Here is a 56179-nt window from a genome sequence, read left to right as displayed (position 1 = left end):
AAAGTGACAGCGGTACCTTCCTCGCCGGAGCTCTCGATCTGCTGCTGGATGCAGTGTGCATGGTCGATGCCCAGGGCCACTTCGTCTTTGTAAGCGCCGCCTGCGAGCGTGTTTTCGGCTATACCCCGGCTGAGATGATCGGCCGGCGCATGCTCGACTTTGTCGCGCCCGAGGATATCGAGCGTACCCAGGCCACCGCCCGCGCAGTGATGGATGGGCAGGTGCAGCCGCATTTCGAGAATCGCTACGTACACAAGGCGGGTCACTTGGTGCATATCATGTGGTCGGCGCGTTGGTCCGAGGCCGACCAATTGCGTATCGGCGTGGCCCGCGACATCACCGCACGCAAGCAGGCGGAAGCCCTGCAGGCAGCGACTTACCGCATTTCCGAGGCGGCCCATACGGCGCAGGATTTGCTGGCGCTGTTCCGCCAGGTGCATCAGATCGTCGACCAGTTGCTGCCGGCCCGCGACTTCTGTGTGGCGCTCTACGACACCCAGAGTGGCAAGCTGGAATTCCCCTACCATGCGGACACCCAGGCCACACCGCCCACGGCCCTCTGCCAGGAGCTGGTGCGCACGGGGCAGCCGCTGCAAATGGCGGCAAATGACGGTCACCGCTGGCTGGGGGCGCCGCTGGTGTCGGAGGCCGGAGTGATCGGTGCGCTGGTGCTGCAGAGCCCAAGCAACGAGGCGCGTTATAGCGAGCTGTTGCAGTTCGTCTCGACCCAGGTCGCCACTGCCATCGAGCGCAAGCGCCTGTACGAGCGCCTGCAGCGCATGGCGCGTCACGACGAACTGACCGGCCTGCTCAACCGTGGCTTCCTGCACGACCGCATCGACAGCGCCCTGGCCCGTGCTCGTCGCAACGGCAGCCGGTTCAGCCTGGTGTTTCTCGACCTGGACAAGTTCAAGCAGGTCAACGATACCTGTGGCCATACCGTCGGCGATCGCCTGCTGCAGGAAGTCGCCCTGCGGCTGCAACAGTGCGTACGCGAAGCCGACTCGGTGGCCCGCATCGGCGGCGATGAATTTGTCCTGCTGCTGGAGAATATCGAGGCGCCGGAGAGCGTCGACAAGATCGCCGCCAAACTACGCAAGGAACTGGGCCGCCCACTGAACATCGACGGCCATCCCCTGCGCATCGTCCCCAGCATCGGTATCGCTCACTACCCCGAACACGGCGAGCAGATCGAAACCCTGCTCAAACACGCCGACACCGCCATGTACCGCGAAAAACGCGCAGGCCAGACGGTGCCGAGCAACCACTGATCCCGCCTCTTGCGTCCAGCATCAGAGGTCCTGCCTCCGCCGGCCGACATGGCGGCAAACAAAAAGACCAGCGCAATGGCTGGTCTCGATGATCAATCTATTTGGTGGGCCCACACGGACTCGAACCGTGGACCAAAGGATTATGAGTCCTCTGCTCTAACCAACTGAGCTATAGGCCCTCAGAAGGAGCGGCGGATTATACCGGCGCGTTTTCCGTGCTGCCAATCGGCAAGGGGCCAAGAAAGTTGCTGGCGAAGGATTCGGCGGGCAGGGGGCGACTGACCACGTAGCCCTGGATCTGCTCGCAGCCTTCGCTGGTGAGGAACAGCTCCTGAGCTTTGGTTTCTACGCCTTCGGCGATCACGGTCATTTGCAGGCTGCGGCCCAGGGCGAGGATGGCGCGGGTGATCGCGGCGTCATCGGGGTCGCCGGGTAAGCCGTGGACGAAGGACTTGTCGATTTTGAGGATGTCGAGCGGCAGGCGCTTGAGGTAGCTGAGTGAAGAGTAGCCGGTGCCGAAGTCGTCGATGGCCAGCTGCAGGCCGAGGGCTTTGAGTTCGTGCAGGATCGCCAGGGCTTCTTCGGCCTGATTCATGATGAAGCTCTCGGTGATCTCCAGCTGTAGCTTGTCGGCGGTCAGGCCGAAGTCTTCGAGCATGCCCGTGATGCGCTCGGTCAGCTGCGGCTGGCGCAGCTGGCAGCCGGCCAGGTTGACCGAGAGCGGGCCAAAGGGTGCGTGGCTGTCCTGCCATTGGCGCATCTGGCGGCAGGCCTCCTGCATCACCCAGTCGCCCAGTTGCAGAATCATCCCGTTGTCTTCGGCCAGGGGGATGAAGCGATCCGGTGGGACTTCGCCGAACACCGGATGGTGCCAGCGTAACAGGGCCTCGGCGCCAACCAGGTTGCCGCTGCGCAGGCACAGCTTGGGTTGGTAATACAGGCTCAGCTCGTCACGTTCGATGGCGCGGCGCAGCTCAAGCTCCAGGGTCATGCGCTCAGTGGCCTGGAAGGTCAGTTTGCGGGTATAGAACTCGCTACGGTTGCGGCCTTTGGCCTTGGAGCTGTACATGGCCGCGTCAGCATTCTTGATCAGGGTAGGCACGTCGTTGCCGTCTTGGGGGAACAGGCTGATGCCGATGCTGGCGCTAGTGAAGAATTCATGGCCATCGGCCTGGAAGGGCGCGCCGAAACAGGCCAGCAGCTTGGTGGCGACGCGCTCGGCATCACGCGGCTGGTGCAGGCCGGGAAGAAGGACGATGAATTCGTCGCCGCCCAGGCGGGCGACGGTGTCGATGTCGCGTAGTTGTTCGCGCAGGCGCAGGGCAATGGCCTTGAGCAGTTGGTCGCCAATCGGATGGCCGAGGCTGTCGTTGATGTGCTTGAAACGATCCAGATCGAGGAACAGCACGGCGCCACACTGGTGGTCGGCGCGGGCGTCCTTGAGCGCGTTGTCCAGGCGGTTTTCGAACAGCATGCGGTTGGGGAGGCCCGTCAGCGGGTCATGGTGGGCCTGGTAGTCGAGCCTGTCCTGAGCCTGCTTGAGTGAACTGATGTCAGCAAACACGCCGACGAAGTGGGTGATCTGGCCGCTCTGGTCACGTACGGCGCTGATGGTCAGCCACTCCGGATAGAGCTCGCCATTCTTGCGCCTGTTGCACACTTCTCCCTGCCAGTGGCCTTCGGCAGCCAGTTGGTGCCACATGGCCGCGTAGAAGGCGCTGTCGTGCTTGCCGGAGGCGAGCAGGCGCGGGGTCTGGCCCAGAGCTTCTGCTTCGGTAAAGCCGGTGATGTCGGTGAAGGCGCGGTTGACGGCGGTAATACGCTGTTCGAGGTCGGTGATCATGACCCCCTCGGCGGTGCTTTCGAATACGGTCGCGGCCTGGTGAAGGCGCTCCTGCATCTGTTCGCGCTCGGTAATGTCGCGAGCGATGGTCAGCATGCAGGGTTCGTCGTCGATGGTGATTGGCTGCGCTGCCAGTTCGCCCAGGCGGCGCTGGCCCCGGTTGTTGTAGATCCAGGCACGAAAATCCCGGGCCATGCCCTGACGGCTGACTTGTTCGATCATGCGCAGGCGGTCGTTGGGGTCTACCCAGATATCCAGTTCTGCGGTGGTGCGGCCAATCGCCTGCTGGTAGTCGTGGCCCGTAATGCGGCTGAATCCCTCGTTGGCCTCCAGCACCTGTCCATCGCTGAGGCGGGTGATCAGCATGCCGTCCGGCGAGGCATGGAAGGCCTTGGCGAATTTTTCCTCGGACACCTTGAGTTGCCGCTGGGTTTGCTTGAGCTGAGTGATGTCGCGTACGGCCACGACCAGTGCAGGCTGGCCATCCAGTGCGATGTGCTGTGCCGAGATCAGTGCGGTGAAGGGTTCGCCGTTGCGTCGGCGAAACGGCATTTCGATATTGTTCAATGCTTGCTCTTGCAGGCGGTCGAGCAGCAGTGGGCCGATGCCGGCATGGCCCCAGATATCGAGCTGTGTTGCCGTTTTGCCGACTGCTTCGGCGGCTGGGATGCCGAGTTGCTGCTCGAAGGTATGGTTGACGCTCAGCAGCACGCCGTCTGTTCGGCGGGCGATGACCAGGATGTCGGGGCAGTTGTGGAACACCGAGGCGAACTTCTCCTCGGACAGTCGCTGCGCCTGCTCAGCCTGTTTGGCGGCGCTGATGTCGATCATCAGGCCGCGTGCGACCAGGCGTCCGTCGCGCCGGAACAGGGTGACGATGTCGCGTATCCAGACCGTCTTGCCCTGGCTGTCGAGCATGCGGTATTCGATTTCATGGTCACGTACTTGCTCCTGCAGACGTCCGCAGCTGGCCAGCGCAGTGGGCAGGTCATCAGGGTGTATCGTGCGCTGCCAGAAACCAGGCTGGAGCCAGTCTGTCAGCGGGTAACCGAGCAGTTTCACGGCGTGCGGCGATACATAGGTGAACTGGAAGTTCTCAGGGTTGGCTTCCCAGGCAATGGCCGAGAGGCTCTCGATCAAGCCTCGATAATGCTGTTCGCTGGTGCGCAATAGCTCTTCCAGTGCCTGGCGCTCCTGCATTTCCTGGCGCAGGCGGCGGTTGATGCGCAGAACAATCGCCAGTACAGCCAGCACCAGCAGTAGTGCGGGGAGCCCATATAGCAGGGCTTGGCGCCAGACTTGGCGGCGATCGAGCACGCCGCCTATCCAGGGCTCCTGCAGTGCCTCGATTTCTTGCGTGCTGAGGTCGGCGAACAGCTTGTCGAGTATGCCGATCAGCACGGCCTGGCTCTTCGGCGCCGCCATGGCCAGCTGGTAGCGGTAGGGTGTTTCGCCGCTGATCTGCACACCCTCCAGCTTCAGCTGGCGCATGCTCCAGACGCTGGAGGCGAGGTCGCCGACCATGGCGTCGGTTTGGCCGGAAGCCAGCGCTTGTAGCGCGGCATTGACACTGGGCAGGGGCAGTAGGCTGAGGTCCGGGTGGCGGTTGCGCAGCAGTTCGTGGGGAGCATAATCCTTGACGACCGCAATCTTCAGGCCGTAAAGGTCCTGCATGCTGCTTGGCTGCGGACCGTCCCGGTGGGCCAGGATGACAATCGGGAAATCCAGGTAGGGGCGTGTGAAGATCAGGTCGCGTTGTCGTTCCGGGGTCGACATCACGCCTGGCAGCAGGTCCAACTTGCCGCTCCTGGCACTGGCGAGCACTTCGCTCCAGTTCTTGGGTTCAACAGGTGTCAGGCTGAGCTTGAGTCGCTCTTCGATCAGCTGGACATAGCCGGCGCTGAGGCCGCTGTAGCGACCGCTGGCGTCACGAAACTCGAAGGGTGGCCAGGATGCGTCTATGCCAAGGCGAATCGGGTGATTTTCGGCGAGCCAGGCTTCTTCCTCTGGGCTTAGCTCAAGCGCCGCCGCAGGCTGCATCCAGTACGCCAGACACGACAGAAGAATGGCCAGCAGACGCGACATGCGGTGATTCCGGTAACGCCATTGACTGCTTGCAGTGTAGCCCGCAGGAAAACAAAAAACCCCGACAATTTGTCGGGGTTTTCGTTATCACTCGTCGAGGAAGGAGCGTAAGTGCTCACTGCGCGTCGGATGGCGCAACTTGCGCAGTGCCTTGGCCTCGATCTGGCGAATGCGCTCACGGGTGACATCGAACTGTTTGCCGACTTCCTCAAGGGTGTGGTCGGTGTTCATGTCGATGCCGAAGCGCATGCGCAGGACCTTGGCCTCGCGAGCGGTGAGCCCGGCCAGGACCTCGCGGGTGGCTTCCTTGAGGCTTTCCACGGTGGCCACCTCGATCGGCGACTGCATGGTGGAGTCCTCGATGAAGTCGCCCAGGTGCGAGTCTTCGTCGTCGCCGATCGGCGTCTCCATAGAGATCGGCTCTTTGGCGATCTTCAGGACCTTGCGGATCTTGTCCTCGGGCATCTCCATGCGCTCGCCCAGTTCTTCAGGGGTAGGTTCGCGACCCATTTCCTGGAGCATCTGGCGAGAGATGCGGTTGAGCTTGTTGATGGTCTCGATCATGTGCACCGGAATACGGATGGTGCGCGCCTGGTCGGCGATCGAGCGGGTGATCGCCTGGCGGATCCACCAGGTGGCATAGGTCGAGAACTTGTAGCCGCGGCGGTATTCGAACTTGTCTACCGCCTTCATCAGGCCGATGTTGCCTTCCTGGATCAGGTCGAGGAACTGCAGGCCGCGGTTGGTGTACTTCTTGGCGATGGAGATCACCAGGCGCAGGTTGGCCTCGACCATTTCCTTCTTGGCGCGGCGGGCCTTCGCCTCACCGATGGACATGCGGCGGTTGATGTCCTTGATCTCGGCAATCACCAGGCCGGCGTCGGCCTCGATGGCGATCATCTTTTCCTGGCAGCGCTGGATATCGGCCTGCACATTGGCGATGGCCTCGGCGTATTTGGCCTTGCCCTTGGCCAGACCGGCGGCCCAGGTGGTATCCACTTCGTTGCCGGGGAACAGCTTGAGGAAGTCGGCGCGCGGCATGCGGGCATCACGCACGCACAGCTGCATGATGGCGCGTTCCTGGGCGCGAACCTGCTCCAGCGAGCCGCGTACACGGTCGACCAGGGCTTCGAACTGTTTGGGGATCAGTTTGATCGGCATGAACAGTTCGGCCAGGGTCAGTTGCTCCTGGGTCGCCTGTTTGCTGCCGCGGCCATGCTTTTTCAGGGCCTTGAGAGTCTTTTCCAGCTGCTCGGCTACGGCGCCGAAACGGCGAGCGGCTTCTTCCGGGTCCGGGCCGCCATCGCCTTCGTCATCGGAATCGCTATCGCCGTCTTCGTCCTCTTCCTCGTCGTCCTTTTCTTCGGCGGCAGCTTCCTTGAGCTCGGGCTCGACTTCCTCGGCCGGCAGGTTGCCGTCATCCGGGTCGATGTAGCCGTTGAAGATGTCGGACAGGCGGCCGCCTTCGCTGGTAACACGCTGGTATTCGGCCAGGATGCTGTCGACGGTTCCGGGGAAGTGGGCGATGGCGCCCATGACTTCGCGGATACCTTCCTCAATACGCTTGGCGATTTCGATCTCGCCTTCGCGGGTCAGCAGTTCCACGGTGCCCATTTCACGCATGTACATGCGCACTGGGTCGGTGGTGCGGCCGATATCGGTCTCTACTGCCGCCAGCGCAGCGGCAGCTTCTTCGGCTGCGGCTTCGTCGGTGTCAGCTTCGGCCAGCAACAGGGCATCCGCATCCGGAGCGCTCTCGAATACGTTGATCCCCATGTCGTTGATCATGCGGATGATGTCTTCCACCTGTTCCGGATCGGAAATATCCTCCGGCAGGTGGTCGTTGACCTCGGCGTAAGTCAGGTAACCCTGCTCACGACCACGGCTGATCAACTCTTTCAAACGAGATTGCTGTTGCGCTTTTCCGGACATAACACCCTATCCACTGAAGGTCTTGGCGGGCTAAAAATAAGCCGAGGATTATACCTGAATTTGGGGCTCAGGCGCCAGTTTGGCTCTTGTCGCCGGTCGAGAGGCTCTGGCTGAAGTGTTCTCTCAGTAGAGTCTTTTCTTCGTCGCTGAGTTCGCTGGGGCTTTTGTGCATGACGCTGCGCAGCAGTTGATCACGGCGCTTTTGCAGCTGATTAGTGGCAAGTGTAGTAATGGTGTCGAAGAACTGCTTTTCAAGATTGCTGCCTTCGATCAGCCACTCCTTTTCGGCCAGTGCGCGCAGTAGGCGCCCCTGATCGGTGCCGTGCCAGCGGGCGATGAGCTGCAGTGAGCGCAGCTTGGGGCTTTTCTGCAGGGTGCCGACCAGCGCTACCAGGAGCTGGGCGTAAGTGTCGCCTTCGTCGGCGAAATGGCTGACATCTTCAACGCTTTGTGCAAGCTCTGGATGGTGTAGCAGGGTTCGCAGGGCGGTCAGGGTCGGTGATTCGACATTGACCGGCTTGCGCGGCGGGGCGTTATCTCGCGAGCCTTTGCGCCAGTCGCCACCTTTTTTCCAGTCGCCATCCTTCTTCCAGGGTTTGCCTTCGCTTTTCTGCCAGGTTTTTTTCTGTTCGTAGGCTTCAGCGGGTGGCTCGATATGGTCGGCATAGTCGGCGATATCGCCATATTCCGGCTGGGCGTCGTAATAATGGCCGTAGTCGGCTGGCGGCTCATGGCTTTGGCCCGCAGTGGGCGCGGGTGGCGCGCTTTGCGCGACCTGCTGCAGCATCTCGCCGGACAGGCCGGTGATCTCCGACAGGCGTTGGCGCATGAGGGCTCGCAGGTGATTACCGGGGATCTTGTCGATCAGCGGTGCGGCCAGGGTCACCAGGTGTGCCTTGCCTTCCAGCGAGCGCGGGTCTGCTTCTTCCGAGAGCTGCTGGAAGAAGTAGTCGGCCAGTGGCTGGGCGTGCTGGTTGATGCGCGCGCGGAAGGCGTCGGTGCCTTCGCTGCGCACCAGGGTGTCCGGGTCTTCGCCTTCGGGCAGGAACAGGAAGCGCGCGCGGCGGCCGTCCTGCAGGTTGGGCAGGGTGGCTTCCAAGGCGCGCCAGGCGGCCTTGCGTCCGGCGCCGTCGCCATCGAAGCAGAATAGGACGCTGGGCACCAGGCGGAACAGGCGCTTGAGGTGTTCCTCGCTGGTCGCCGTGCCGAGGGTGGCCACCGCGTTGCGCAGGCCTTGCTGGGCCAGGGCGATGACGTCCATGTAGCCTTCGACCACCATGATCTCGTCGAGATCGCGGTTGCTTTTGCGTGCCTCGTAGAGGCCGTAGAGCTCCTGGCCTTTGTGGAAGACCGGGGTTTCCGGCGAGTTCAGGTACTTGGGTTTGTCGTCACCCAGTACCCGGCCGCCGAAGGCGATGACGCGGCCGCGGCTGTCGCGGATGGGGAACATCACGCGATCGCGGAAGCGGTCGTAGATGCGTCCGTTCTCGGCGTTCTCGATCAGCAGGCCGGCGTCGATCATGGCTTTCTGCTGCAGCTTGTCGCCGGCCATGTGCTTGTTCAGGTTGTCCCAGCCGGGTGGGGCGAAGCCCAGGCCGAAGTCGCGGGCGATTTCGCCGGAGAGGCCGCGGCCCTTGAGGTAGTCCACGGCCGACTTGCGCGTCGGGTGGCTCTTCAGGGCTTGGCGGTAATAGTCGGCGGCGGCGGTGAGCAGTGGGTAGAGTGGCGAGTCGACCGGCTGTCGCGGCGTTCGCCCGCGTCCACCTTCCTCGCGGGGGATATCCATGCCGGCGCGCTTGGCCAGTTCCTCGACGGCCTGGGGGAACTCCAGGCTGTCGTGATCCATGATGAAGCCGAGAGCATTGCCGCCGGCGCCACAGCCGAAGCAGTAGTAGAACTGCTTGTCCGGGCTGACGCTGAAGGAGGGGGTCTTCTCCTTATGGAAAGGGCAGCAGGCCGTGTAGTTCTTGCCGGCCTTCTTCAGTTGGATGCGCGAACTCACCACCTCGACTATGTCGGTGCGGTTGAGCAGGTCATCGATGAAGGACTGGGGAATCAGACCGGCCATGGTTCGTCAGTGTTGGAGAAGAAAGGCGGCAGCATAAACGAAAAAACTCCGGTCATCGCCGAATGGCGAAGCGGAGTCAGAAATGCAAAACCCGGCCGAAGCCGGGTAGTGCGGAAGCCTTTAGCGGCGCGACTGATAACTCAGTACAGACGCTCGCGGCGGCGCTGTTCGCGCTGCACTTTCTTGGCGTGACGCTTAACAGCGGCAGCTGCCTTGCGCTTGCGCTCGGTGGTGGGCTTCTCGTAGAACTCGCGGCTGCGCACTTCGGCCAGTACACCGGCCTTTTCGCAGGAGCGCTTGAAGCGACGCAGAGCTACGTCGAAGGGTTCGTTCTCTTTAACTTTGACGGCTGGCATCCAGGTCGTACCTTCACTGTTTTACCGAATGGACGACGCGATCCGGCAAGGGCACGGGAGTACGTCGGTTTTCAAGGGCTGCGGATATTAACGCCTCATGCTACGGAATGCAAAGCCTCTGATCGAAAAGCGCTGGCCCGGCCGCCGGACGGCGATTATTATCCGCGCCTTCGAATCGACCCCCTTCTATAGGCCACACGCCATGCTGGTGCTGGGACTGGAAACCTCCTGCGACGAAACTGGTGTCGCCCTTTACGACAGCGAGCGCGGCTTGCTGGCCGATGCGCTGTTCAGCCAGATCGAGCAGCATCGGGTGTTTGGCGGCGTAGTGCCCGAGTTGGCCTCGCGTGATCACGTCAAACGTATGCTGCCGCTGATTCGCGAAGTGCTGGCCGAAGCGGGTGTCGAGCGCGAGCAAATCGAAGCCATTGCCTATACCTCCGGTCCGGGACTGGTCGGCGCGCTGCTGGTCGGCGCCTCCTGCGCCCAGGCACTGGCCTTTGCCTGGGGCATCCCGGCGGTGGGTGTGCACCATATGGAAGGCCATCTGCTGGCGCCGATGCTGGAAGAGCAGCCGCCGGCCTTTCCGTTCGTCGCCTTGCTGGTCTCCGGCGGCCACACCCAGCTGGTGCGCGTCGATGGCATCGGCCAGTACCAGTTGCTCGGCGAGTCGCTGGACGATGCCGCTGGTGAGGCCTTCGACAAGACCGCCAAGCTGATGGGCCTGGACTACCCCGGCGGCCCGGAAATTGCGCGGCTGGCCGAGCAGGGCGTGGCTGGGCGCTTTGCCTTCCCGCGGCCGATGACCGATCGGCCGGGCCTGGATTTCAGCTTCAGCGGCCTCAAGACCTTCACCCTCAATACCTGGCAGCAGTGCCGCGATGCCGGTGATGCCAGCGAGCAGACCCGGGCCGATATCGCCCGCGCCTTCCAGGAAGCGGTGGTCGATACCCTGACGATCAAATGCAAGCGCGCGCTCAAGCAGACCGGCCTGAACAGCCTGGTGATCGCCGGTGGTGTCAGTGCCAACCAGGCTTTGCGCCGCTCGCTGGAGAGCATGCTGGAGGGCCTGAAAGGCAAGGTGTTCTATGCGCGTCCGCGCTTCTGCACCGATAACGGCGCGATGATCGCTTACGCGGGGACCCAACGGCTGTTGGCCGGCCAGCACGAGGGCCCGCAGATCAAGGTGCAGGCGCGCTGGCCCATGGAGCAACTGCCGGCCATATGAGCGGGGCTCAGGTGACGGATTAGAAATGCCGTTCGCGCCCGCCGAGCAGGTCGCGTAGATTGCCGCGATGGCGCCAGACGATCAGTCCGGTCAGCACACACATCGGTAATAGCGCGCCGGGTTGCTGCCAGGCCAGCAATGGCAGGGTCAGCGGCGTGGCGATCAGCGAAGCCAGTGAACTGGTGCGGGTAAGGAAGAACACTAAAGCCCAGGCGCCGAGGGCCAGCAGGGCTGCTGGTGGATAGAGCCCCAACAGCATGCCGGCTGCCGTCGCCACGCCCTTGCCGCCGCGAAAGCGAAAGTAGACTGGGTAGAGATGGCCGACGACGGCGGCCAGGCCGATCCAGGCCTGCTGCTGAATGCCGAGGCCGAGCAGATCGGCGACCAGCACCGGCAGCAGGCCCTTGCCCAGATCGCCAAGCAGGGTGAGGATGGCCAGCTTCTTGCCCGCGACGCGCAACATGTTGGTGGCGCCGGGGTTGCCCGAACCACTGGCGCGTGGGTCTGGCCCGCCCGCGAGGCGGCTGAGCAGGATGGCGAAGGACAGAGAGCCAAGCAGGTAGGCGAGTGGGACCAACAGCCAGAACATGGTGTCCATTCCGGGGCGAGGGAGTCCCGATTCTAGCGGCGTGACGAGTGGAGTGAACAGGTGGACAAGGTTTTCATCGAGGGGCTGGAGGTCGACACCCTGATCGGCGCCTACGACTGGGAGCGCGGTATTCGCCAGTGCTTGCGCCTGGATCTGACCTTCGCCTGGGACATCCGCCCGGCAGCGGCAGATGATGACCTGGCCAAGGCGCTCGATTACGCGGCAGTCAATCAGCACATCCAGGCCTTTGCCGCAGCGGCTCGCTTCGAGCTGGTGGAAACCTTCGCCGAGCGTCTTGCCGAGAGCCTGCTGGCCCAGTTTGGCGCGCCCTGGCTGCGCCTGCGGGTGACCAAGCCGGGCGCCAATCCTCTGGCCCTCAGTGTGGGTGTGGAAATCGAGCGCTCGCGATGACCAGGATATTTCTCGGGCTGGGCAGCAACACCGAGCGGGACGTGCGCCTGCGTGCCGGTCTCGATGCGCTTGCCAGCTTCCTGCAGGATCTGTGCTGCTCCCCGGTGTTCGAGAGTGCACCGGTGGGGATCAAGAGCTCCCACTTCTATAACCTGGTCATCAGTGCGCGCACCGACCTGCCGTTGGCTGAGCTAGATCGTCGGCTCAAGTGCATTGAGGCTGACAATGGCCGCTATGCGCCGGAGCGTAGTGGGTTGCCACTGGATATCGACGTGCTGTTGTATGGCCAGCAGGTTGGCCGCTTCGATGGCTTGGTGCTGCCACGCGCGGAAATTCTCAAAAACGCTTTTGTGCTCTGGCCGCTGGCGCTGCTCGCACCCACGGTGGCGCATCCCGAGGTGGGAAAGCCCTTTGCCGAGCTTTGGCGTGAGACGCACATCGATCAGCAGCTATGGCCTGTGGCTTTCCAGTGGCGTGGCGTCGAGCTGACCCCGTCCGAGCTGATCCAGGCCAACCCCGCCTCTCTGTAGCCGGATTGCATCCGGGCTACGTTTGCTTTGCGTTTTCCTTATAGGCCTTGAGGGCATTGAGGCGCTCGCGTTTGAGCGCTTCGCCCAGCTCGGCGCCTTTGAAACCCTGTTCCAGCAAGGGCTGTACGGCTACCGCGCGTGTCGCCTGCATGGCGCCGCGCAAGTAGGTGGCCTGTGGATAGTCGCGCTCCTCGAAACCCAGGCGACCGCGCGCGTCCATTTCGCAGGCAGAGATGAATTCCTCGAACCGCTGCGGGCGGCGGTACACGTCGAAGGCTTGCAGCAGGTCCAGCAGGGTATCGGCGCGCAGCTCCAGGGCCCGGTGGCCGTGGGTGTGGTACTCGCCGACCAGCAGGGCCAACTCGGCACAGTCCCGGGGAGCCTTGCAGCGCTGGTTGACCGCATCGATCAGCTTCAGCCCGCGTTTTTCGTGGGCGATATGCCGTGGCCATTCGCTTTCCGGAGTGCGGCCTTTGCCCAGGTCATGCAGCAGGCAGGCCCAGCGCACGGTCAGCGGCTGTTCATGCTGGGCGCACTGCTGCAGCACCATCAGGCAGTGCACGCCGGTATCGACTTCCGGGTGATGGCTGGCGGTTTGCGGTACGCCGAACAGTGCATCGAGCTCCGGCAGCAGTTCCGCCAGGGCGCCGCAATCGCGCAGTACCTGAATGAACACGTCCGGGCGCGGCTCCAGCAGGGCGCGGGAGATTTCCTTCCAGCTGCGCTCGGCGGTCAGGGCCTTGAGTTCGCCGGACTCGGCCAGTTGGCGCATCAGCGCCAGGGTTTCTTCGGCAACCCGGAAGCCCAGTGGTGCGTAGCGAGCAGCAAAGCGCGCCACGCGCAGCACGCGCAGCGGGTCTTCGGCGAAGGCGGGAGAAACATGGCGCAGCAGGCGTGCTTCGAGATCCTGCAGGCCGCCATAGGGGTCGATCACATTGCCGTGCTCGTCCTCGGCCATGGCGTTGACGGTCAGGTCGCGGCGGATCAGGTCTTCTTCCAGGGTGACGTCCGGACTGGCGTGGAAGGTGAAGCCGCCGTAGCCCTGGCCGGATTTGCGCTCGGTGCGCGCCAGGGCATATTCCTCGCCGCTCTGCGGATGGAGAAAGACCGGAAAGTCGCTACCGACCGGGCGAAAGCCCTGGGCCTGCATGGCTTCGGCGCTGGCGCCCACCACCACCCAGTCGATGTCTGCCACCGGGCGGCCGAGCAGGCGGTCGCGTACGGCGCCGCCAACCTTGTAGATCTGCATGTCGATTCCTCCGTTGCGGCGGAGGATAAGCGAAAAGCGCCGTCTGGCGCTCCTCGCCTCCGAACGTTCGCCCTAGATCGGTGGTATCACCAGGTCCAGGCGCGGATATTCGTTCTCGCTCTCCGCTTCACGCTTGGGCGGAACGTGCTGCATGCCGACCACCTGGTCGCCGCGCATGCTTTCCAGGTGAATGTCGAAGCCCCACAGGCGGTGCAGGTGCTTGAGCACCTCGCCGGTGGAGTCGCCCAGCGGTTTGCGCTCGTGCTGCTGGTGGCGCAGGGTCAGGGAGCGGTCGCCACGGCGGTCGACACTCCAGATCTGCACGTTGGGCTCGCGATTACCCAGGTTGTATTGGGCGGCCAGGGTTTCGCGGATCTGCCGGTAGCCGAACTCGTCGTGGATGGCGGGGATGACCAGGTCGTCCTGCAGGTCGTCGTCGAGCACGCTGAACAGCTTGAGGTCGCGGATCACCTTGGGTGAGAGGAACTGCAGGATGAAGCTCTCGTCCTTGAAGTTGGCCATGGCGAACTTGAGGGTGGACAGCCAGTCGCCGCCGGCGATGTCGGGGAACCAGCGCTTGTCCTCTTCGGTCGGGTGCTCGCACATGCGGCGAATGTCGCTGTAGATGGCGAAGCCCAGGGTGTAGGGGTTGATGCCGCTGTAGTAGGGGCTGTCGAAGCTCGGCTGGTAGATCACGCTGGTGTGCGACTGCAGGAATTCCAGCATGAAGCCGTCGGTGACCAGGCCTTCGTCGTACAGGTCGTTCATCAGGGTGTAGTGCCAGAAGGTGGCCCAGCCTTCGTTCATCACCTGGGTCTGGCGTTGCGGGTAGAAGTACTGGGCGATCTTGCGCACGATGCGCACGACCTCGCGCTGCCAGGGCTCCAGCAGCGGCGCGTGCTTCTCCAGGAAGTACAGAATGTTTTCCTGGGGTTCGGCGGGCCAGCGCTTGCTGTCGTGCTCGCGGTCCTTGCCGCTGCCTTTGGGAATGGTGCGCCAAAGGTCGTTGATCTGCCGCTGCAGGTGCTCCTCGCGATCCTTCTGCCGGCGCTGCTCCTCCTCGGCGGAGATCGGATAGGGCCGTTTGTAGCGGTCGACGCCGTAGTTCATCAGGGCGTGGCAGGAGTCGAGCAGATCCTCCACGGCGTCGATGCCGTGGCGTTCCTCGCACTGCATGATGTACTGCTTGGCGAACACCAGGTAATCGATGATCGAGCTGGCGTCGGTCCAGGTGCGGAACAGGTAGTTGCCCTTGAAGAAACTGTTGTGGCCGTAGCAGGCATGGGCGATCACCAGCGCCTGCATGCAGATGGTGTTTTCCTCCATCAGGTAGGCGATGCAGGGATCGGAGTTGATCACGATCTCGTAGGCCAGGCCCATCTGCCCGCGCGAGTAGCCCTTCTCGGTCGCCAGAAAATGCTTGCCGTAGGACCAGTGGTGATAGCCCAGCGGCATGCCCACCGAGGCGTAGGCATCCATCATCTGCTCGGCGGTGATCACCTCGATCTGGTTGGGGTAGGTGTCCAGCGCATAGCGCTCGGCGATGCGCGCGATCTCGCGGTCGTAGGTACGGATCAGCTCGAAGGTCCATTCCGAGCCGGTGGAGATGGGTTGGCGTTTCTTGGCGGGGGCATTCATGGGCTGACCCTCAGGTGACCATGCGGCGCTGGAACAGCTCGCGGAACACCGGGTAGATGTCCGCGGCGGAGACCAGCTGCTGCTGGGCGAAACTCTCGGCGAAGCTCTCGCTGACCTGTTCGTATTCGAACCACAGCGCCTGGTGCTCGCGCGGGGTGATCTCGACGTAGGTGAAGTACTGCACGAACGGCATGATCTGGTTGATCAGAATATCGCGGCACACCGGCGAATCATCGTTCCAGTTGTCGCCGTCCGAGGCCTGGGCGCCGTAGATGTTCCATTCGTTGGTCGGGTAGCGCTCGGCCATGATCTCCTGCATCAGCTTGAGAGCGCTGGAGACGATGGTGCCGCCGGTTTCGCGGGAGTAGAAGAACTCCTCTTCGTCCACTTCCTTGGCGCTGGTGTGGTGGCGGATGAACACCACTTCGATGCGCTCGTAGTTCCGCTTGAGGAACAGGTACAGGAGGATGAAGAAACGCTTGGCCACATCCTTGGTGGCCTGGGTCATGGAGCCGGACACGTCCATCAGGCAGAACATCACCGCCTTGGAGCTGGGGTTGGGGTGTTTGACCAGCAGGTTGTACTTGAGGTCGAAGGTGTCGAGGAACGGAACGCGGTGGATGCGAGCGCTGAGTCGCTCGATTTCCGCTTCGATTTCCTGAATATCGCCGAAGTTGTCCGGCTCTTCGCGCCTGAGTCGTTCGAGCTCGGCCTTGGCCTCGCGTAGCTTTCTCCGGCTTGTGCCGGACAGGGCGATGCGTCGGGCGTGGGCCGAGCGCAGGGTGCGGACGATATTGATGCGTGAGGGGTTGCCCTCGTTGCTGATGCCCGCGCGCACGGTCTTGAAGGTATCGGTGCCGGTCAGGTGGCGTTTGACCAGATTGGGCAGTTCCAGGTCCTCGAACATGAAATCGAGGAACTCTTCCTGGGTGATCTGGAACACGAACTCGTCCATGCCCTCGCCAGAGTTGCTCGCCTTGCCGGCGCCACGTCCGCCACCACCGCCCTGCGGGCGCTGCACATGGTCACCGGCGTTGAACTCCTTGTTACCCGGGTGCACGGTGGTCTGCCGACCGCCTCGGCCGTGGTGCAGCACTGGCTCATCGATGTCGCGGCCGGGAATGCTGATCTGCTCGCCGTGCTCCATGTCGGTAATGGAGCGGCGGCTGACGGCCTCCTCGACCGCCTTCTTGATGTGGTCACGGTAGCGCCGCAGAAAACGCTGGCGGTTCACCGTGCTCTTGTTCTTGCCGTTCAGGCGTCGGTCGATCACATGACTCATAACTGCCCTCCGTACGCTGCAGGCATCGGCCGCAAGCCAGGACCAAGCGCTTTGGCGGCGCTCAACCCGGGCCTGTGGCCGGTCGCGTCAGGCCACCTTATTGCGATTTGCGAACCCGCAGATACCACTCGGAGAGCAAGCGCACCTGTTTGTCGGTATAGCCGCGCTCGACCATGCGTTTGACGAAGTCGTTGTGCTTCTGTTGATCCTCCTTGCTGGCCTTGGCGTTGAAGCTGATGACCGGCAGCAGGTCCTCGGTGTTGGAGAACATCTTCTTCTCGATGACCACCCGCAGCTTCTCGTAGCTGAGCCAGGTGGGGTTCTTGCCGTTGTTGTTGGCGCGAGCGCGCAGCACGAAGTTGACGATCTCGTTGCGGAAGTCCTTCGGATTGCTGATGCCGGCCGGCTTCTCGATCTTTTCCAGCTCCTCGTTGAGTGCCACGCGATTGAGGATCTCGCCGGTCTCCGGGTCGCGGTATTCCTGATCCTGAATCCAGAAGTCGGCGTACAGCACGTAGCGGTCGAAGATGTTCTGCCCGTATTCGCTGTAGGACTCCAGGTAGGCAGTCTGGATTTCCTTGCCGATGAACTCGATGTAGCGCGGCGCCAGGTATTCCTTGATGAAGCGCAGATAGCGTTCGCGCACTTCGGCGGGGAACTGTTCCTGTTCGATCTGCTGTTCCAGCACGTAGAGCAGGTGCACCGGGTTGGCGGCGACCTCGTGGGGGTCGAAATTGAAGACCTTGGACAGGATCTTGAAGGCGAAACGGGTCGACAGGCCGTTCATGCCCTCGTCGACGCCGGCCGCGTCGCGGTATTCCTGGATCGACTTGGCCTTGGGGTCGGTATCCTTGAGGTTCTCGCCGTCGTAGACGCGCATCTTCGAATAAACGTTGGAGTTTTCCGGCTCCTTCAGGCGGCTCAGTACGGAGAACTGGGCGAGCATCTTCAGGGTGTCGGGGGCGCAATGGGCCTTGGCCAGCGAGCTGTTGACCAGCAACTTGTCGTAGATCTTGATCTCGTCCGACACGCGCAGGCAGTAGGGCACCTTGACGATGTAGATGCGGTCGATGAACGCCTCGTTGTTCTTGTTGTTGCGGAAGCTGTGCCATTCCGATTCGTTGGAGTGGGCCAACAGGATGCCGCTGTAGGGAATCGCGCCCAGGCCTTCGGTGCTGTTGTAGTTGCCTTCCTGGGTCGCGGTCAGCAGCGGGTGCAGCACCTTGATCGGTGCCTTGAACATTTCGACGAACTCCATCAGGCCCTGGTTGGCGCGGCACAGCGCGCCCGAGTAGCTGTAGGCGTCGGCGTCGTTCTGTGGGAATTCTTCCAGCTTGCGGATATCCACCTTGCCGACCAGGGCGGAGATGTCCTGGTTGTTCTCGTCGCCCGGCTCGGTCTTGGCCACGGCGATCTGGTTGAGGATCGACGGGTACAGCTTGACTACGCGGAACTGGCTGATGTCGCCGCCGAATTCCTGCAGGCGCTTGGTGGCCCAGGGCGACATGATGCTGTTCAGGTAGCGCCGCGGAATGCCGTAGTCCTCCTCGAGGATGGCGCCGTCCTCGGCGTCATTGAACAGCCCCAGCGGCGACTCGAACACCGGCGAGCCCTTGATGGCATAGAAGGGGACCTTTTCCATCAGGTGCTTGAGCTTCTCGGCCAGGGACGACTTGCCGCCACCCACCGGGCCGAGCAGGTAGAGGATCTGTTTCTTCTCCTCCAGGCCCTGCGCGGCGTGGCGGAAGTAGGACACGATCTGGTCGATGCACTCCTCCATGCCGTGGAAGTCGGCGAAGGCCGGGTAGCGACGAATCACCTTGTTGGAGAAGATCCGTGACAGCCGCGAGTCGGACGAGGTATCCACCAGTTCCGGCGAGCCGATGGCCAGCAACAGGCGCTCTGCCGCGGTGGCATAGGCGCTGGGGTCCGTCTTGCACAGCTCCAGGTACTCCTGCAGGGAGTACTCCTCCTGGCGAGTGGCTTCGAACCTTTGCTGGAAGTGGCTGAATATGCTCATGACTGCACCTCGCTGGCTTACGTGGAGTCGGCGCGGGGCATTCGGGCGGGTGCATGGGAAGGCGGCGTAAACGCCGTGGAACAACCCCCAGAACACCAAGAGACGCTACCGATGGCCCGGAACCGGTGGACCGGTTCTCCTTTTGGACGGCCTCGTCCTAAGCGTAGTTCGCTTTCGTCCGGCGCAAGGGCTGCAAACAGGTGACAGTATGTTGCCGCTGGTCGGTTATTTCTCTGCAGGCGGCATGCGGCGCGGCTTTGCACCGCGCAGAAATTTTTATTCGGCGTCGCTGGCGGCCACCTGGTCCGGGTACTGGCTACGCCACAGTTCGAAGCCTCCGTCCAGGCTATAGACCTCGGCGAAGCCCTGATGGGCCAGGTAGGCGGCCGCACTCTGGCTGGAGTTGCCGTGGTAGCAGGTGACGATCAGCGGCTGGTCGAAGTCGGCGGCGGCGATGAAGCCTGCCAGGCTGTGGTTGTCCAGGTGCGTGGAGCCGCTGATATGGCCATTGGCGAAGCTCTGTGGGTCGCGAATGTCGACGACCACGGCGCCCTGCTCGCGCAGCGCCTGAGCCTGCTCCGGGGGAATGCGTTTGAATTCGCTCATTTCAGGTCCTCGCAGCTGCAGCGGTACAGTTCGCCGCTATCGATATTCATCAGGCTCATGGCGCCGCCCCAGACACAGCCACTGTCGAGGGCGAACAGGCCGGGTTCTTCGCACTTGCCTTCCAGGGCCGCCCAGTGACCAAAGATGATCTTCTGGCCGCGGGTCTTGCGCTGCGGCCAGCTGAACCAGGGCGCGTAGCCAGCCGGGGCGGTGCCGACGCCTTCCTTGCTCTTCAGGTCCAGGGTGCCGTCTTCGCGACAAAAGCGCATGCGCGTGAAGTAGTTGGTGATCACCCGCAGGCGGGTAACGCCGTGCAGGTCGCCGTCCCAGCAGGCCGGTTCGTTGCCGTACATGCCGTCGAGGAACAGCGGCAGGCGCGCGTCGTCACGCAGTACTTCCTCGACTTCGGCGGCGCGCTTGAGGGCTTTCTTGACGGTCCATTGCGGGGCGATGCCGGCGTGCACCAGGGCGATGTCACGCTGTTCGTCGTAGTGCATCAGCTTCTGCTGGCGTAGCCAGTCGATCAGCTCGGCGCAGTCTGGCGCCTCGATGATTTCGCGCAGGGTGTCGTTTTTCTTCAGGCGCTCGATGTTGTGCGCGACGGCGATCAGGTGCAGGTCATGATTGCCCAGCACGCAGACCAGCGAATCGCGCATGGCGTAGAGGAAACGCAGGGTTTCCAGCGATGCCGGGCCGCGGTTGACCAGGTCGCCAACCAGCCACAGCTTGTCCCGGGCGGGGTCGAAGGTGACCCGTTCGAGCAGACATTGCAGAGGTTGCAGGCAGCCTTGCAGGTCACCGACGGCATAGGTGGCCATCAGTGCAGGGCTCCGGGCATGGCCAGGCGGAAGGGGGCGATGGGGGCGTCGAAGCGGGTGCCGTCGTCGGCGACCATCTGGTAACTGCCGTGCATGTTGCCCACCTTGGTCGCCATCACCGTGCCGCTGCTGTAGGTGTGGCTCTCGCCGGGCTCCAGGTGCGGCTGCTGACCGACCACGCCGGCGCCGCGCACTTCCTGCACGCGGCCGTCGCCGTCGGTGATGATCCAGTGGCGGCTCAGTAGTTTGGCGGCCACCGCGCCACTGTTGTGCAGGGTCACGGTGTAGGCGAAGGCGTAGCGGTTCTGCTCCGGCGTGGACTGCTCCGGCAGGTAGCGGGTCTCGACGCTGACGTCGATCTGATAGGGGGAGGCGGCCATCTGGGTGAACTCGATTGGCTGGATAGACAGTTTAGTCGGCTTGGCTGGCGGGCTGGCGCTCGGCCAGCTGATCGGCCAGGCGCACGAAGGCGGCCAGGTCCAGCTGCTCCGGGCGCAGACCGCCATCCACGCCGGCGGCCTCGATGGCTTCGGCTGGCAGCAGTTGCTTGAGCGTGTTGCGCAGCGTCTTGCGGCGCATGTTGAAGGCCTCGCGTACCACACGTTCGAGCAGGCGATGATCCTTGGCGGGATGCGGCAGCGTCTCGTGCGGCACCAGGCGGACGATGGCCGAGTCGACCTTGGGCGGCGGGTTGAAGGCGCCTGGGCCGACGTTGAACAGATGCTCCACCCGGCAGTGGTATTGCACCATGATCGACAGGCGGCCCCAGTCACCGCCGCCCGGCTCGGCAGCCAGGCGCTCGACCACTTCCTTCTGCAGCATGAAGTGCATGTCACGGATCAGCGGGGCGTTGTCCAGCAGGTGAAAGATCAGCGGGGTGGAGATGTTGTACGGCAGATTGCCGACGACGCGCAGGCTACGCGGCGCGGCATCCAGGCGGCTGAAGTCGAACTTCAGGGCATCACCCTGGTTGAGATTGAAGCGCGGATTGTCGCCGAACTTGGCCTGCAGGATAGGGATCAGGTCGAGGTCCAGCTCGATCACATCGAGCTGTGCACCGCTGTTCAGCAGGCCTTCGGTCAGGGCGCCCTGGCCCGGGCCGATTTCCAGCAGACGCTCGCCTTCTTTGGCATGGATGGCGCGCAGGATGCGATGGATCACGCCGGCATCGTGCAGGAAGTTCTGGCCAAAGCGCTTGCGCGCGCGGTGTTGGTAGTCACTCATGGGTACGGCTCCAAGCTTCAAGCCACAAGCTTAAAGCGCAATGCTAAAGTGCAGCAGTTTAACAGCATCGCCGCCGCCAGCCGTAGGCTGGGTAGAGACGCCTGGCGCCGAAACCCAGCGTCTTGTTCATGGGAAGACTGGGTTTCGCTGCGCTCTCCCCGGCCTACGCGCTGCGTGCAGTAGCCATCTGGTAGGCGGTTTCCAGTGCGACGCGCAGGCTGCCGGTATCGACCTTGCCGGTGCCGGCCAGGTCCAGTGCGGTGCCGTGATCGACCGAGGTGCGAATGATCGGCAGGCCCAGGGTGATGTTGACCGCCGCGCCGAACCCCTTGTACTTGAGCACCGGCAGGCCCTGGTCGTGGTACATGGCCAGCACGGCGTCGCAGTGTTCCAGGTGCTTGGGGGTGAACAGGGTGTCGGCCGGCAGCGGGCCGATCAGGTTCAGCCCCTCTGTACGCAATTGCGCCAGTGTCGGTTCGATCACCTCGATTTCCTCACGGCCCAAATGGCCGCCTTCACCCGCATGCGGGTTGAGGCCGCAGACCAGAATGCGCGGCTGGGCGATGCCGAACTTCTCCACCAGGTCCGCATGCAGGATACGGGTCACCCGCGTCAGGCGCTCGGCCGTGATGGCCGTGGCGACGTCCTTGAGCGGCAGGTGCGTAGTCACCAGTGCCACGCGCAGGCCGTGGGTGGCCAGCATCATGACCACTTGCTCGGTGGCGGTCAGCTCGGCGAGAAACTCGGTGTGGCCGGAGAAGGGGATGCCGGCCTCGTTGATCACGCCCTTGTGCACCGGGGCGGTGATCATCCCGGCGAAGGTGCCGTCGAGGCAGCCCTGGCCGGCACGGGTCAGGGTTTGCAACACGTAGGCCGCGTTGTCCTGGTTCAGTTGGCCGGGTTGCACCTCTGCTGTTAGCGGGGTATCCCAGACGTACAGGCTGCCGGCAGGAGCAGGCGTGTTAGGCCAGCTGCCTGGGCCGACACTCAATAGCGTGATGCCCAGCCCCAGTTGCTGACTGCGCTCGACCAGTAGCTGGCGGCTGGCGATGGCGACCAGCGCTGCCGGCTGGGCCTCCTGGGCTAGCAGCAGACACAGATCCGGGCCAATGCCGGCGGGCTCTCCAGGGGTCAGGGCGAACAGGCTCATGGGGCAGATTCTCTTGGTGCGGAACGCTCAGTTTACGGGCGAAAAAAAGCCCGGCGCCAGGCCGGGCTCTTCATGCGGCAGTGCTTACAGCTTGATCTCGACGTAGGCCTCGTCGCGGATCTGGCGCAGCCAGGCCTGCAGCTCTTCGTCGTATTTGCGGTTGCGCAGGGCGTTCATGGCCTGCTGCTTGCGGAACTGATCGCTGCTGTCGGTGGCGCGGCGGCCGAGGACTTCCAGCACGTGCCAGCCATAGGGGCTCTTGAACGGCTCGGACAGCTGGCCGCTGGGGGTTTTGGCCATCACGTCGCGGAACTCCGGCACCAGGCTGTTCGGGTCGATCCAGTTGAGGTCGCCGCCGTTGAGGGCCGAACCCGGGTCTTCGGAGAAACTCTTTGCCAGCTCGGCGAAATCTTCACCGGCCAGGATGCGCTGGTGAAGGCGTTCGACCAGGCGCTGGGTTTCTGCTTCGCTGCGGATGGCGTTGGGCTTGATCAGGATGTGGCGCACATGTACTTCGTCGCGCATCTGTGTATCGCCGCCGCGTTTTTCCTGCAGCTTGACGATCATGAAGCCGCCCGGGGTGCGCAGCGGTTCGGTGATCTCGCCAACGGACAGGCTGCGAATCAGCTCGGCGAAGGCCGGCGGCAGCTGGGCGCCTTTGCGCCAGCCGATATCGCCGCCTTCCAGGGCGTTCTCACTGCCGGAGTTGGCGATGGCCATCTGGGCGAAGTCGGCCCCGCCGCGCAGCTTGTCGTAGACCTCGGCAGTTTTCTGTGCGGCGGCACGGATCTGATCCGGCGAAGCGGCATCGGGCACCGGGATCAGGATGTTGGCCAGGCGGTATTCCTCCGCCAGCTGCATCTGGCCCAGGTCGGAGGCGAGGAAGTTGTTCACCTCTTGGTCGGTGACCTGAATGCGCTCGGCCACGCGGCGCTGGCGCACACGGCTGATCACCATTTCGCGGCGGATCTGCTCGCGAGCCTGCTCGTAGGACAGGCCGTCACGGGCTAGGGCCGCGCGGAACTGATCCAAGGTCAGGTTATTGCGCTGGGCAATACTGGCCATGGCCTGGTTGAGTTCTTCATCGGTGATGCGGATGCCCGAGCGATCACCGATCTGCAGCTGCAGGTTCTCGACGATCAGACGCTCCAGCACTTGCTGTTGCAGAACGTCCTGCGGCGGCAGCTGGCCACCGCGCTTGTTCAGGGTTTGTTCGACTTCGTTGAGGCGCTGATCCAGCTGGCTGTACATGATCACGTCGTTGTCGACGATGGCGACGACGCGATCCAGAGACTGTACTTGTGCCTGTGCGGCAGAGCCGAGGAAAACTGCGCCCAACAACAGCGGGCGCAGGCAATCAGAAAGCTTGTTCTTCACGTTCACGGTAACCTTGAATGCCTTGGTCGAGGAAAGTCTCGGTCGAGCCGCCCAGCACATTGCCGAGGCCCTTGAGGACGATCTGCAGGAAGATGCCGCGATCGCCTTCCTCGTTGGTATCGGGGTTGAGACTGGTCTCGTCGTAGTCGACCCAGTAACGGTTGATCAGGCGCAGTTTCCAGCAGCAGCTGTCGTACTCGAAACCACCGAAGGCTTCCAGGGTACGGTTCTGTGCATAGTCATGCTGCCAGCGGGCAATCACGCTCCATTGCGGCACGATCGGCCAGATCACCGAGAAATCGTGCTGCTGGATCTTGTAGTAGTCCTCGACGTAGTTCGGCTGGCCTTCGACGCCGAAGTCGCTGCCATATACCCAGCTACCGCTCGCCTGGTCGTAACGCATGGTGTCATTACGATAGCGATAGCCCAGGTTGACCACCTTGTTCGGTTCGTCTTCCGGCTGGTAGTGGAACATCATGCTGCCGGAACGGGTCTGGTGGCTGTCCGGATCCCAGTTGAAGTCCGAGCTCAGGCGCCAGTCGCGGTTGAAGCGGTAGAGGTATTCCAGGGCATAGGGCGAGACGTCGGATTGGTAGTCGTCGCGATCCTTCAGGGTGCCAGTGCGATCCGGCATGGTGACCTTGCGGTCGGCGAAGTACACGGCCTGGCCAATGCTGAAGCGCTGGCGCTCGAAGCCGTTGCTCTCGATCCAGCGGCTGGTTACGCCGATGGACAGTTTGTTCTCGTCGCCGAAGCGGTCGCGGCCGCTGAAGCGGTTGTCGCGCCACAGCGAGGAGTAATTGAAGCCTGGTTCGCTGGTGTCGAACACCGGGATGTCGTCCTGGTCTTCCTCCGGTACATAGAGGTAGAAGGCGCGCGGTTCCAGGGTCTGCCGGTAGTTGTTGCCGAACCAAGTGGTGTTGCGGTCGAAGTACAGGCCGCTGTCAACGCTGGCAATGGCCACGCCACGGTCCGGCGAGTCTTCGAAGTCGCTGCCGGCCTGGGCCTTGCCTATGGAGTCCAGGTCCAGATCGTACTGGGTATAGGCGTACTTCAGGCTGGGCTTGAGATAGCCCCAGGTGCGCTCGACCGGCAGGCTGATGCCCGGCTCGACATGAACGCGGTCGCCCGTGGCACGGTCAAGTCCGAAGACGTTGTTGTCATACCAGGGCTCGGGATTGCCATCCTCATCGACGAAGTTGCCGCTGCGCAGGTCGCGGTCGAAGCTGGCGTATTCGGTGCTGTAGAACATGTTCAGCCCGCCTGGCTGGAACGGCAACTGGCCATCCAGAGAGAGCTGCGGCAGGCGGTCATAGGGGGTGATGTCGATAACGCTGGTCGGTTCATAGGCGTGGGCATTCAGGCGTGCTGTGTAGCTGTCGCCACGCCAGGTCAGGGTGCCACGCTGGTTGAGGAAGTCCGGCGTCTCAAGTCTTTCCAGATCGCTGTCGAGATCCTGGAAGTAGTAGGGGTCGCTGATATCGGTGTAGTCCACCTCGGCCAGCAGGCGCTCGTCGAGACCGCCCTTGTGCTGCCAGTTGTACATCCAGCGCTGGTCTTCGTATTCGGACTGCAGCTCGCGGTCGTCGTTCTGGTCGTCCAGCCAGGCTGCGCCGACCTGGCCTTCGCTGCCTTTGGTCAGGTAGCGGAACTCGCCCTCTAGCAACATGCCGCGCTTGGCCATGTAGGTCGGGTAGAGGGTGGCATCGTAGTTCGGCGCCAGGTTGAAGTAGTAGGGCGTCGACAGGGTGAAGCCGTTGTCGCTCGACGAGCTCAGGCTGGGCGCGAGGAAACCGGACTGGCGACGGTCGTCGATCGGGAAGTAGATGTAGGGGGTGTAGAACACAGGAATGTCCTTCACCCGCAGGGTCACATTGGTCGCGGTGCCGAAGCCGGTGGCCGGGTCCAGCTTGACGTTGTTGCCCTTCAGGTGCCAGGCGTTGCTGCCCGGCTCGCAGCGGGTGTAGGTGCCGTCCTTGAGGCGGACGACGGCGCTTTCCTCGCGCTTGGCGTACAGCGCACTGCCGCGCACGTGGCCCTTGTGGATCACGTACTCGGCGTTCTCGACCTTGGCTTCGCCATTGTCCAGCTGGATCTCGGCGCGGTCGCCAACCACCAGCATGCCGTTGTCACGGATGCGGACATTGCCTTTCAGCTCACCGCGGTTTTCGGCCTGGTGCAGGGTGGCTTCATCGGCCTCGACCTGCATGCTGGCCTGGCGCAGCACTACATCACCGGCGAGGGTGGCGGCTTCCTTGTCCTGCTCATAGCGTGAGGCTTTGGCCGAAACGAACAGTGGCGCTTCGTCCATCGGTGTGTCGTCGCTCATGCCCGGTCGCAGCGGCTCGACGTAGGAGCCGGCGCAGTAAGGACCGACTTCGGCCAGCTGGGCCTCGGTGAGTTGTTCGCGCGGCACCCAGTCCAGATGGCTGAAGTCAGCACTGCGGCTCTGCAGACCACGGCCCTCGCTTTCGGTGACCAGGGTGGTGCGCTCAGCTTCGCCGGATACGGCGGCTGTGCCGGCCACGGCGCTGACCGCTGTGGCGGTGTGCTGTGGGCGTGGCAGTTGGCTGGTGGTGACAGCTTTCGGGGTACAGGCCCAACCGCCGGAAGCGGAGGCGGCACAGTCGAATTGCTCGGCAGCGACAGCGAAAGAGGTGGCAAGAGGTTGTAGCGCCAGCAGGCCACTGGTCATCAACAACGGGAATTTTTTACGGAATACGGGGAGTTTTACTGCCATCTTGTTAGTCCGGGCTTCCTGCGCGCCTCCGGCCCCGCAGGGACCGCACGCCTCTCGATGGGCTGAAAAAGATGCTGGATAATAAAGCATGACCCGCGCAACGGCTAGCGCCGTCGGAGACCCCTGTAATGCCTGATCAAGATGTGCGTCTTCAGCTCCTGCAGAGCTGGTTGGAAGAATCTTTACCTGTGTTGTTTCAGCGCGAGGGCTGGGGTGAGGTGCCCTCTGGCGGCCTGACACCGGCCAGCAGTGATGCCAGTTTCCGTCGTTATTTCCGCTGGCAGGCCGAAGGTCGCAGTCTGATTCTGATGGACGCGCCGCCGCCCCAGGAAGACTGCCGCCCCTTCGTCAAGGTCGCGGCGATGCTGGCCGAAGCTGGCGTGCATGTGCCGCGTATTCTGGCCCAGGACCTGGAGCGTGGCTTTTTGCTGCTGGACGATCTGGGCAACCAGACCTGGCTGGAAGTGCTCGATGCGGACAACGCCGACGAGTTGTTCGAGCAGGCTCTGCAGGCGCTGGTGAGGTTCCAGCAACTGCCCGTCGACAGTCAGCTACCGGCTTATGACGATGCGCTGCTGCGCCGCGAGCTGCAGCTGTTCCCCGATTGGTACTTGCAGCGCCATCTGGGCGTCGAACTGGATGTCGTGCAGCTGGCGCAGTGGCAGCAGGTCTGCGACCTGTTGGTGAGCAGCGCCCTGGCCCAGCCGCGGGTGTTCGTGCATCGCGACTACATGCCGCGCAACCTGATGCTCAGCCAGCCCAACCCCGGCATTCTCGATTTCCAGGATGCCGTGCAGGGCCCGCTCAGCTATGACGTCACCAGCCTGTTCAAGGATGCCTTTCTCAGCTGGCCGGAGGAGCGTGTGCAGGTTTGGCTGCAGCGTTACTGGCAGCTGGCCCGCGAGGCGGACATCGCCGTGCCGGAGGACTTCGCCGAGTTCCACCGCATGAGCGACCTGATGGGCGTGCAGCGTCACCTCAAGGTGATCGGCATCTTCGCGCGCATCTGCCATCGCGATGGCAAGCCCAAGTACCTGGGCGATGTGCCGCGCTTCTTCACTTATATAGAGGCCGTGCTGGCACGCCGGCCGGAGTTGGCTGTGCTGGGCGAGCTGCTGGCCAGCCTGCCGCAGCACGAGGCGCAACCGGCATGAAGGCGATGATCCTGGCGGCGGGCAAGGGCGAGCGTCTGCGTCCGCTGACGCTGCATACGCCGAAGCCGCTGGTGCGCGCCGCCGGCACGCCGCTGATCGAGTTTCATGTGCGCGCCCTGGCCGCGGCGGGGTTCACCGAGCTGGTGATCAACCACGCCTGGCTCGGCCAGCAGATCGAGGACTATCTGGGTGACGGCTCGCGCTTTGGCGTGAGCATCGTCTACTCGGCTGAGGGCGAGCCGCTGGAAACCGGCGGCGGCATATGCAAAGCGCTGCCCCTGTTGGGCGCCGCGCCATTTGTGGTGGTCAATGGCGATATCTGGTCCGACTACGACTTCGCTGCCCTGCGCCGCCCGCTGGCGGGCCTGGCGCACCTGGTGCTGGTAGACAATCCGGCCCACCACCAGGGCGGCGACTTCCGGCTGGAGGCCGGGCGGGTCAGTGATGCAGTCGGCGGTGCTGATGCACTGACCTATAGCGGCATCTCCGTGCTGCATCCGCACCTGTTCGCCGGCTGCCCGCCGGGCGCCTTCAAGCTGGCGCCGTTGCTGCGCGCGGCCATGGCCGATGACCAGGTCAGTGGCGAGCATTTCTCCGGTCGCTGGGTCGATGTCGGCACTCACGAGCGCCTGGCCGAGGTCGAGCGTTTACTGCAGGCAGAGGGCTGACATGCTCTGGCCGGCGACCCTGCTTGGCGCTGCGGCGGGGCTGGCCCTGGCCAGCATCCCCGGTGCACTGCTGGGCGGCTTGCTTGGCCAGATGCTCGACCGGCGCATGCGTTTGCGCTCATTGGAGCACCTGCGTCAGCTCCTGGGGCTGCAGCGGCCACAGATGGACGACGAGGATCTGCTGTTCATGCTGCTCGGGCGCCTGGCCAAGAGTGATGGGCGTGTGCTCGACAGTCATATCCAGATGGCCGCAGGCGAGATGCAGCGGCTGGGGCTGGATGAGCTGTCGCGTCGTCGTGCCATGCAGGCCTTCGCGCGCGGCAAGCAGGCAGACAAGGAGTTGCGCGGCCCCCTGCGTGCCTTGCAGGCGCGCCCGGAGCGTGCAGAGGTGGTATTGCGTACCTGCTGGCGCATGGCCTGGGCCGATGGCCGACTGAGTGAGGCGGAGCGCCTATTGATCGAGCAGTGGGCGCGCTGGCTTGGCTTTCCGCGTGCGGCCTTGCAGGCCATGGCCGAGGAATATCGGCCACAAGCGTCGGTGCCGGACACGCCTGGGGGGGATTACCAGGCGGCCTTGCGCCTATTGGGCGTGCGCGCCGACAGCGAGCCCAGGCTGATCAAACAGACCTACCGACGCCTGCTCAGTCGCCATCATCCGGACAAGCTGGCTGGCGCTGGCGCCAGTGCCGCGCAACTGCGTGCGGCGACCGACAAGACCCGTGAGTTGCACGCCGCCTACGAGCTGATCCGCCGAAGGCACGGTTTCCGCTGACGCCTATTGCTTCTCCAGCCAACCCCGGACACGGCGGAACAGCTGCTCCTGCTCGGCATCCTGATTACCCGGCAAGGCCTTGAGGGCAACCTGCGTGTAGCTGTCGTGAGCCAGCCGCTTGCTGGCCTGCAGGCGGCGCACGGCGGCGCTGCGATCGGCAGCCTGATCCTTGTAGAAGAAGTCGCCCGTAGCCAGCTTGAGGCCGGGAATCAGCTCTTCCAGCGCAGGAGACTGGCCGGCAGGCAGTTGCGCGGCGACCGTGACCAGTTGCTTGACCTGTGCAGGCTGGCGCTCCTTGAGATAGAGCGCCGCCCAGTAGGCGCCGTCACCGTGGCCGAGCAGCACGATGTTGCTCGCGTCCTGTTGCTCGGCGAAGGCGATGGCGGCGTCGATACGGGCGAAGACTCGCTGAGAGGGATCGACCGGCGCCGGGGCCGGGGCATCGGCCGTGGGCTCACTGGCGGGCGCCTCTGTTGCGGGCTCGGCGACGCTGTCGGCGGTATCGACCGTGACCGCTTCCGGCGTACGCGGCAGCACGGCCTCGGGCAGCGGCTCCTTGGGGCTGTCGGGCAGGTTCAGGCTCAGGCTGCTCCAGGCGACATCGGGCAGTTTGCTGCGCAGAGGATTGATCGCCTGCGGCCAGTCGGCGCTTTCATTGGCGCCGGGGACGAGGATCACCACCCCCTTGGCTTGTGGCGCATTGGCCGGTTTCCACAAGGCCAGAAAGCTGCCGCCCTCGGCCTGCAGCATCTGCTGTTCGCCCTTGGGCAGTTGCCGTTCCAGGGCTTGGGCATTGTCCTCGCTACGCTCTTCGAGCGGCTGGCGAGGTGCCTCCTCGGTATCTGGCGTTGCGGCGGCGGTGTCTGGACTGGCGGCGGGAGTTTCTTCCTCCGCCAGGGCGGGATGTGCAAGGCTCAGCAGCAGGGCGATGAGTGTCGAGAGGACTGGACGGCGCATCTCAGGGGCTCGGCGTGATAAGGGTTCTAGCAGCCTAAGCGCTGCGTGAAGGTTTGTCAGGTAAGGTAACAGGCCGGAGGTCGCTGTCGTGCGCATGATTCGAGTGTTCTGTGGGCTGCTGTTGCTGGGTGCGCTGAGCGTCCAGGCCGCGCCGCTACGCCTGGCGCCGGCCGAGCAGGCCTGGCTGGCCGAGCACCCGCGGCTGCGCGTGGGTGTGGTGCTGCAGGCGCCCTATGCCGAATATCGGCGCCGTCAGCAGCAGTTGAGCGGGCTGAGCATCGAACTCACCGAAAAACTGGCCAAACGTCTCGGCGTCGAACTGAGCTGGCGCAGCTTCGACAGCCTGGAGGCGCTGCAGGAAGCGCTGCGCGCCGGACGTATCGACTTGGCGCCAGGCCTTCAGCAAAGCCCCGCCGGTCTGCGCCTCTGGCAGTATTCCGACCCCTACATGCGCATTCCCCATCTGCTGGTCGGCGAGCCGGGGGGCGAGGTGGGGCTGGAGCTTGAGCAGCTCGGTGAACAGGATGTGATTGCCGTGCGCACCCCCAGTGCGGTGGCCGACTACCTGCGCAGCAACTACTTCAACCTGCAGTTGCAGGCCGAGCCGTCCGAACGCGAGGCCTTGCGTGCGGTGCTGGAGCAGAAGGCGCGCTTCGCCGCCATCGACCAGGCCCAGCTCAGTCGCCTGGCCCAGGAGAGTGAGTTCGCCAACCTGCGCGTGCTGGCCGATGTCGGCCTGCCGCTGCTGTTGCGCTTCGCTACCCGTCGCGACTGGCCGGAGCTGGCCAGCATCGTGCAGCAGGGTTTGCGCGAGATGCCGGCCGAGGAACTGGACAGCCTGCAACGCCGCTGGCTGACGGCGCGTACCCCCGGGCTCGGCGACTCGCCGCGCTTCTGGCGCAGTCTCAGTGTGCTGCTCGGCCTCATGCTGCTGGTCAGCCTGCTATTGCTCGCTGTGCTGCGTCGCCAGCGTGGCCAGCTGGAAAAGCGCCTGCTCGAAGCGCGGCAGATCCTCAATCAGCGCGAGGTGGCCGAGGAAGCGCTGCGTCTGGCCCAGTTCTCCCTCGACCACAGCACGGTGGGCATCCTCTGGGTCAGCTGGGACGGCCGGGTGCGCTATGCCAACCAGGCGGTGGCGGGCATGCTCGGTTACAGCGAGGCCGCCATGGTCGACCGGCCGCTGCAGGACTTCGAGCGCACGCTGGGCATGGACCGCTGGCTCAACCTGTGGCGGCGGGTGCGTCAGCAGGTGGATGGCGCCCTGAGTTTCGAGAGCCTCTGTCAGCGCGCCGATGGCAGTGACCTGCCCGTTGATGTGACGCTGGGTTTTCTGCGCTTTCGCGAGACCGAGTATCTGGTGGTTTACCTCAGCGATGCCACCGAGCGGCGCCGTGCCCGTGCGGCCCTGGAAGAAAGCGAGGCGCGACTGAAAGGCATCGCCGGTAATGTGCCGGGGCTGGTGTTCCGCCTCGAACGGCCCAGCCCGGAGGCACCCTCGGACTTCGCCTTTATCAGTGAGGGCAGCGAGCAGTTGGTGGGCTATCCGCCGGCCGCCATCATGGCCCATGACTTCGGTATCCGCAGCCTGGTCCACCCGGACGATCGTGCGGCCTACCACCGTACCCAGGATGCGGCCATCGCCGCGGCAGGCGACTGGCAGTGGCAGGGGCGCATTCTCACCCGTGATGGTCGGGTCCGCTGGGCGGATATCAAGGCCAGCGCCCGCCAGCTGGGCGATGGCCATGTGGTGTGGGATGGCGTGGTCTGGGACATCAGCGACAACAAGGCCATCGAGCTGGAGTTGGCCGAGTCGCGTGCCCAGTTGCGCGAGCTGTCGGCGCACCTGGAGAGCGTGCGTGAGGAAGAAAAAGCGCGTATCGCCCGTGAAGTGCACGACGAACTGGGCCAGGTGCTGACCGTGCTCAAGCTGGAAACCTCGATGTGCGAGCTGGCGTTTGCCGGGCTCGACCCGGGCCTGCAGGCACGCCTGGACAGCATGAAGAAACTGATCGCCAACCTGTTCCAGCTGGTGCGTGACGTAGCCACCGCATTGCGCCCACCAATCTTGGATGCGGGACTGGGCTCGGCCATCGAGTGGCAGGCGCGGCGCTTCGAGGCGCGCAGCGGCATCGCCTGCCTGGTGCAGGTGCCAGAGCAGTTGCCAAAACTGGCCGATGCCAAAGCCGTGGGCCTGTTCCGCGTTTTGCAGGAGGCGCTGACCAATGTGCTGCGCCATGCCCAGGCGCACACGGTCGAGATCGCCCTGAGCGTCGAGGGTGATGAGCTGTGCCTGCGGATCAGTGACGATGGTCGGGGTTTCGACACCCGCGCGCCGCGCGCACAATCCTTCGGCCTGGTCGGCATGCGCGAGCGCGTGCTGATGCTGGGCGGCAGCCTGAGCATCGACAGCCATCCGGGCGAGGGCACCACGCTGAGCGTGCGAGTGGCACTGAAAGAAGAGGTAGTCGCATGATTCGTGTACTGGTGGCCGAAGACCACACCATCGTCCGCGAGGGCATCAAGCAACTGATCGGCTTGGCCAAGGACCTGCAGGTGGCGGGCGAGGCCTGCAATGGCGAACAGCTGCTGGAAACCCTGCGCCACACGCCCTGCGAGGTGGTGCTGCTGGATATCTCCATGCCCGGTGTCAACGGACTGGAGGCGATTCCGCGGATTCGTGCCCTGGCCAACCCGCCGGCGGTGCTGGTGCTGTCCATGCACGACGAGGCGCAGATGGCGGCCCGTGCGCTGAAGATCGGCGCCGCCGGCTACGCCACCAAGGACAGCGACCCGGCGTTGTTGCTCACCGCCATTCGCAAGGTGGCCGGTGGCGGTCGTTATATCGATCCGGAGCTGGCCGACCGCATGGTTTTCGAGGTCGGCCTGACCGATTCAAGGCCGCCGCATGCGCTGCTGTCCGAGCGCGAGTTCTCGGTGTTCGAGCGCCTGGTGCGTGGCGAGGGCGTCAACGAGATCGCCCTGCACCTGTCGGTCAGCAGCAAGACCATCAGCACCCACAAGGCGCGCCTGATGCAGAAGCTCAACCTGCATTCGGTGGCGGACCTGGTGAAGTACGCCGTGGAGCACAAGCTGCTCTGAGTCCGCTCCCACAAAACCCGTGTGTAGGGCGATCCCTACAGGCTGTCGTCCTGTCGCCTTATAGCAATCTCTCCTTGCGCCCGATTTGCGCCGTCTGCAGGGCTTTCTAGTCTTACAGCACGGCAACGAGAACAAGGGTGCGGCAATGGCCGAGAATGCTTCCAGCGATGTGCTCGTCAGTTTCAAGGGCGTGCAGAAGAGCTACGACGGCGAAAGCCTGATCGTCAAAGACCTCAACCTGGACATCCGCAAGGGCGAGTTCCTCACCCTGCTCGGGCCGTCCGGTTCCGGCAAGACCACCAGCCTGATGATGCTGGCCGGTTTCGAGACGCCCACCGCCGGGGAGATCCTCCTCGCCGGGCGCTCGATCAACAACGTGCCGCCGCACAAGCGCGACATCGGCATGGTGTTCCAGAACTACGCCCTGTTCCCGCACATGACGGTGGCCGAGAACCTGGCCTTCCCGCTCAGCGTGCGTGGCATGAACAAAACCGACGTCACCGAGCGGGTCAAGCGCGCGCTGTCCATGGTGCAGCTCGACAGCTTCCGCAACCGCTACCCGGCGCAGCTTTCCGGCGGTCAGCAGCAGCGTGTGGCGCTGGCCCGTGCGCTGGTGTTCGAGCCGCAGCTGGTGCTGATGGACGAGCCGCTCGGTGCGCTGGACAAACAGCTGCGCGAACACATGCAGATGGAGATCAAGCACATCCACCAGCGCCTGGGCGTGACCGTGGTCTACGTGACCCACGACCAGGGCGAGGCGCTGACCATGTCCGACCGCGTGGCGGTGTTTCACCAGGGCGAGATCCAGCAGATCGCCCCGCCGCGTGACCTGTACGAGGCACCGAGCAACACCTTCGTCGCCCAGTTCATTGGCGAGAACAACCGCCTGGCCGGCGAGCTGGTGGCTCGTGACGGCGAGCGCTGCACCGTGCGCCTGGCGCGTGGCGAGCAGGTACAGGCGCTGGCTGTGAAGGTCGGCGCGCCGGGCGAGCCGGTAAGCCTGTCGATTCGCCCCGAGCGGGTGCGTATCAATGGCGCCAGCGAGAGCTGCGCCAACCGTTTCAGCGGCCGCGTGGCCGAGTTCATCTACCTGGGAGATCACGTGCGCGTGCGCATGGAGGTCTGTGGCAACCCCAGTTTCTTCGTCAAGCAGCCGATCGCCGAGCTCGACCCCGCCCTGAGCGTGGGCGATGTGGTGCCGCTCGGCTGGCATGTGGAGCACGTCAGGGCGCTCGACCCGCAACTTGCGGAATGACGCCAGGCATTACCAACCCTGCACTCTGGAGAACAACAATGAGCACAGCTGTTCGCAGTACCTTCCGCCTCGCCGCCTTGGCTCTGGGCCTGGCCGGCGCGACCCAGGCCATGGCCGCCGATCTGACGGTGATTTCCTTCGGTGGCGCCAACAAGACCGCCCAGGAAAAAGCCTTTTACCAGCCGTGGGAAGCAGCCGGCAAAGGCAAGATCATCGCTGGCGAGTACAACGGCGAGATGGCCAAGGTGAAAGCCATGGTCGACACCAACAGTGTGTCCTGGCACCTGGTCGAAGTGGAGTCGCCGGAGCTGGCCCGTGGTTGCGACGAAGGCCTGTTCGAGGAGCTCGATCCCGAGCAGTTCGGCAATGCCGATGACTTCATCGAAGGCGCGATCCAGCCCTGCGGCATCGGCTTCTTCGTCTGGTCCACCGTACTGGCCTACAACGCCGACAAGCTGGCCAGCGCCCCGACCGGCTGGGCCGATTTCTGGGATGTGCAGAAATTCCCGGGCAAGCGCGGCCTGCGCAAGGGCGCCAAGTACACCCTGGAATTCGCCCTGATGGCCGATGGCGTACCGGCCAAGGATGTCTACACCGTGCTGGCCACTAAGGAAGGCCAGGACCGTGCCTTCAAGAAGCTCGACGAGATCAAGCCGAGCATCCAGTGGTGGGAAGCCGGCGCGCAGCCGCCGCAGTTCCTCGCCTCGGGTGACGTGGTCATGAGCTCCGCCTACAACGGTCGCATCGCCGCCGTGCAGAAGGAAAGCAACCTGCAGGTGGTGTGGAACGGCGGGATCTACGACTTCGACTCCTGGGCCATCCCGCGTGGCGCCAAGGATGCCGACGCCGCCAAGGCTTTCGCCGCGTTCAGCGTGCAGCCCGAGCAGCAGAAGGTCTACTCCTCCAACATTGCCTACGGCCCGGCCAACAAGAAGGCGGTCGAGCTGCTCGACCCGGCGCTGCTCAAGGACATGCCGACCACCCCGGAAAACATCGCCGGCCAGGTGCCGATGAACGTGACCTTCTGGGCGGACTACGGCGAGCAGCTGGAGCAACGCTTCAACGCCTGGGCCGCGAAGTAAGTCTTCCGTGCAGTGCCCCCTTCGCCTGAAGGGGTTTGGTAGGAGGAACGTTCCCCCGTTCCTCTCGAACCCTCGCCCGCGGTTGGGCGAGGGTGCTTTATCCCGGTTTTCTGGAGCCTGCGATGGCCACTACCGCTACTCTCACTGACGCCTCCGGCCTGACCCTGAAGCAGAGGCTGGCGCGCGCCGAGCGCCTCAACCGGCTCAAGGCCCAGGGCCTGATCCTGCCGCTGCTGGTGTTCCTCTTCGCGGTGTTCCTGCTGCCGATTGGCATCCTGCTGTACAAGAGCGTGGAGAACCCCGAAGTAGTCGGCAGCCTGCCGCGTACTGTCGAGGCCATATCCGCCTGGGACGGCCGTGGTCTGCCCGACGAGCCGGTCTATCGCGCCCTGGCCGACGACCTGGCCGAAGCGCGCAAGCAACAGACCATTGGTGACCTATCCAAGCGCCTGAACATGGAACTGGCCGGCTACCGCAGTCTGATGGCCAAGACCGGCCGCGCGCTGCCATTCAAGCAGCCACCGGAGTCTTACAAGGATGCGTTGGAAAACCTCGACGAGCGCTGGGGCGACCCGGCCTACTGGCAGGTGATCCGTCGCAATAGCTCTGCCTTCACCCCCTATTACCTGCTGGCTGCCCTCGACCATCGCATCGACGACCTCGGTGAGCTGGCGGCTGCCACCCCGGACCAGGCCATCTACCTGGACATCTTCGCCCGCACGTTCTGCATGGGCGCAGTGATCACCGTCATTTGCCTGCTGCTGGCCTATCCGCTGGCCTACCTGCTGGCGACCCTGCCGACCCGCACCAGCAATCTGCTGATGATCCTGGTGCTGCTGCCGTTCTGGACCTCAATTCTGGTGCGCGTGGCGGCGTGGATCGTGCTGTTGCAGTCCGGCGGCCTGATCAACGGTGCACTGATGGCCATGGGCATCATCGATGAGCCGCTGCAGCTGGTGTTCAACCGTGTCGGGGTCTACATCTCCATGGTGCACATCATGCTGCCGTTCATGATCCTGCCGATCTACAGCGTGATGAAGGGCATCTCGCCCAGCTACATGCGCGCGGCGATTTCCCTCGGCTGTCATCCGTTCGCCAGTTTCTGGCGCGTGTACTTCCCGCAGACCCTGGCCGGTGTCGGCGCCGGTTGCCTGCTGGTGTTCATCCTGTCGATTGGTTACTACATCACCCCGGCGCTGCTAGGCAGTCCGAGCGACCAGATGATCAGCTACTTCGTCGCCTTCTATACCAACAGCACCATCAACTGGGGCATGGCCACGGCCCTCGGCGGCCTGCTGCTGCTGGCCACCATGCTGCTCTATGTGGTGTACAGCTGGCTGGTTGGCGCCAGCCGTCTGCGCCTGGGATAAAAATGCCTGCGTTGCAGGCCAACTGATGACCCTCGCCCCTGTGGGGAGAGGGTGCCCGCAGGGCGGGAGAGGGGCGAAGCCTATGCAGCCCTCTCCCCCAGCCCCTCTCCCACAAGCGGGAGAGGGGAGTTGATTGGAGAGTGCATATGCTGAGCCCCTACAAGTCCCCCATCGAGCGCGCCTGGTTCTGGACTCACCGCAGCCTGTGCGCGCTGGTGCTGCTGTTCCTGATCCTGCCGGTGCTGGTGATCATCCCGCTGTCGTTTAACTCCGGCAGCTTCTTGGTCTACCCGCTGCAGGGTTTCTCCCTGCGCTGGTACGAAACCTTCTTCAGCTCGGCCGAATGGATGCGCGCGCTGAAGAACAGCCTGATCGTCGCCCCGGCGGCGACCCTGCTGGCGATGGTGTTCGGCACCCTGGCGGCGATCGGCCTGACTCGCGGCGAGTTCCGCGGCAAGGCGCTGGTGATGAGCCTGCTGATCTCGCCGATGGTCGCCCCGGTGGTCATCGTCGGCGTGGCCAGCTACCTGTTCTTCGCCCCGCTGGGCCTGGGCAACAGCTACACCGGGTTGATTCTGGTGCACGCCGTGCTCGGCGTACCTTTCGTCATCATCACCGTGTCCGCGACCCTGCAGGGCTTCAACTACAACCTGGTGCGCGCCGCCGCCAGCCTGGGCGCCTCGCCGCTGCTGGCGTTTCGCAAGATCACCCTGCCGCTGATCGCCCCCGGGGTGATTTCCGGTGCGCTGTTCGCCTTCGCCACCTCGTTCGATGAGGTGGTGGTGACCCTGTTCCTCGCCGGCCCCGAACAGGCCACCCTGCCGCGGCAGATGTTCAGCGGCATCCGCGAGAACCTGTCGCCGACCATCGCCGCCGCCGCGACCTTGCTGATCGGTTTCTCCATCGTCCTGCTGCTGACCCTGGAGTGGCTGCGCGGGCGCAGCGAGAAGATGCGTACGTCGTTGCCGGAGTAGTAGATAGATGCGAAGAGCCTGCCCACGGGCTTCTGCGCTAGAGAAAAGCAAGGCGAAAGTGACTGAGGAAGCGCAGTTTACGAGAGGTAAATGAGCATTCCGAAGGTGCTTTCAACGCGGCTTTTCCGACGCGCAGGAGATCGTGGGTAGGCTCTCAGGCTACAATCGCGTCACCGTGATTAAGCCCTGAGGCCGCCATGCAATCCTTCGCCATCGCCCCGTCGATTCTCTCCGCCGATTTCGCCCGCCTGGGCGAGGAAGTCGACAATGTCCTCGCCGCCGGTGCCGACATCGTCCACTTCGACGTGATGGACAACCACTACGTGCCCAACCTGACCATCGGCCCGATGGTCTGCTCGGCACTGCGCAAGTACGGCATCACCGCGCCGATCGACGCGCACCTGATGGTCAAGCCGGTCGACCGCATCATCGGCGACTTCATCGAGGCGGGCGCCAGCTACATCACCTTCCACCCGGAAGCCAGCGAACACATCGACCGCTCCCTGCAGCTGATCAAGGCCGGCGGCGCCAAGGCCGGCCTGGTGTTCAACCCGGCCACCCCGCTGGACGTGCTCAAGTACGTGATGGACAAGGTCGACATGATCCTGCTGATGAGCGTCAACCCGGGCTTCGGCGGGCAGAAGTTCATCCCCGGCACCCTCGACAAGTTGCGCGAAGCGCGCGCGCTGATCGATGCCAGCGGCCGCGAAATCCGCCTGGAGATCGATGGCGGGGTCAACGTACAGAACATCCGCGAAATCGCCGAGGCCGGCGCCGACACCTTCGTCGCCGGCTCGGCGATCTTCAACCAGCCGGACTACAAGGCCGTGATCGACGCCATGCGTGCCGAGCTGGCCCAGGTGCGCACGTGATACTGGAGCTGTTTCGCGGCGATCTGCCGCGCCTGGTGATGTTCGACCTCGACGGCACGCTGGTTGACTCCGTACCGGATCTGGCTGCGGCGGTGGATAGCATGCTGGTGCAGCTGGGCCGCGAGCCGGCGGGTATCGAGCGCGTGCGTCACTGGGTCGGCAACGGCGCGCGGGTGCTGGTACGCCGCGCCCTGGCTGGCGATATCGAGCACTGTACCGTTGACGAAGCGGAAACCACCCAGGCGCTGGAGCTGTTCAACGAAGCCTATGCCGGAAGCCATGCACTGAGCCGGGTCTATCCGGGCGTGGTCAGTTCGCTCGACTGGCTGCGTGGCGCCGCCGTGGAGCTGGCGCTGATCACTAACAAGCCGGAGCGTTTCGTCGCGCCGCTGCTCGACGAGATGGGCCTGGGCGGCTACTTCCGCTGGATCATTGGTGGCGACACCCTGCCGCAACAGAAGCCCGACCCGGCTGCGTTGCTGCATGTGCTGCACCTGGCCGGTGTCGAACCGGATCAGGCCCTGTTCGTGGGTGACTCTCGCAATGACGTGCTGGCCGCGCATGCTGCTGGCGTGCCTTGCGTGGCGCTGTCCTACGGCTACAACCATGGCCGGCCGATTGCCGAAGAAAACCCGGCGCGGGTCATCGACGACCTGCGCCAACTGCTGCCTGGTTGCACGGGCGAGGGCGCTGGGGTAATGTCCCCGGACTCCTCTGATTACCCCTCGCACGAGACAGCATCGTGGTAGTTGCCCACAAACACTGGATGAAACTGGTCAAGGCCCTGGCCCGCTGGCGCTGGCGCGCCTGATTTCCTCCCGGCCGGTTGCCCCGGCGTGTTTGCTCAACTCCCGTTTACCCTCCCCACGAGGCTGTGTGCATGACCCGCGAAGAATTCCTGCGTTTGGCCGCCGAAGGCTACAACCGCATTCCGCTCGCCTTCGAGACCCTGGCCGACTTCGACACCCCGCTGTCGATCTACCTCAAGCTGGCCGATACCCCCAACTCCTACCTGCTGGAATCCGTGCAGGGCGGTGAGAAGTGGGGGCGCTACTCGATCATCGGCCTGCCGGCGCGCACCGTGCTGCGAGCCCATGGTCACCACGTCAGTGTCAGCGTCGACGGCGTCGAGACCGAGAGCCTCGACTGCGAAGACCCGCTGGCCTTCGTCGAACAGTTCAAGGCGCGCTACAACGTTCCGACCATTGCCGGCCTGCCGCGTTTCAATGGCGGCCTGGTGGGCTACTTCGGCTACGACAGCGTGCGCTACGTGGAGAAGAAACTGGCGCAGTGCCCGAATCCTGATCCGCTGGGCACGCCGGATATCCTGCTGATGGTCTCGGATGCGGTCGTCGTCTTCGACAACCTGGCCGGCAAGATGCACGCCATCGTTCTGGTTGACCCGGCGCAGGGCGATGCATTCGAGCAGGGCCAGGCACAACTGCGCGAGCTGCTGAACAGGCTGCGCCAGCCGATCACCCCGCGCCTGGGCGTGGATCTGAGCAAGGCCAGCGGCCCGGAGCCGGACTTCGTTTCCAGCTTCAAGCGCGATGACTATGAGGCGGCGGTCGGTGCGATCAAGGAATACATCCTCGCCGGCGACTGCATGCAGGTGGTGATCTCGCAGCGCATGTCGATCCCGTTCCAAGCCGCGCCGATCGATCTGTACCGCGCGCTGCGCTGCATCAACCCGACGCCCTACATGTACTTCTTCAACTTCGGCGACTTCCACGTGGTGGGTAGTTCGCCGGAAGTGCTGGTGCGGGTCGAGGACAACCTGGTCACCGTGCGCCCGATTGCCGGTACCCGCCCGCGCGGCGCCAACGAGGAAGCCGATATCGAGTTGGAGAAGGATCTGCTGTCCGACGCCAAGGAGATCGCCGAGCACCTGATGCTGATCGACCTCGGTCGCAACGACGTTGGTCGCGTCTCCAGCACCGGCACGGTGAAGGTCACCGAGCAGATGGTGATCGAGCGCTACTCCAACGTCATGCACATCGTCTCCAACGTCACCGGCCATCTGAAGGAAAACCTGTCGGCCATGGACGCCCTGCGCGCGATCCTGCCGGCCGGCACCTTGTCCGGTGCGCCCAAGGTACGCGCCATGGAGATCATCGACGAGCTGGAGCCGGTCAAGCGTGGCGTCTACGGTGGCGCCGTGGGCTACCTGGCGTGGAACGGCAATATGGACACCGCCATCGCCATCCGTACCGCGGTGATCAAGGACGGCGAGCTGCATGTGCAGGCCGGTGCTGGCATCGTTGCCGACTCGCAGCCGGCGCTGGAGTGGGAAGAAACCCTGAACAAGCGTCGCGCCATGTTCCGCGCGGTCAGCCTCGCCGAACAGTCCGTGCAGTAAGGGAGACGCCAACATGCTGCTGATGATCGACAACTACGACTCCTTTACCTACAACGTGGTGCAGTACCTGGGCGAACTGGGTGCCGACGTCCACGTGATCCGCAACGACGAGCTGAGCATCGCCGAGATCGAGGCGCTCAAGCCCGAGCGCATCGTGGTCTCCCCTGGCCCGTGCACACCGACCGAGGCGGGCGTGTCCATCGAGGCCATCCTGCATTTTGCCGGCAAGCTGCCGATCCTCGGCGTGTGCCTCGGCCACCAGAGCATCGGCCAGGCGTTTGGCGGCGATGTGGTGCGCGCGCGCCAGGTGATGCATGGCAAGACCAGCCCGGTATTCCACGAGGACAAGGGCGTGTTCGCCGGCCTCAACAAGCCGCTGACCGTGACCCGTTATCACTCGCTGGTGGTCAAGCGCGAGACCCTGCCGGAGTGCCTGGAAATGACCGCCTGGACTCAGCATGAAGACGGCAGCGTCGACGAGATCATGGGCCTGCGCCACAAGACCCTGAACATCGAGGGCGTGCAGTTCCACCCGGAATCCATCCTCACCGAACAGGGCCACGAACTGTTCGCCAACTTCCTCAAACAGCAAGGCGGGGTGCGCTGACATGGACATCAAGGAAGCCCTCAACCGGGTGGTCAACCAGCTGGACCTGACCACCGCCGAAATGCAGGACGTCATGCGCCTGATCATGACCGGGCAGTGCACCGACGCGCAGATCGGCGCCTTCCTCATGGGCATGCGCATGAAGAGCGAGACCATCGACGAAATCGTCGGCGCCGCTACCGTGATGCGCGAGTTGGCCTCGCCGGTGCAGATCAATGCCGAGCGCCTGGTGGATACCTGCGGCACCGGTGGCGATGGCATGAACGTGTTCAACGTCTCCACCGCTGCTGCCTTCGTGGTTGCCGCGGCCGGCGGCCGGGTGGCCAAGCATGGCAATCGTGCGGTGTCCGGCAAGAGCGGCAGTGCCGACCTGCTGGAGGCGGCCGGGGTTTATCTCAACCTCAAGCCGGAGCAGGTAGCGCGCTGTGTGGAGAGTGTCGGTGTGGGCTTCATGTTCGCCCCGGCCCATCACGGCGCCATGAAGCACGCCATCGGCCCGCGTCGTGAGCTGGGCCTGCGCACCGTATTCAACATGCTCGGCCCGATGACCAACCCGGCGGGGGTCAAGCATCAGGTGATCGGCGTGTTCAGCCAGGCGCTGTGCCGGCCGATGGCTGAAGTGCTGCAACGCCTCGGTAGCCAGCATGTGCTGGTGGTGCACGCCAGCGACGGTCTGGACGAGGTCAGCTTGGCCGCGCCGACCTATGTCGCCGAACTGAAGGACGGCGTGATCAGCGAATACCGCATTCAGCCCGAGGACTTCGGCATCAAGAGCCAGAGCCTGATCGGCCTGACCGTCGAGGATGCGGCCGGTTCGCTGGCGCTGATCCGCGACGCGCTGGGCAAGCGCAAGACCGAGAACGGTCAGAAGGCGGCCGACATGATCGTGCTCAATGCCGGCGCCGCGCTGTACGCCGCCGACCTGGCGACTAGTCTCAAGGAAGGCATGCAGCTGGCGCAGGACGCCCTGCACACCGGCCTGGCCTGGGAGAAGCTGGACGAGCTGGTTTCCTTTACCGCTGTATTTCGCGTGGAGAACGAAGGGTGAGTATCCCAACCGTGCTGGAGAAGATCATCGCCCGCAAGTTCGAGGAAGTGGCCGAGCGCAGTGCGCGGGTCAGCCTGGCCGAGCTTGAAGTGCAGGCACGTGCGGCCGATGCCCCGCGCGGTTTCGCCCGCGCCCTGCAGACCCGTGCTGCCAACAAGCAGGCGGCGGTGATCGCCGAGATCAAGAAGGCCTCGCCGAGCAAGGGCGTGTTGCGTGAGCACTTCGTGCCGGCCGAGATCGCCAAGAGCTACGAGGATGGCGGCGCTGCCTGCCTGTCGGTACTGACCGATATCGACTTCTTCCAGGGCGCCGACGAGTACCTGCAGCAGGCGCGTGCCGCTTGTGCGCTGCCGGTGATCCGCAAGGACTTTATGGTCGATCCCTATCAGATCGTCGAAGCCCGTGCCCTCGGCGCCGACTGCGTGCTGCTGATCGTTTCCGCACTGGACGATGCACGCATGGTCGAGCTGGCCGATGTGGCCAAGGAGCAGGGTCTGGACGTGCTGGTGGAAGTGCACGACGGCGACGAGCTGGAGCGTGCGCTCAAGCACCTGGATACCCCGCTGGTGGGCATCAACAACCGTAACCTGCATACCTTCGAGGTCAGCCTGGAAACCACCCTCGACCTGCTGCCGCGCATTCCGCGTGATCGCCTGGTGATCACCGAGAGCGGCATTCTCACCCGTGCTGACGTGGAGCTGATGGAGATCAGTGAGGTTTACGCCTTCCTGGTCGGCGAAGCCTTCATGCGTGCCGAGGATCCGGGGGCCGAGCTCAAGCGGCTGTTCTTCCAGAGCGCCAGTCGAGTGGTGCTGGGCGCTGATCCGGACTGATCTGGTCAGCTCTGCAGAAATAAAAACGCCGCTCAATCAGCGGCGTTTTTTATGGTGTGAGTGGCTCAGCGCGTGCCGTAGACCACCATGGTCTTGCCTTTGACATGCACCAGACCCTGTTCCTCGAGGGACTTGAGCACGCGACCGACCATTTCGCGGGAGCAGCCAACGATGCGGCCGATTTCCTGGCGGGTGATCTTGATCTGCATGCCGTCCGGGTGGGTCATGGCGTCCGGTTGCTTGCACAGGTCCAGCAGGGTACGGGCCACGCGGCCGGTCACGTCGAGGAAGGCCAGGTCACCTACCTTGCGTGTGGTGTTGCGCAGGCGGTCGGCCATCTGGCTGCCCAGGGCGTAGAGAATTTCCGGGTCCTGCTGGGTCAGTTCGCGGAACTTGGCATAGCTCAGTTCCGCCACTTCGCATTCGGTCTTGGCGCGAACCCAGGCGCTGCGCTCTTTCTCGGTGCCCTCGCGCTCGAACAGGCCCATTTCGCCGAAGAAATCCCCAGAGTTGAGGTAGGCGATGATCATCTCGCGGCCATCATCATCCTCGATCAGGATGGTGACGGAGCCTTTGATGATGAAGAACAGGGTTTCGCAGCGATCCCCTGCATAGATGATGGTGCTTTTCGCCGTATAACGGCGGCGGTGACAGTGCGCGAGCAGCTTGTCGAGATTCTTTATCTTTGGTGTAAGGGTAATAGCGACCATGCCCGAGTCCCGAAAAAGTGAGTAAGCCTCTGTCCAGCAGGCGTATTTCTTATTAGTTATCCGAACAAGTGTGCCAGTAAACCGCCGCCAGCTTAACAGACGTGGTGCAGTGGGTAACGCCAAAATGCGACGTGGCTAACACTAGGGGTGGCCCACTGCCCACGAAACGGCTGCTCGGGGCTGGTTTTGACGCTGTGCTAAGCTAGCGCGCATTTTTTCGGGTAGTGGAGTCTGGCGATGAAAGCGCGCATTCAGTGGGCCGGTGAGGCCATGTTCCTTGGCGAGTCCGGCAGCGGCCATGTCGTGGTCATGGACGGTCCGCCCGAGGCCGGTGGCCGCAATCTGGGCGTGCGGCCGATGGAAATGGTGTTGTTGGGCCTCGGCGGCTGCAGCAACTTCGACGTGGTCAGCATCCTCAAGAAGTCGCGCCAGCCGGTGGAAAGCTGCGAAGCCTTCCTCGAGGCCGAGCGTGCCGACGAGGATCCCAAAGTGTTCACCAAGATTCACCTGCACTTCGTGGTCAAGGGCCGCGGGCTGAAGGAGGCACAGGTCAAGCGTGCGGTGGAGCTGTCGGCAGAGAAGTACTGCTCGGCCTCGATCATGCTCGGCCGCGCCGGTGTGGAGATCACCCACGACTACGAAATCGTCGAACTTGGCTGAGTTCGGCTGATATGAAAAAGGCGCCCTTGGGCGCCTTTTTCTTTGCTTCAGATCCGGTAGGTGCTCTTGGTCATCACCTTGGACAGCAGGCTCATGCCGAATTTGACCGGGGCGGGGAAGCGCAGGCCGCCCGCCTCCAGGGCACTGGTGGAATGTTGCTGCTCGTCCTCGCGCATCTGTTCGAGGATGGCGCGGGTCTTGGCGTCATCCGCCGGAATTTGCTCCAGGTGCTCGTCGAGGTGTTTGACCACCTGATCCTCGGTAGCGGCGACGAAGCCCAGGCTGACCTTGTCGCTGATCAGTCCAGCCATGGCACCGACGCCGAAGGACAGGCCATAGAACAGCGGGTTGAGCACACTTGGGCTGCTGCCGAGCTCGCGAATGCGCTGTTCGCACCAGGCCAGATGGTCGATCTCCTCGTCGGCGGCATGCTCCATGGCTTGGCGTACCTGAGGCAGTCTGGCAGTCAGCGCCTGGCCCTGGTAAAGCGCCTGGGCGCAGACCTCGCCGGTGTGGTTGATACGCATCAGGCCGGCGACATGACGGGCCTCCTCGTCACTCAGTTGCCCCTCGTTCTGCACGATGGCTGGCGAGGGTCTGGCCGGTGCGCCGCTGAAGGGCAGCAGGGTGCGCATGGCGGCATCGGCCTGCATCAGCAGGCGGTCGACGGGGGAAAACTGGCGTTGGTCGCTCATGGGCTTCTCCATGCAGGGCATGCCGTGCAGTTTACCTGAAGGTTCGGCCAGAATTTTGACCGGCGACAACAGGTCGCTGTTCCTCTCGCGAATGTCCGTGTTTGCCAGCCCGCGGGCTGTTCATGGGCTTCCTGGCCATCCTTGGGTATTCTGCGAAGCCAGACAGGGTCAGCGACACAAGGAGCGCGTGTGAAGAACGATATCCACGATCTGGGGCTGGTGCTCGACTCGCGGGTCAAGCTGGTGGTGATCGAGTCCTGGGATGAGCCGCGGGTGCTGGAGACCCTGACCTCGCTGGCGATCAAGCGTGGCCTGGGTATTTATACCTGGGCGGTGACCGAAGGGCTGCAGCGTCTGGCCTTTGGCGGTGAGCCGAATGGTGAACTGGACAGCCGCGAGCCCGAGCAGGCGCTGCGCCTGATCAAGGCCGATCCGGTGCCTAACCTGTATGTCATGTGCGATCTGCACCCCTTCCTTGCCGATAATCCCAAGCTGGTGCGCCTGCTCAAGGAAATTGCTATGAGCGAAGCGGCGCACAGGCCGACCCTGGTGCTGGTGTCCCATGCCTTCAAGCTGCCGGCCGAGGTACAGCGCTATGCCGCGCGCTTCAGTCTGGCGCTGCCAACGGAAGAAGAGCTGCTGGCCATCGTCCGCGAGGAGGCCACGCGCTGGAGCGAGCGCAATCGCGGCGCGCGGGTGCGTACCGACAACCGTACGCTGCAGCAGGTGGTGAAGAACCTGCGTGGCGCCAGTCATGCCGAGGCCCGGGCGCTGGCACGCAATGTCATCTGCGATGACGGCGCCATTACCCAGGAAGACCTGCCGGAGCTGAACAAGGCCAAGTTCCAGTTGCTCGACCTGGGAGGAGTGCTCAGTTTCGAGTACGACACCGCGCGTTTCGCCGAGGTGGGCGGGCTGGCGAATCTCAAACGCTGGCTGGGCGAGCGCCAGGCGCTGTTTCTCAATGCCAAGGGGGCTGATGTCCCCCGTGGCATGCTGCTGGTCGGTGTGCAGGGCGGCGGCAAGAGCCTGGCCGCCAAGGCCGTGGCGGGGCTCTGGGGGTTGCCACTGCTGCGCCTGGATTTCGCCAGCCTGTACAACAAGTTCTTTGGCGAGACCGAGCGCAACCTGCGCGAGGCGCTCAAGCTCGCCGAGCAGATGGCGCCTTGCGTGTTGTGGATGGACGAGATCGAGAAGGGGCTGGCCACGGGCGACAACGACGACGGCGTCAGTCAGCGCGTGCTGGGGACCCTGCTGACCTGGATGGCCGAGCGCAAGGCACCGGTATTCATGGTCGCCACCGCCAACGCCATTCACCGCCTGCCGCCGGAGTTGGTGCGCAAGGGGCGCTTCGATGAACTGTTCTTCGTCGACCTGCCGGATGCGCAGGTGCGTGCGGACATCTTCGCCATCCACCTGCGCCGGCGCGAGCTGGAGCCTGAGGCTTTCGATCTGGCCGAACTGGCGGGTATCAGTGACGGTTTCTCCGGCGCGGAGATCGAGCAGGTGGTGGTCAGCGCACTCTACGCCGCGCAGGCGCGACAACAGACGGTCGATCAGGCCTTGCTGCTGAGCTGCATCCAGGGCACCGCGCCATTGTCGGTGGTGATGGCCGAGGATCTGGCCGCTCTGCGTGCCTGGGCAGCTGGGCGCACGGTCAGCGCTGGCTGATCAGGCGTGCTCGTCGCCCGCGCGGGGCAGCAGTGGGCGCACCATACGCATAGCAATGCGTCTGGCCAGGGCCCGCGGGGTCAGGCGCAGCAATTGCGGCAGCAGGCGCTGGCGCCATTCGGGAATGATGATGGCGCGGTTCTTCTCCAGTCCGCGTACGGCCTGCAGGGCAATCTGCTCCGGGCTGGCCAGCAGTTCGCGCCGTGCCAAACCCTCGCTGCGCAGGTGCGCACGACGGAAGAAGGCGGTGGCCACAGGGCCGGGGCAAAGCACCGAAACCTTTACCCCGTAAGGCGCCAGCTCACTGCGCAGCGCCTCTGAGAAATGCAGCACATAGGCCTTGCTGGCGAAGTAGTTGCTCATCAGCGGCCCCGCCTGGAAAGCGGCCAGGGACGCGACATTGAGAATCTGCCCGGCGCCGCGCCGCTGCATATGCCCGCCAATAGCGTGGCACAGGCGGCACAGTGCCAGGACATTCAGCTCGATCAGTTCCTGCTCACGGCTCCAATCCTGTTCGACGAACAGGCCGGCGCTGCCGATACCGGCATTGTTCACCAGCAGGTCGATCTGTCTTTCGCTGTCCTCCAGTTCCTGGAGCAGCCCACTGACCTGCAGGGGCTCGCTGAGGTCGCAGACACGGAACAGGGCCTCAACGCCGAAGCGCTGACTCAGTTCGCAGGCGATGCTTTCCAGGGCATCGCGCTGGCGGGCAACCAGCAGCAGGTTACGCCCGCGCCGGGCCAGCGCTTCGGCCAGGGCCAGACCGAGACCGCTAGAGGCGCCGGTGATCAGGGCGTAACCGCTCACCGGTTTACTCCTCGGCCTGCGGCATCTGGAACTGCTGAGCGTCCTGTGCGCGCTGCACGTATTCCTGGTAGGCCGGAATGGCCACGGCAGCGAGGATGCCCACGGTCGCGATGATCGACAGCAGCAGGCCGCCCCAGGCCATGGCGATCACACCGCGGCTGTTGGGCGGCGGCGGTGGGCCGTAGCGGTTGGCATCCGAAGTGCCGGGTACCACCAGCATCAGCAGGGAGAAGACGAAGCCTACCAGCGGCACCAGGTTAATCAGCCAGAGCCAGCCGGACCAGCCGATGTCGTGCAGGCGCTGCACGCCGATCATCACCGCTACCACGATCGAACCGAGCACCACGGGAATCATCAGCAGTCCGCCAACCATGGGCACAACGGCCATGATGCCGGCGGCAATGGCATAGGCGAGCATGAACAGCAGCATCATGCCCATCGACCAGCCCAGGTAGCGCAGTCGGCCGATCCGTCCACGTACGCTGAAGATGTTCAGCGGGCCGTGCTCCGGCAAGGCTTCGCCTACCTCTGCCTTGGGCGTGCTGTAAGGCGATGCCGGCGCGCTCGCGGGTGCCTGTGCTTCGGCTGTGGGGGCACTGGTGGCCAGCTGAGCCTGACGAGCCAGGTACTTCTCGATGACGATGCCGCAGGCCGAGCACTCGCTTGACTGTGGCTGGGTGTGGCCGCATTTGGGGCAGTTCATGCTGGTTGCGGCGGCGCTGTGCAGGGCCGTCTGGTCATGCTCGGCGGTAGCGCCCAGGCTGAGCTGTGGCCCCTCGCTCTCCTTGCGTACCCGGGCACCGGCTCGTTGCAGCGCCGCCAGGTACTTGTCGGCTTCGGCTTCGGCGAGGTCGCGTTTGAGCGCCACGGGGGAGCCGCTGAACAGCGCGTCGATACGGCTCTGCTCGCTCTTGAACAGGCGGGCGAGGTTTTCCTTGACCGTCTCCAGAGCCATGTCCGGCATGAGCTGGCCGTCGAAAATGATCTTGTAGCGGGCCTCTGTCATCTGTGCTTCCTTGTCGTTGTTGTTGGCATTCTTCGGGGGATGTGCGGCTCAGGATAATTGCACGGCTCGCTCGCGGGCGGCCCGGTATTCGGCATCCAGGCGGGCGATCAGCTCGGCCGTGCTGGGCAGGTCGTCGATGCCGCCGACGCCCTGGCCGGCAGACCAGACGGTTTTCCAGGCCTTGGCTTCGTCATTGATCGGCTTGAGCTTTTCGCCGTAGTTGATGTCACCCTTGTCCTGCAGGCGCTGCAGATCGTAGCCGGCGCGCTCCAGACTCTGGCGCATGAAGCTGGCCGGTACGCCGGAAACCGCCGGTGTATGCACGATATCGGCGGCGCGGGCGCCAAGGATCATCTGCTTGTAATCGCTGTCCGCGCTGCTTTCGCGGGTGGCGATGAAGCGCGTGCCCATGTAGGCGAGGTCGGCGCCCAGTAATTGGGCGGCCAGTACCTCATGGCCGTGGTTGAGGCAGCCGGATAGCAGCAGGGTCTTGTCGAAGAACTGGCGGATCTCGGCGACCAGGGCGAAAGGGCTCCAGGTGCCGGCATGCCCGCCGGCGCCGGCGGCCACGGCGATCAGGCCGTCCACGCCTGCTTCGGCAGCCTTTTCGGCGTGTCGGCGTGTGGTGACGTCGTGAAAGACCAGGCCGCCATAGCTGTGTACCGCGTCGACCACTTCCTTGACCGCGCCCAGGCTGGTAATCACCACGGGCACTTTGTGCTCCACACAGATGGCCAGGTCGGCCTGCAGCCGTGGGTTGCTGCCATGCACGATCAGGTTGACGGCATAGGGCGCGGCGTCCGCAGCCAGGCCGGTCTCGATCTCCTCCAGCCAGGCCTTGAAACCGCTGCTCTCGCGCTGGTTCAGGGCCGGGAAGCTGCCCATCACGCCGTTATTGCAGCAGGCCAGCACCAGTTGCGGGCCGGATACCAGAAACATCGGCGCCGCGACGATCGGCAGGCGCAGACGATTGTCGAGTAGGGCGGGCAGGGACATGGGATTTCCTCTCGTCGTCAGAAGGGTTTGACCACCACCAGGATCACGATGGCCAGCAGGAACAGCACCGGCACCTCGTTGAACCAGCGATAGAACACGTGGCTGCGCGCGTTCTCGCCGCGAGCGAAACGTTTCAGCTGGGCGCCGCAGACATGGTGATAGCCGACCAGCACGGCTACCAGGGTCAACTTGGCGTGCAGCCAGCCCATCTGCAGCCAGCCCGGATTGAGATAGAGCAGCCAGCCACCAAGCAGCAGAGTAGCGATCATCGAAGGGTTCATGATGCCGCGGTACAGCTTGCGTTCCATCACCGTGAAGCGCTCTTGGCTGGGCTGGTCCTCGGCCATCGCGTGATAGACGAACAGACGCGGCAGATAGAACAGGCCGGCGAACCAGCAGACGATGGCAATGATGTGCAGGGCCTTGACCCACAGATAGAGCATTAGGGCTTTCCTCTAACGATTCACTCGCGATAGTAGAGAAAGCCGTGCCCGTGCGTCACCTGCGCTGTTGGCTTATCATCGCGCCTTTCTCAACTGCGCAGCGAGGGGCGGGCAATGGTCAAGGTCGGAATCGTCGGTGGTACGGGCTACACCGGAGTGGAACTGCTACGCCTGCTGGCGCAGCATCCGCAAGCCGAGGTGACTGTTATCACCTCGCGCTCCGAAGCCGGGGTCAAGGTTGCCGACATGTACCCCAACCTGCGCGGGCACTACGACAACCTGGCTTTCAGCGTGCCCGATGTGGCGACTCTGGGCGCCTGTGACGTGGTGTTCTTCGCCACTCCGCACGGTGTGGCCCATGCCCTGGCCGGCGAACTGCTGGCGGCGGGCACCAAGGTCATCGACCTGTCCGCCGACTTCCGCCTGCAGGATGCCGAGGAGTGGGCCAAGTGGTATGGCCAGCCCCATGGCGCTCCCGAGCTGCTGCCCGAGGCCGTATATGGCTTGCCGGAGGTCAATCGTGACGCCATCAAGTCGGCACGCCTGATCGCCGTACCGGGTTGCTACCCGACAGCGACTCAGCTGGGCCTGATCCCGCTGCTGGAGGCCGGTCTGGCCGAACCGAGCCAACTGATTGCCAACTGCGCCTCCGGTGTCAGCGGTGCAGGTCGCGGCGCCAAGGTCGGCTCGCTGCTGTGCGAGGCCAGCGAGAGCATGATGGCCTACTCGGTCAAGGGGCATCGTCATTTGCCCGAAATCACCCAGGGGCTGCGTCGCGCGGCTGGCGGGCCGGTAGGCCTGACCTTTGTGCCGCACCTGGCACCGATGATCCGTGGTATCCATGCGACCCTGTACGCCACCGTCGCCGACCGCGGCGTGGACCTGCAGGCGCTGTTCGAGAAGCGCTACGCCAATGAGCCTTTTGTTGATGTGATGCCGGCTGGTAGCCATCCGGAAACCCGCAGCGTGCGAGGCGCCAACGTCTGCCGCATCGCTGTGCACCGGCCCCAGGGCGGCGAACTGGTGGTGGTGCTGTCGGCCATCGACAATCTGGTCAAGGGCGCGTCCGGCCAGGCGGTACAGAACATGAACATCCTCTTTGGCTTGGACGAGCGCCTGGGCCTGTCCCACGCTGCGCTGCTGCCTTGATCCTCCGTGCGTCCTAGCATTTGAATTCGCCGCGGACGCACCATCCAGCTAGCAGATTATGCGTATCTGCTGGTGCGCAATAATTGACCAGTTTACTCGGATAAGCGGATAATCCGCTTCCGCGTGGTACGTAACATGGCGCCTGGCGCCGGGAGAGCAGCAAGATGAGCGTCGAAACCTTCACTCCAACCCCCCTGATTTTCACCCAGGGTGCGGCGAACAAGGTGAAGAACCTGGTCGATGAAGAAGGCAACCCGCGCCTGAAGCTGCGGGTGTTCGTCACCGGTGGCGGCTGTTCCGGTTTCCAATACGGCTTCACTTTCGATGAAGACGTGGCTGACGACGACACCATCGTCGAGCGTGAGGGCGTCAGCCTGGTTGTCGACCCCATGAGCTTTCAGTACCTGGCCGGTGCAGAGGTCGATTATCAGGAAGGCCTGGAAGGTTCTCGCTTCGTGATCAACAACCCCAATGCCACCACGACCTGCGGCTGTGGTTCGTCGTTCTCGATCTAAGCGGATCGAATAAGAAAAAGCCGCGCATCTGCGCGGCTTTTTCGTTTCTGTGTTCAGGCCGGGTAGATGGCGCCGAGGATTCGCAGCCCCCTGGCGCCACTGACGCTGGGGCGGTTGGCTGGAATGCGCTCCAGGCAACAATGAGCCAGCCAGGCAAAGGCCATCGCTTCGACCCAGTCCGGCGGTACGCCGCGGCTTTCGGTGCTATCCACCCGGCAGCCGGGAAGTAGTTGCTGCAGGCGCAGCATCAGTGCCGAGTTGTGCGCACCGCCGCCACAGACCAGCAGTTCTTGGGTGTCGGGCTGCGCCTGTAGCAGGGACTCGGTGATGCTGCATGCCGTTAGCTCCAGCAGGGTGCGCTGAACATCGGCAGGTTGCAGGACGGGCAGGGCAGCCAGATGGCGCTCCAGCCACGGCAGATTGAACAATTCGCGGCCAGTGCTCTTCGGGCCTTTTCCAGCAAAGAACGGATCGCTCAACAGTCGGCTCAACAGCCCTTCGTGCAGTGTGCCGCTGGCGGCCCAGGCACCGTCGCGGTCGAAGCTCTGGCCCTGGTGCTGGGCAATCCAGGCATCCATCAGTGCATTGCCTGGCCCGCAATCGAAGCCTCGAACAGGCTGGCCGGGGTTGATCAGGCTCAGATTGCTGAAACCGCCGATATTGAGAACGGCACAAGGCTTTTGAGTGGCACCGAACAGCGACTCATGGAAAGCAGGTACCAGGGGCGCGCCTTGCCCGCCCGCGGCCATGTCCCGGCGGCGGAAGTCGGCAATTACGTCAATGCCGGTCAGTTCAGCCAACAGGGCTGGGTTGCCGATTTGCACGGTGAAAGCGCGTGCGGGCTCGTGGCGAATGGTCTGGCCGTGGCTGCCGATGGCACGGATATCGCTCGGTCCAAGGCCGTGACTGTGCAATAGCTCATTGATGCCTTGGGCCGCCAGCGTTGCCCAGCGCTGTTCGGCGATTGCGGCGCGGGCAATTTCGTCCTGACCGGGCGCACAGAGGCTCAGCAATTCGCTGCGCAGCTCTGCGGGCATGGGGAGGTAATGGTGGGCGAGCAGCGAGATGTTCTCGTCCTGCTCGATCAGAGCAATGTCCAGCCCATCGAGGCTGGTGCCGGACATCACTCCCATATAGCGCGGCATATCAGGGTTGCTTGTTGGCGGCCAGCAGGGTGGCCTTCTCTTGATCCATGCGCGCCATCAATGGCTTGCTCAGCTGCAGGAAGCGCTGCTTCTCGCTGCTTGGGATCGGGTCGGCCATCGGCAGTTTCTGGCTGAGCGGGTCGACATGGCGCCCGTTGACCTGGAACTCATAGTGCAGGTGCGGCCCGGTGGACAGGCCGGTAGTGCCGATGTAGCCAATGATCTGGCCTTGCTTGACGCTGACGCCTGTGCGGATGCCTTTGGCGAAGCCTTGCATGTGACCGTAAAGCGTCTTGTAGCTGCTGCCATGCTGGATGATGACGGCATTCCCGTAGCCACCGCGACGACCAGCCAGGATGACCTTGCCATCGCCCGCTGCCTTGATTGGAGTGCCGCGCGGCGCGGCGTAGTCCACGCCCTTGTGTGCGCGGATCTTGTTCAGGATCGGATGCTTGCGGCCCATGGAGAAGCGCGAACTGATACGCGCAAAATCCACAGGGGTGCGGATAAACGCCTTGCGCATGCTCATGCCGTCAGCGTTGTAGTAGCTGCTTACGCCCTGCTTATTGGTATAGCGCACGGCGGTATAGGTCTTGCCGCGGTTGGTGAAGCGGGCAGAAAGAATATTGCCGCTACCTACGCGCTTGCCATCGACGACCTTCTCTTCGTAGATCAGCTCGAATTCGTCGCCGCCTCGGATGTCTTGAGCGAAGTCGATGTCGTAGCCGAACACGTTGGCCAGATCCATCGTCAAGCTGTGCGAAAGGCCAGCACGTTTGGCAGAAAGGAACAGCGAGCTATCGATGACACCATGGGCGTAGGCAGTACGCACATCGGGCTTGACCAGCTCGCGCTTGAAGGCGAAACCGTTTTCTGAGCGGTTGAGGCTGATGCTCTCCAGATCATTGAGCTTACTGCTCAGCCTCTCCAGTCGGCCGTCGGTGGTCAGCTTGAAGTCCAGCACCTGGCCAGCGCGCAGGCGGCCAAAGCGTTTTGCATCTTTGCTGCTATTCAATGCCTCATGCAGGGCATTGGCATCCAGCCCCACCTGAGCAAAAACAGTCGACAACGTATCGCCGCTGGCGACGGTGACGCTTTTCTGCAACGGGTCGGTAGATTGATTCAGAGATGCTTCGTTTTTCTTATTGTCCGCGTCTGGTTCGGCGCTGTTCTTGTTGTCTGCAAGGCTGGTGTCGGCGAATGGCGATGCCTTTTGCGCCACCTCTGGCTGGCCAGGTCGGAGTTCATCCTTTTCCTGCAGGATCTGCTCGGCCCCGTTGTCCAGCTCCAGGCTCAGGTAGGTCTTCTTCGCTTCGACTTCGCGTGATGGGAACACCAGCAAGGCCAGGCTCAGCAGCGCCGCAATGCCGCTTGCCGCCAGTAAATGGCTCCGCGGATAGGACGTGGCTTTGGGTACAGAATGCGTCATGGCTCAGGGTGTTTCTTGGAAGAGTGCATTAACTGTCTAAAATATAATCAAATTTCTCTATAGGCAACCCTTGAGTCGGGTTAATGGCTGGGTGGTTGGGGCTGTGCTGGAGCTTGTAATTGGTCAGTGATCTTGTATGGTTGGCTCCCTTTTGTTTCGAGTGGCATGAGTCCTGTCATGAAGTCGGTTGAAGAGCAGCTGGCGCTGATCAAGCGTGGCGCCGAAGAAGTTCTGGTTGAGTCTGAGCTGGTTGAGAAGCTCAAGCGTGGCGAGCCGCTGCGCATCAAGGCGGGCTTCGATCCGACTGCGCCGGATCTGCACCTGGGGCACACCGTGCTTATTAATAAGTTGCGTCAGTTCCAGGAGCTCGGCCATCAGGTGATTTTCCTGATTGGTGACTTCACCGGCATGATTGGCGACCCCAGCGGTAAGAGCGCTACGCGCCCGCCGCTCACTCGTGAGCAGGTGCTCGACAACGCCGAAACCTACAAGACCCAGGTATTCAAGATTCTTGATCCGGCCAAGACCGAGGTCGCTTTCAACTCGACCTGGATGGACAAGCTGACGCCGGCCGACTTCATTCGCTTATCTTCGCAGTACACCGTGGCGCGCATGCTGGAGCGTGATGACTTCCAGAAGCGTTACGAGGGCAATCAGCCGATCGCCATCCATGAGTTCCTTTACCCGCTGGTGCAGGGCTATGACTCGGTAGCTCTACGAGCTGACGTCGAACTCGGTGGTACGGACCAGAAATTCAACCTGTTGATGGGGCGTGAGCTGCAGCGCTCGTACGGCCAGCCGTCCCAGTGCATCGTCACCATGCCCTTGCTTGAAGGGCTGGATGGCGTGAAGAAGATGTCCAAGTCTCTGGGCAACTATATAGGTATCCAGGAAGCTCCGGGCGTCATGTACAACAAGCTGGTCTCCATGCCGGACTCGTTGATGTGGCGTTACTTTGAATTGCTCAGCTTCCGTTCCATGGAAGAGATTGAGCAGTTCAAGGTAGATGTTGAAAAGGGCGCTAATCCGCGCGATATCAAGATCAAGCTGGCCGAGGAAATCGTGGCGCGTTTCCACGGTGAGGAGGCAGCAGCGACAGCGCACCGCTCTGCTGGTAATCGTTTGAAAGATGGCGAGCTGCCCGATGATCTGCCAGAGGTTGAATTGCTTGCCGCTGAGGATATGCCGGTTTCCGCGGTTCTTAATAAGGCTGGTTTGGTGAAGAATGCTGCGGCGGCTCGCGACCTGCTGAGTGCTGGTGGCGTCAAGGTCGATGGTGAATCGGTGGATCGCAGCTTCATGTTCAAGCTGGGCTCCAGTCATGTGTGCCAGGCTGGCAAGAAGGCTTTTGCTCGTATCTCGATCAAGGCGGAGTGAAAACTTTGCAAAAAGCCATTGACGGGTAAGTTCGAAGGCCTATAATGCGCGCCTCTTACGGCGCAGCCTGATCTGAAAACTCCTTGTTAATCAGTGAGTTAGGTGAGTG

At 63.5% G+C, this 56179-nt stretch carries 48 protein-coding genes, 1 tRNA gene and 1 pseudogene (1 of these 50 cut by a window edge); 24 read left to right on the top strand and 26 right to left on the bottom strand.

Annotation, left to right across the window (positions count from 1 at the left end):
• Positions 1–1271 carry the 3' portion of a GGDEF domain-containing protein gene (locus P7A97_RS08935; protein WP_277689588.1) on the top strand. It extends 4 nt beyond the left edge of the window, so 1271 of the gene's 1275 nt are visible here — the last part of the coding sequence; the start codon falls outside the window, past its left edge; it ends in the stop codon at positions 1269–1271.
• A 102-nt stretch (positions 1272–1373) separates the two neighbouring features.
• Here P7A97_RS08935 and P7A97_RS08930 read toward each other — a convergent pair.
• The 5 genes from P7A97_RS08930 to rpsU all read right to left on the bottom strand — a co-directional run bounded on the left by P7A97_RS08930 (position 1374) and on the right by rpsU (position 9555).
• Positions 1374–1450, bottom strand: a tRNA-Ile gene (locus tag P7A97_RS08930).
• Between the two features lie 17 nt (positions 1451–1467).
• Positions 1468–5199: an EAL domain-containing protein gene (locus P7A97_RS08925; RefSeq protein ID WP_277689587.1), complete on the bottom strand. Its 3732-nt coding sequence runs from the start codon at positions 5197–5199 to the stop codon at positions 1468–1470.
• A gap of 87 nt (positions 5200–5286) precedes the next feature.
• Positions 5287–7131, bottom strand: a complete 1845-nt coding sequence (gene rpoD, locus P7A97_RS08920; protein WP_277689586.1) for an RNA polymerase sigma factor RpoD — start codon at positions 7129–7131, stop codon at positions 5287–5289.
• 67 nt (positions 7132–7198) lie between these two features.
• Positions 7199–9199: a DNA primase gene (gene dnaG / locus P7A97_RS08915; RefSeq protein ID WP_277689585.1), complete on the bottom strand. Its 2001-nt coding sequence runs from the start codon at positions 9197–9199 to the stop codon at positions 7199–7201.
• A 140-nt stretch (positions 9200–9339) separates the two neighbouring features.
• Positions 9340–9555, bottom strand: a complete 216-nt coding sequence (gene rpsU, locus P7A97_RS08910; protein ID WP_021702507.1) for a 30S ribosomal protein S21 — start codon at positions 9553–9555, stop codon at positions 9340–9342.
• Positions 9556–9757: 202 nt separating this feature from the next.
• Here rpsU and tsaD point away from each other — a divergent pair, with 202 nt between their 5' ends.
• On the top strand, positions 9758–10783 hold the full coding sequence (gene tsaD, locus P7A97_RS08905) for a tRNA (adenosine(37)-N6)-threonylcarbamoyltransferase complex transferase subunit TsaD (protein WP_277689584.1): 1026 nt from the start codon (positions 9758–9760) through the stop codon (positions 10781–10783).
• A 19-nt stretch (positions 10784–10802) separates the two neighbouring features.
• On the opposite strand, the gene plsY is transcribed toward tsaD, so the two are convergent.
• The gene (plsY, locus tag P7A97_RS08900; protein WP_277689583.1) at positions 10803–11372 is read right to left on the bottom strand and encodes a glycerol-3-phosphate 1-O-acyltransferase PlsY; all 570 of its coding nucleotides are present in this window, start codon (positions 11370–11372) and stop codon (positions 10803–10805) included.
• A 60-nt stretch (positions 11373–11432) separates the two neighbouring features.
• Here plsY and folB point away from each other — a divergent pair, with 60 nt between their 5' ends.
• Both folB and folK read left to right on the top strand, forming a co-directional pair.
• The gene (gene folB, locus P7A97_RS08895; protein ID WP_277689582.1) at positions 11433–11783 is read left to right on the top strand and encodes a dihydroneopterin aldolase; all 351 of its coding nucleotides are present in this window, start codon (positions 11433–11435) and stop codon (positions 11781–11783) included.
• Positions 11780–12313: a 2-amino-4-hydroxy-6-hydroxymethyldihydropteridine diphosphokinase gene (folK, locus tag P7A97_RS08890; protein ID WP_277689581.1), complete on the top strand. Its 534-nt coding sequence runs from the start codon at positions 11780–11782 to the stop codon at positions 12311–12313. Before folB ends, folK begins: the two co-directional genes overlap by 4 nt.
• Before the next feature lie 16 nt (positions 12314–12329).
• Here the strand turns inward: folK and P7A97_RS08885 are convergent, their stop codons facing one another.
• From P7A97_RS08885 to P7A97_RS08835, 11 genes are all read right to left on the bottom strand, one after another.
• Entirely contained in the window at positions 12330–13562 is a 1233-nt protein-coding gene (locus tag P7A97_RS08885) for a multifunctional CCA addition/repair protein (RefSeq protein ID WP_277689580.1), read from the bottom strand.
• 72 nt (positions 13563–13634) lie between these two features.
• The gene (locus P7A97_RS08880; protein ID WP_277689579.1) at positions 13635–15200 is read right to left on the bottom strand and encodes a SpoVR family protein; all 1566 of its coding nucleotides are present in this window, start codon (positions 15198–15200) and stop codon (positions 13635–13637) included.
• Positions 15201–15210: 10 nt separating this feature from the next.
• Entirely contained in the window at positions 15211–16482 is a 1272-nt protein-coding gene (locus P7A97_RS08875; protein ID WP_277689578.1) for a YeaH/YhbH family protein, read from the bottom strand.
• Between the two features lie 97 nt (positions 16483–16579).
• Positions 16580–18502 (bottom strand): PrkA family serine protein kinase, encoded by a 1923-nt coding sequence (locus P7A97_RS08870; RefSeq protein ID WP_277689577.1) that lies wholly within the window; start codon positions 18500–18502, stop codon positions 16580–16582.
• A 276-nt stretch (positions 18503–18778) separates the two neighbouring features.
• Positions 18779–19108, bottom strand: a complete 330-nt coding sequence (gene glpE, locus P7A97_RS08865) for a thiosulfate sulfurtransferase GlpE (RefSeq protein WP_277689576.1) — start codon at positions 19106–19108, stop codon at positions 18779–18781.
• Entirely contained in the window at positions 19105–19926 is an 822-nt protein-coding gene (locus tag P7A97_RS08860; protein ID WP_277689575.1) for a symmetrical bis(5'-nucleosyl)-tetraphosphatase, read from the bottom strand. Before P7A97_RS08860 ends, glpE begins: the two co-directional genes overlap by 4 nt.
• A complete protein-coding gene (gene apaG, locus P7A97_RS08855; RefSeq protein ID WP_277689574.1) occupies positions 19926–20306 on the bottom strand; it encodes a Co2+/Mg2+ efflux protein ApaG in 381 nt (126 codons plus the stop codon). Before apaG ends, P7A97_RS08860 begins: the two co-directional genes overlap by 1 nt.
• Before the next feature lie 31 nt (positions 20307–20337).
• The gene (gene rsmA / locus P7A97_RS08850; RefSeq protein WP_277689573.1) at positions 20338–21150 is read right to left on the bottom strand and encodes a 16S rRNA (adenine(1518)-N(6)/adenine(1519)-N(6))-dimethyltransferase RsmA; all 813 of its coding nucleotides are present in this window, start codon (positions 21148–21150) and stop codon (positions 20338–20340) included.
• Positions 21151–21313: 163 nt separating this feature from the next.
• The gene (pdxA, locus tag P7A97_RS08845) at positions 21314–22300 is read right to left on the bottom strand and encodes a 4-hydroxythreonine-4-phosphate dehydrogenase PdxA (protein WP_277689572.1); all 987 of its coding nucleotides are present in this window, start codon (positions 22298–22300) and stop codon (positions 21314–21316) included.
• Positions 22301–22384: 84 nt separating this feature from the next.
• Positions 22385–23677, bottom strand: coding sequence for a peptidylprolyl isomerase (locus tag P7A97_RS08840; protein WP_277689571.1), 1293 nt, complete (start codon positions 23675–23677; stop codon positions 22385–22387).
• Positions 23658–26417 carry an LPS-assembly protein LptD gene (locus tag P7A97_RS08835; RefSeq protein WP_277689570.1) on the bottom strand — a complete coding sequence of 920 codons (2760 nt, stop codon included), beginning with the start codon at positions 26415–26417 and terminating at the stop codon, positions 23658–23660. Before P7A97_RS08835 ends, P7A97_RS08840 begins: the two co-directional genes overlap by 20 nt.
• Positions 26418–26545: 128 nt before the next feature.
• On the opposite strand from P7A97_RS08835, the gene P7A97_RS08830 reads away from it, so the two are divergent.
• From P7A97_RS08830 to djlA, 3 genes are read left to right on the top strand one after another with little or no spacing between them, the layout of a single operon-like run.
• Complete coding sequence (locus P7A97_RS08830; protein ID WP_277689569.1) at positions 26546–27571, top strand: phosphotransferase; 1026 nt, start codon at positions 26546–26548, stop codon at positions 27569–27571.
• On the top strand, positions 27568–28239 hold the full coding sequence (murU, locus tag P7A97_RS08825; RefSeq protein WP_277689568.1) for an N-acetylmuramate alpha-1-phosphate uridylyltransferase MurU: 672 nt from the start codon (positions 27568–27570) through the stop codon (positions 28237–28239). Before P7A97_RS08830 ends, murU begins: the two co-directional genes overlap by 4 nt.
• Before the next feature lies 1 nt (position 28240).
• Positions 28241–29011, top strand: coding sequence for a co-chaperone DjlA (djlA, locus tag P7A97_RS08820; protein ID WP_277689567.1), 771 nt, complete (start codon positions 28241–28243; stop codon positions 29009–29011).
• Positions 29012–29014: 3 nt separating this feature from the next.
• Here djlA and P7A97_RS08815 read toward each other — a convergent pair whose 3' ends face one another.
• Positions 29015–29968 carry an alpha/beta hydrolase family protein gene (locus P7A97_RS08815; RefSeq protein ID WP_277689566.1) on the bottom strand — a complete coding sequence of 318 codons (954 nt, stop codon included), beginning with the start codon at positions 29966–29968 and terminating at the stop codon, positions 29015–29017.
• Between the two features lie 94 nt (positions 29969–30062).
• Between P7A97_RS08815 and P7A97_RS08810 the strand changes: the two genes are divergently transcribed.
• The 12 genes and pseudogenes from P7A97_RS08810 (at position 30063) to trpC (ending at position 43467) form a co-directional block, all read left to right on the top strand.
• On the top strand, positions 30063–32441 hold the full coding sequence (locus tag P7A97_RS08810) for a transporter substrate-binding domain-containing protein (protein WP_277689754.1): 2379 nt from the start codon (positions 30063–30065) through the stop codon (positions 32439–32441).
• Complete coding sequence (locus tag P7A97_RS08805) at positions 32438–33067, top strand: response regulator transcription factor (RefSeq protein ID WP_277689565.1); 630 nt, start codon at positions 32438–32440, stop codon at positions 33065–33067. The genes P7A97_RS08810 and P7A97_RS08805 overlap by 4 nt, the downstream gene beginning before the upstream one ends.
• Before the next feature lie 145 nt (positions 33068–33212).
• A complete protein-coding gene (locus P7A97_RS08800) occupies positions 33213–34322 on the top strand; it encodes an ABC transporter ATP-binding protein (protein WP_277689564.1) in 1110 nt (369 codons plus the stop codon).
• Positions 34323–34360: 38 nt separating this feature from the next.
• Positions 34361–35404 (top strand): ABC transporter substrate-binding protein, encoded by a 1044-nt coding sequence (locus P7A97_RS08795; protein WP_277689563.1) that lies wholly within the window; start codon positions 34361–34363, stop codon positions 35402–35404.
• 122 nt (positions 35405–35526) lie between these two features.
• Positions 35527–36774 carry an ABC transporter permease gene (locus P7A97_RS08790; protein WP_277689562.1) on the top strand — a complete coding sequence of 416 codons (1248 nt, stop codon included), beginning with the start codon at positions 35527–35529 and terminating at the stop codon, positions 36772–36774.
• A 146-nt stretch (positions 36775–36920) separates the two neighbouring features.
• A complete protein-coding gene (locus P7A97_RS08785; RefSeq protein WP_277689561.1) occupies positions 36921–37748 on the top strand; it encodes an ABC transporter permease in 828 nt (275 codons plus the stop codon).
• A gap of 197 nt (positions 37749–37945) precedes the next feature.
• Entirely contained in the window at positions 37946–38620 is a 675-nt protein-coding gene (gene rpe, locus P7A97_RS08780; protein WP_277689560.1) for a ribulose-phosphate 3-epimerase, read from the top strand.
• 38 nt (positions 38621–38658) lie between these two features.
• Positions 38659–39431, top strand: a pseudogene (locus P7A97_RS08775) (phosphoglycolate phosphatase).
• Between the two features lie 69 nt (positions 39432–39500).
• Positions 39501–40979 carry an anthranilate synthase component I gene (trpE, locus tag P7A97_RS08770; protein ID WP_277689559.1) on the top strand — a complete coding sequence of 493 codons (1479 nt, stop codon included), beginning with the start codon at positions 39501–39503 and terminating at the stop codon, positions 40977–40979.
• A gap of 13 nt (positions 40980–40992) precedes the next feature.
• On the top strand, positions 40993–41586 hold the full coding sequence (locus tag P7A97_RS08765; protein WP_277689558.1) for an aminodeoxychorismate/anthranilate synthase component II: 594 nt from the start codon (positions 40993–40995) through the stop codon (positions 41584–41586).
• A gap of 1 nt (position 41587) precedes the next feature.
• Positions 41588–42634 carry an anthranilate phosphoribosyltransferase gene (gene trpD, locus P7A97_RS08760; protein ID WP_277689557.1) on the top strand — a complete coding sequence of 349 codons (1047 nt, stop codon included), beginning with the start codon at positions 41588–41590 and terminating at the stop codon, positions 42632–42634.
• Positions 42631–43467, top strand: a complete 837-nt coding sequence (trpC, locus tag P7A97_RS08755; protein ID WP_277689556.1) for an indole-3-glycerol phosphate synthase TrpC — start codon at positions 42631–42633, stop codon at positions 43465–43467. The genes trpD and trpC overlap by 4 nt, the downstream gene beginning before the upstream one ends.
• Before the next feature lie 65 nt (positions 43468–43532).
• On the opposite strand, the gene crp is transcribed toward trpC, so the two are convergent.
• Positions 43533–44177, bottom strand: coding sequence for a cAMP-activated global transcriptional regulator CRP (crp, locus tag P7A97_RS08750; RefSeq protein WP_277689555.1), 645 nt, complete (start codon positions 44175–44177; stop codon positions 43533–43535).
• A 237-nt stretch (positions 44178–44414) separates the two neighbouring features.
• On the opposite strand from crp, the gene P7A97_RS08745 reads away from it, so the two are divergent.
• On the top strand, positions 44415–44837 hold the full coding sequence (locus P7A97_RS08745) for an OsmC family protein (protein WP_277689554.1): 423 nt from the start codon (positions 44415–44417) through the stop codon (positions 44835–44837).
• Between the two features lie 47 nt (positions 44838–44884).
• Here P7A97_RS08745 and coq7 read toward each other — a convergent pair whose 3' ends face one another.
• Entirely contained in the window at positions 44885–45532 is a 648-nt protein-coding gene (gene coq7 / locus P7A97_RS08740) for a 2-polyprenyl-3-methyl-6-methoxy-1,4-benzoquinone monooxygenase (protein WP_277689553.1), read from the bottom strand.
• A gap of 189 nt (positions 45533–45721) precedes the next feature.
• On the opposite strand from coq7, the gene P7A97_RS08735 reads away from it, so the two are divergent.
• A complete protein-coding gene (locus P7A97_RS08735; RefSeq protein WP_277689552.1) occupies positions 45722–47203 on the top strand; it encodes an AAA family ATPase in 1482 nt (493 codons plus the stop codon).
• On the opposite strand, the gene P7A97_RS08730 is transcribed toward P7A97_RS08735, so the two are convergent.
• From P7A97_RS08730 to hemJ, 4 genes are read right to left on the bottom strand one after another with little or no spacing between them, the layout of a single operon-like run.
• Positions 47204–48010, bottom strand: a complete 807-nt coding sequence (locus P7A97_RS08730) for an SDR family oxidoreductase (RefSeq protein ID WP_277689551.1) — start codon at positions 48008–48010, stop codon at positions 47204–47206.
• 4 nt (positions 48011–48014) lie between these two features.
• The gene (locus P7A97_RS08725) at positions 48015–49016 is read right to left on the bottom strand and encodes a DUF805 domain-containing protein (RefSeq protein ID WP_277689550.1); all 1002 of its coding nucleotides are present in this window, start codon (positions 49014–49016) and stop codon (positions 48015–48017) included.
• A gap of 48 nt (positions 49017–49064) precedes the next feature.
• Complete coding sequence (locus P7A97_RS08720; RefSeq protein ID WP_277689549.1) at positions 49065–50012, bottom strand: nitronate monooxygenase family protein; 948 nt, start codon at positions 50010–50012, stop codon at positions 49065–49067.
• A 17-nt stretch (positions 50013–50029) separates the two neighbouring features.
• The gene (hemJ, locus tag P7A97_RS08715) at positions 50030–50455 is read right to left on the bottom strand and encodes a protoporphyrinogen oxidase HemJ (protein ID WP_277689548.1); all 426 of its coding nucleotides are present in this window, start codon (positions 50453–50455) and stop codon (positions 50030–50032) included.
• Between the two features lie 114 nt (positions 50456–50569).
• Here hemJ and argC point away from each other — a divergent pair, with 114 nt between their 5' ends.
• Positions 50570–51604 (top strand): N-acetyl-gamma-glutamyl-phosphate reductase, encoded by a 1035-nt coding sequence (gene argC, locus P7A97_RS08710; protein WP_277689547.1) that lies wholly within the window; start codon positions 50570–50572, stop codon positions 51602–51604.
• 164 nt (positions 51605–51768) lie between these two features.
• Positions 51769–52119 (top strand): iron-sulfur cluster insertion protein ErpA, encoded by a 351-nt coding sequence (gene erpA / locus P7A97_RS08705; RefSeq protein ID WP_277689546.1) that lies wholly within the window; start codon positions 51769–51771, stop codon positions 52117–52119.
• Positions 52120–52172: 53 nt separating this feature from the next.
• Here the strand turns inward: erpA and P7A97_RS08700 are convergent, their stop codons facing one another.
• Both P7A97_RS08700 and P7A97_RS08695 read right to left on the bottom strand, forming a co-directional pair.
• Positions 52173–53264, bottom strand: coding sequence for an anhydro-N-acetylmuramic acid kinase (locus P7A97_RS08700; protein WP_277689545.1), 1092 nt, complete (start codon positions 53262–53264; stop codon positions 52173–52175).
• A gap of 1 nt (position 53265) precedes the next feature.
• Entirely contained in the window at positions 53266–54693 is a 1428-nt protein-coding gene (locus P7A97_RS08695; RefSeq protein WP_277689544.1) for a peptidoglycan DD-metalloendopeptidase family protein, read from the bottom strand.
• 177 nt (positions 54694–54870) lie between these two features.
• Between P7A97_RS08695 and tyrS the strand changes: the two genes are divergently transcribed.
• On the top strand, positions 54871–56070 hold the full coding sequence (gene tyrS, locus P7A97_RS08690; RefSeq protein WP_277689543.1) for a tyrosine--tRNA ligase: 1200 nt from the start codon (positions 54871–54873) through the stop codon (positions 56068–56070).
• Positions 56071–56179: the final 109 nt, after the last annotated feature.

The organism is Pseudomonas sp. GOM6, from assembly GCF_029537485.1.
Taxonomy (GTDB): Bacteria; Pseudomonadota; Gammaproteobacteria; order Pseudomonadales; family Pseudomonadaceae; genus Aquipseudomonas.
This window is presented reverse-complemented; position numbering and strand designations above follow the sequence as displayed.

What these genes read in the sequence shown, in the direction of transcription:
- P7A97_RS08925 (WP_277689587.1), bottom strand. Translation starts at nt 5,199, where the DNA reads ATGTCGCGTCTGCTGGCCATTCTTCTGTCGTGTCTGGCGTACTGGATG.
- rpoD (WP_277689586.1), bottom strand. Translation starts at nt 7,131, where the DNA reads ATGTCCGGAAAAGCGCAACAGCAATCTCGTTTGAAAGAGTTGATCAGC.
- dnaG (WP_277689585.1), bottom strand. Translation starts at nt 9,199, where the DNA reads ATGGCCGGTCTGATTCCCCAGTCCTTCATCGATGACCTGCTCAACCGC.
- rpsU (WP_021702507.1), bottom strand. Translation starts at nt 9,555, where the DNA reads ATGCCAGCCGTCAAAGTTAAAGAGAACGAACCCTTCGACGTAGCTCTG.
- tsaD (WP_277689584.1), top strand. Translation starts at nt 9,758, where the DNA reads ATGCTGGTGCTGGGACTGGAAACCTCCTGCGACGAAACTGGTGTCGCC.
- plsY (WP_277689583.1), bottom strand. Translation starts at nt 11,372, where the DNA reads ATGTTCTGGCTGTTGGTCCCACTCGCCTACCTGCTTGGCTCTCTGTCC.
- folK (WP_277689581.1), top strand. Translation starts at nt 11,780, where the DNA reads ATGACCAGGATATTTCTCGGGCTGGGCAGCAACACCGAGCGGGACGTG.
- P7A97_RS08885 (WP_277689580.1), bottom strand. Translation starts at nt 13,562, where the DNA reads ATGCAGATCTACAAGGTTGGCGGCGCCGTACGCGACCGCCTGCTCGGC.
- P7A97_RS08880 (WP_277689579.1), bottom strand. Translation starts at nt 15,200, where the DNA reads ATGAATGCCCCCGCCAAGAAACGCCAACCCATCTCCACCGGCTCGGAA.
- P7A97_RS08875 (WP_277689578.1), bottom strand. Translation starts at nt 16,482, where the DNA reads ATGAGTCATGTGATCGACCGACGCCTGAACGGCAAGAACAAGAGCACG.
- P7A97_RS08870 (WP_277689577.1), bottom strand. Translation starts at nt 18,502, where the DNA reads ATGAGCATATTCAGCCACTTCCAGCAAAGGTTCGAAGCCACTCGCCAG.
- glpE (WP_277689576.1), bottom strand. Translation starts at nt 19,108, where the DNA reads ATGAGCGAATTCAAACGCATTCCCCCGGAGCAGGCTCAGGCGCTGCGC.
- P7A97_RS08860 (WP_277689575.1), bottom strand. Translation starts at nt 19,926, where the DNA reads ATGGCCACCTATGCCGTCGGTGACCTGCAAGGCTGCCTGCAACCTCTG.
- apaG (WP_277689574.1), bottom strand. Translation starts at nt 20,306, where the DNA reads ATGGCCGCCTCCCCCTATCAGATCGACGTCAGCGTCGAGACCCGCTAC.
- rsmA (WP_277689573.1), bottom strand. Translation starts at nt 21,150, where the DNA reads ATGAGTGACTACCAACACCGCGCGCGCAAGCGCTTTGGCCAGAACTTC.
- pdxA (WP_277689572.1), bottom strand. Translation starts at nt 22,300, where the DNA reads ATGAGCCTGTTCGCCCTGACCCCTGGAGAGCCCGCCGGCATTGGCCCG.
- P7A97_RS08835 (WP_277689570.1), bottom strand. Translation starts at nt 26,417, where the DNA reads ATGGCAGTAAAACTCCCCGTATTCCGTAAAAAATTCCCGTTGTTGATG.
- P7A97_RS08830 (WP_277689569.1), top strand. Translation starts at nt 26,546, where the DNA reads ATGCCTGATCAAGATGTGCGTCTTCAGCTCCTGCAGAGCTGGTTGGAA.
- murU (WP_277689568.1), top strand. Translation starts at nt 27,568, where the DNA reads ATGAAGGCGATGATCCTGGCGGCGGGCAAGGGCGAGCGTCTGCGTCCG.
- djlA (WP_277689567.1), top strand. Translation starts at nt 28,241, where the DNA reads ATGCTCTGGCCGGCGACCCTGCTTGGCGCTGCGGCGGGGCTGGCCCTG.
- P7A97_RS08815 (WP_277689566.1), bottom strand. Translation starts at nt 29,968, where the DNA reads ATGCGCCGTCCAGTCCTCTCGACACTCATCGCCCTGCTGCTGAGCCTT.
- P7A97_RS08810 (WP_277689754.1), top strand. Translation starts at nt 30,063, where the DNA reads ATGATTCGAGTGTTCTGTGGGCTGCTGTTGCTGGGTGCGCTGAGCGTC.
- P7A97_RS08805 (WP_277689565.1), top strand. Translation starts at nt 32,438, where the DNA reads ATGATTCGTGTACTGGTGGCCGAAGACCACACCATCGTCCGCGAGGGC.
- P7A97_RS08800 (WP_277689564.1), top strand. Translation starts at nt 33,213, where the DNA reads ATGGCCGAGAATGCTTCCAGCGATGTGCTCGTCAGTTTCAAGGGCGTG.
- P7A97_RS08795 (WP_277689563.1), top strand. Translation starts at nt 34,361, where the DNA reads ATGAGCACAGCTGTTCGCAGTACCTTCCGCCTCGCCGCCTTGGCTCTG.
- P7A97_RS08790 (WP_277689562.1), top strand. Translation starts at nt 35,527, where the DNA reads ATGGCCACTACCGCTACTCTCACTGACGCCTCCGGCCTGACCCTGAAG.
- P7A97_RS08785 (WP_277689561.1), top strand. Translation starts at nt 36,921, where the DNA reads ATGCTGAGCCCCTACAAGTCCCCCATCGAGCGCGCCTGGTTCTGGACT.
- rpe (WP_277689560.1), top strand. Translation starts at nt 37,946, where the DNA reads ATGCAATCCTTCGCCATCGCCCCGTCGATTCTCTCCGCCGATTTCGCC.
- trpE (WP_277689559.1), top strand. Translation starts at nt 39,501, where the DNA reads ATGACCCGCGAAGAATTCCTGCGTTTGGCCGCCGAAGGCTACAACCGC.
- P7A97_RS08765 (WP_277689558.1), top strand. Translation starts at nt 40,993, where the DNA reads ATGCTGCTGATGATCGACAACTACGACTCCTTTACCTACAACGTGGTG.
- trpD (WP_277689557.1), top strand. Translation starts at nt 41,588, where the DNA reads ATGGACATCAAGGAAGCCCTCAACCGGGTGGTCAACCAGCTGGACCTG.
- crp (WP_277689555.1), bottom strand. Translation starts at nt 44,177, where the DNA reads ATGGTCGCTATTACCCTTACACCAAAGATAAAGAATCTCGACAAGCTG.
- P7A97_RS08745 (WP_277689554.1), top strand. Translation starts at nt 44,415, where the DNA reads ATGAAAGCGCGCATTCAGTGGGCCGGTGAGGCCATGTTCCTTGGCGAG.
- coq7 (WP_277689553.1), bottom strand. Translation starts at nt 45,532, where the DNA reads ATGAGCGACCAACGCCAGTTTTCCCCCGTCGACCGCCTGCTGATGCAG.
- P7A97_RS08725 (WP_277689550.1), bottom strand. Translation starts at nt 49,016, where the DNA reads ATGACAGAGGCCCGCTACAAGATCATTTTCGACGGCCAGCTCATGCCG.
- P7A97_RS08720 (WP_277689549.1), bottom strand. Translation starts at nt 50,012, where the DNA reads ATGTCCCTGCCCGCCCTACTCGACAATCGTCTGCGCCTGCCGATCGTC.
- hemJ (WP_277689548.1), bottom strand. Translation starts at nt 50,455, where the DNA reads ATGCTCTATCTGTGGGTCAAGGCCCTGCACATCATTGCCATCGTCTGC.
- argC (WP_277689547.1), top strand. Translation starts at nt 50,570, where the DNA reads ATGGTCAAGGTCGGAATCGTCGGTGGTACGGGCTACACCGGAGTGGAA.
- erpA (WP_277689546.1), top strand. Translation starts at nt 51,769, where the DNA reads ATGAGCGTCGAAACCTTCACTCCAACCCCCCTGATTTTCACCCAGGGT.
- P7A97_RS08700 (WP_277689545.1), bottom strand. Translation starts at nt 53,264, where the DNA reads ATGCCGCGCTATATGGGAGTGATGTCCGGCACCAGCCTCGATGGGCTG.
- P7A97_RS08695 (WP_277689544.1), bottom strand. Translation starts at nt 54,693, where the DNA reads ATGACGCATTCTGTACCCAAAGCCACGTCCTATCCGCGGAGCCATTTA.
- tyrS (WP_277689543.1), top strand. Translation starts at nt 54,871, where the DNA reads ATGAAGTCGGTTGAAGAGCAGCTGGCGCTGATCAAGCGTGGCGCCGAA.